Raw genomic sequence first — 43,285 nt, 5'->3', positions numbered from 1 at the left:
ATAGCGCAGTTTGGTAGCGCATCTGGTTTGGGACCAGAGGGTCGGGGGTTCGAATCCCTCTTCACCGACCACTTATTCAAGTGGTAAGCCAGTATGGCATGCTGCTGACAACGTCGGTGAATAGCGCAGTTTGGTAGCGCATCTGGTTTGGGACCAGAGGGTCGGGGGTTCGAATCCCTCTTCACCGACCACTTATTCAAGTGGTAAGCCGGTATGGCGTGCTGCTGATAAAGTCGGTGAATAGCGCAGTTTGGTAGCGCATCTGGTTTGGGACCAGAGGGTCGGGGGTTCGAATCCCTCTTCACCGACCACTATTTAAAGCCTCAGTCGAAAGACTGGGGCTTTTTTCATTTATGCACTTTTTCAATTCAGCCATCGGCGAATAGCGCAGTTTGGTCGCGCATCTCCTGCTCTTAGGTAAATGGAGGACCAGAGGGTCTGGGGTTCCCTGTTTCCTTGTTCTTGGCCTCTTAACCGACCACTCTTCAAAGCCTGCAGCGAAAGCCCGGGACGCGTAGTTTGGGGCTTTTTTCATTTCTGACGTCGGAGAATAGCGAAGTTTAGTAGAGTATCTCCTGCTTCTTGGTAAATGGAGGACCGGAGGGTCGGGGGTTCCCTGTTTCCTTGATCTTGGCCTCTTCACCGACCACTCTTCAAAGCCTGCAGCGAAAGTCCGGGACGCGTAGTTTGGGGCTTTTTTCATTTCTGGCGTCGGCGAATAGCTCAGTTTGGTCGCGCATCTCTTGCTACCAAGCATTAACTGCAAGACACCTGCTTGCTTTGGCTCAACTGATTGATTGAAAAGCCCTTTTGCTTGAGCAGTTCAGGCAGTCCTTCCTCTCCCAATAAATGCATCGCACCGACGACTATCAAGAACTTTCCTCGCTGGAAGGCTGGATCCTCAATCAGCTTGGTCGCCCAGTCACGATTGCGATCGACGATCAGGGCGGCATCGGTGTCATCATTGTACTGGCTTTCATCAAACAGGGAGTCGAGTTGAGTTTGGTCGCCGGCTTGCCAGGCGCTGATCAGGCAAGTGAGCTGGTTAGTCATTTTATCCCATTCATTGACCGTGACCATCAGCAGGTTTTTGCCATGATCGTCCAGTTGTTCCATCAAGCGCAGTTGCTTCTCGACACTTTCTAGTTCGAGGATAGGCAGTTGGCTGGCCTGGGCACGTTTAAGCAAGGTGATATCCACTCCCCTGTTGGGGCTGAGGCCGGCCTGTTCAGCCATTTTCATCTGCAAGCTGATCGCAGCTAGCCAGGGAGGGGAGCTAAGCAGTGGTGAGGACGATAAACCGGCTAGTTTGGCTATTGCGGCTAACGATTGCTTTTCAGTCTCCGTTAACATCTCGGTAGTGGTAGCTACTGCTGGATTGAGCTGTGCTGAACTGGGCTTGAGGATGTTGGCTTCTACTACCAGGGCATCGGCGCTGTCCCAATGGGAGGTAAATGCATTTGGCAACGGATAGAAGTCGTCTTCACCGGCATGGATGGAGCCGAGAATGATAAATTCGCGTTGGGCATCTTGGGCTTGCCAAACCAATGGCTCAGCGACAACGCTGGTAGTGATGAAGGGCAGCAGCAGGGCTGCCCGGGTGACGAGTGCTTTGAGCATAATGATCCTGTGAGCTGATATAACCAGATATCTATTTGTTATATCAGCTCATCATAGGATCGGATAGGGCTAGAGAGTTACTTTTTGGGCTGAAGCCAGAACCACCAGACAATAAAGGCTATGGCAAGGAACCCGATGATAGCGACCATATTAATCTTCCTTAGATGGCTGTGAATGGGGCCTGGCGGTTTGCCGGTCTTCACCGTCAGGCTTGAACAGCCTCAAGCGGTTGGCATTGCTGACCACGGTAATAGACGATAGAGCCATGGCGGCACCGGCGACAACTGGGCTCAGCAATGCCCCGGTAAACGGGAACAAAATACCGGCAGCTACCGGGATGCCTAAGGTGTTATAGACAAAGGCCCCGAACAGGTTCTGTTTCATGTTACGTAGGGTGGCTCTGGAGAGCTGCAGCGCATCAGGCACGCCGTGAAGCGAGTGGCGCACCAAGGTCAGCTGGGCACTTTCAATGGCTACGTCACTACCGCTGCCCATGGCAATACCGATATCGGCCTGGGCGAGGGCTGGCGCATCATTGATGCCGTCTCCGACCATGGCAACCCGTTTGCCTTGAGCTTGAATTTTTTCCACTTCGCTGGCCTTGCCGTCCGGCAGTACGCCAGCAATGACATGTTCGATACCCGCTTGCTTGGCGATGGCATTTGCGGTTGCCGGGATATCCCCCGTCAACATGATCACATCCAGCCCCATTTTTCTTAGGCGCTTGATAGCAGCCACCGAATCATGGCGGATAGGGTCGCTGACAGCCAGTAAACCGGCCAGTAGGCCATCGACCGCGATATAGATAGGGGTTGCACCCTGCTCGCTGGCGGTCTCTGTAGCCTGCTGGGCCTGGTCTATACCTACCTGGTGCTGGGCCATCAGCTTTTGGTTGCCGAGTAGTACGGTGTGACCCAAAACTTCGCCACTGATGCCATAACCCGGTTGGGCTTGAAAGTTCACCTGCGGCTCCAGGTTAAGGGCTTCGACTTTGGCGGCGTTGACAATAGCGGTGGCCAGTGGGTGCTCGGAGCCTTGCTCGAGGCTGGCAGCCAGTGTCAGTAATTGCCCTTTGTTGAAGCTGTTGTAGCACTCGCTGCTGATCAGCGCTGGTTTGCCTTCGGTCAGGGTACCGGTTTTATCCAGTACTACGGTATCGACATCGGCAGCAATTTGCAGCGCTTCGGCGTTGCGGATCAGAACCCCGTATTCCGCCGCCCGGCCAACCCCGACGGTGACCGACATTGGGGTAGCAAGGCCAAGCGCGCAAGGGCAGGCGATGATCAGCACTGTTGTTGCTGTCACCAGCATATAGACCGATGAAGGATCTGGTCCGAAGTAATACCAGATCATGGCGGTGACGATAGCGATGATCATGACGGCAGGGACGAAAATGGCTGAAATAGTATCGGCCAGTCGAGCCAATGCCGGCTTACTGCTTTGTGCTTGGCGTACTAAATCGATGATTCTTGCCAGCATGGTATCGCGGCCGATTTTTTCAGCCGTAAACAACAAGCTGCCGTGCTGGTTGATAGTACCGGCATGGAGGATATCGCCGGTTTTTTTGTTGGCCGGGATCGGCTCACCGGTCAGCATAGATTCGTCGATATAGCTCTGGCCTTCGAGAATGGTGCCATCAACCGGTACTTTGGCGCCGGGATGAAGGCGCAGCACCATTCCGGTACGCACGTCAGCAAGCGGTACTTCGCGTTCTTCATCTTTTTCAACAATGATGGCGGTTTGCGGCTGCAAGTCCATCAGCTGTTCGAGCGCTTTGGAGGTCCGGCTGCGGGCTCGGGCTTCAAGAGCATGTCCTAGCGTGATCAGGCCAAGGATCATGGCCGAAGCCTCGAAGTAGACATGGCGTGCCTGCATTGGTAGCAAATCGGGCACGAGCACGACGAATGTCGAATACAGCCATGCCGCACCGGTACCGAGTGCGACAAGGGTGTCCATAGTTGCCCGGTGGTGCTTGAATGCTTTCCAAGCATTGACGAAGAAGTGCTTGCCGACGGTAGCTAGCAACATAAGGGTGATGATCCCAACCACGCCCCAGCCAATTTGATCTGCCCGGGATGCTATCATCATGCTGCCACCAAAAACGCCCCAGGCCATCAGTGGACCACCGACAGCCAGCGCGATATAGGCGTTTTTGATATGTTGGCGGTAAACTTTTTCGTTTTGTGCTTGCTGGCGTTGACGGCGGGTCAGCTCGTCTTCGGATAATTCGGCTTGATACCCTGCGCCTTCAACGGCTTGGATAATATCGTTGCTTGGCGCATTACCGCTTACCAATGCAGTGCGTTCGGCCAAATTGATACTGGTGGATGAGACGCCGGGTACGCTGAGAATGGCTTTTTCGACTGAGCTGACGCAGCTGGCACAGGTCATGCCCGACAAGATAAATTGTTGAGACGTCGCCTCGTCATCCGCAGTTGCAGTGTCGGAGAGCTTATCTAGTACCGCTTCAGGCTTAGCGTTGTCAGTGCTGTTATCACCAGCACTGTTTACATCGGTCACGCTTTTGCTTGCTGGAGCGGCGCTAAACCCAGCGGCTTCAATTAAGCCGATAACCTCAGCCTGCTCCAGCGAGGTTTGTACGCTGGCATGGGTTCTGGTTACCGAGAAGCTGTCGATGTCGGCGCGCTCTTTGAGCTGGGCTTCGACTTTGGCAACACACTTGCCGCAGCTCAGGCCTGACAGGGCGAGTTCGTAAGTGCTAGACATCACCTCTGATTGTTCTGTGTCCTGCGAAGGTACGCTGAAACCGAGTGACTCAATCAGTTCGATTAATTTCGGCTCGGGTAGTGTCCCCGTTGCCGTAAGCTCTGTTTTGCTGACATCAGAAGAGAAAATTTCAGGTTGGCTGTCCAGCGCGTCCTTGACTTTGCGTACACACTTGCAGCATGACAGGCCAGCTAGTGGCAACTGGTATTGATAACCCGCTTCATAGCCAAGCTGGGAAATAGCATCGATTACGGCCATAGGCGCAAAGGTACCCTGCAGGTTAGCTTGCTTGGTATCGACGTCGACGGACTCGACCCCCGGTAATTCTGTGAGGGCCGCTTTGATTTTATTGGCGCAGTTCATACAGCGCACTTTCCGTAGTGGCAGGGTTAATTCGACCATATTGAAGCCTTACTGATAAGACAGTTTGATGCATTTGAGGTAATCATAAAGCTTCCATTAACTGGAAGGTCAATAAATTTTAACTTCGGTGGGGATAAGCAATAATAGTCTTGCTACCGAGGCGATGACAGAGAATACTATTAAGCATAACCTTCCATTAACTGTAAGGCTGGATATGAATATCAGTGAAGTCGCCCAACAGACCGGGTTGACGACTAAGACCATTCGTTTTTACGAAGACAAGGGCATCATTTCACCGCCGGGCAGGGCGGCCAACGGTTACCGCCAGTACAGCGCCAAGCATGTCGATGAACTGCATTTGATCCGGCGCTCGCGCTTGGTGGGCTTTACCCTCGATGAAGGCCGTGAGTTATTGGCATTTTCCCGTGATCCGCAACGACGCAGTGCCGACGTCAAAGCCAAGGCCGAGCAAAAGCTGGTGGAGATCGATGAGAAAATCAAAGAGCTACTGGAAATGAAGCAAACTTTGGAAACGTTGACCAAGCAGTGTCCGGGCGATGAGGGGGCAAGCTGCCCGATCATTGAAGGGCTGTGTCGGCAGGGATAACCCTGCCTTTTCAAATTTTTCTCTAAATCGCAGTGTGCTAACCCACTAGTAAAGTAGCGAGTAAAGCTGGCGGCGGTATTTGCTGGCGACTGCGTTGCCTTGGCCTAGCGCCGCCAAGATGTCCATCATGGCTTTCTTGGCACCACCCTCGGCAAAGTTCATGTCTTTGCGCAGCAGAGTGATCAGTAGCTCTAATGCCTCTTCCGAACGCTCAACTTGGCTGTACTGTACGGCAAGCTCAAAGGCAATGTCGCTGTTGCCAGGTTCTGCGGCGAGCTTTTCTTCCAGCAGGCGGATTTCAGGCGAATCGCTGGCTTGCTGGTGCAGTTCCAGTTTTGCCATCAAGCCTTTGTATTTGGCATCCTGATCTTGCATTGGGATTGTGGCCAGCAGGGCTTCTGCTTCATCGTATTGAGACGTACCCAGCAGGCATTCGGCCATCGCCAAATTGATCACGCTGTTTTGGGTGAACTTGGTCGCTAGCTCACGCAGTACTGGCAAAGCTTCGTTGTATTGCTGGTTGTCGACTTGCTCCAGCGCGGCTTTTAGCGCCAGCTCTTCAGGGCTTGGTAGGTGCTTGGCAAGCATTTCGGCAAGGCTTTGCTCGGTCTGCGGACCGGCCGCACCATCAACTGGCTGGCCATTTTTGAACACGGCGACCGTTGGCAAGCTGCGAACACCAAACTGGCCAGCAACCATGGCTTGGGTTTCACAGTTTAGCGTTGCAAGGGTGAACTGGCCCTGATAGTTAGCTGCTAGCTTCTCCAGTATTTGGTTAACTTCAGCGGATTCCGGCATGGATGGTGCCCAGAAGCTGATCACCACAGGGGTTTGCATCGATTGCTCGATCACCTGTTGTAGATTCTGTTCGTTGAGTTCGATGGCTAGATGTGCATACATGGGTTTATCTTCACTCCCTGGACTTCTGAAACAGTGCGTAGGCCATAAATTTCTTCGTTGTGATAGTTATGGGGGGGAAGTGCCATCTTTTCAAGGTGAAACAGTGAGAAGGTGATGGTCGTGGCGAAATATAGATGTGTTTGGAGAGGCGGCTTGAAAAAGTCGAGACAAATAACAATGGAGAGCCGGGCTCGGGCTCTCCATTTTTATTGAAACGTCAACAGCAATGCGAGTGTCACACACACGCAAAGGATATTTATTTGGCGCAATGTCATCGTCACACCTTTCTTTATTCTGCATCGGAACGGTTATAGAGGAAAATAAAGGCCGGTAGGGAACAACCTCAATTTACACTACAAGCTTAACCGTGATGTGTGACACAAATATGACATTTCTTGCTTTTTTCGGCGGAACTTCTGTTTCCGTCCGCCTATTCAGTGTTTTTTCAGGTTTGTTTGCCTTCAGTGGTGCTTTTTTGATCCCGGTTATTGGTAAGTGGCTTATTTTGCTGTGTGTTTATTGAACACCATTTGCCAGCGTTATGTCTGGAACTATGTCTGATTCAGTTTATTAGTCACTTTTGACCAACAGTGAATCGAGTAGCCTGGTAGGCAAAACACGGCGAAGGAAACCAAAGATGTAAGTGGGCTGTGTCACATAATATCGGGCCTTCGGCTCTGCGGTTTCCAAAATCGCTTGCAATGGCTTCAACACCGCTTCAGGGCCGAGGGTGAATTTGCTTGATGGTGAGTCTTTGCCCAGCCGGTTAAGCGTATGTTGGTAACTCGCCTGGTGGCGTGATTTTGGCATATCAATATATTGCTCGAACTTTGCCTTGGCATTGGCCCTGAACTGGCTCTCAATCGGGCCGGGCTCGATCAAGCTGACCTTGATTGGGGTATTGCTCAGCTCGAGGCGCAGAGTATCCGTGTAGCCTTCCAAGGCAAATTTACTGGCGTTGTAGGCTCCGCGGTATTTCATGGCAACTAAGCCCAACACCGAGCTGTTCTGGACAATTTTACCGCTGCCTTGGGCCAGCATCACTGGGATAACCAGCCTGGTCAGGTGGTGCCAGCCAAACAGATTGCTTTCGAACTGCTGGCGCAGGGCATGGGTAGGGAGATCTTCCAGAGCGCCTGGCTGACCGTAGGCGGCATTGTTGAACAAGATATCCAGTTTTCCGCCGGCGATGGCAAGCGCTTCACTGAACCCCTGCTCAATTGATTCCTCGCTGTCCATGTCCATCAGTACACAGTCAATGCCTTCGCCTTGTAAGCGCTCGGCATCGCTTTTCTGGCGGCAACTGGCAACAACACTGTGGCCCTGTTGGTGGAGTGCTTTCGCGCAGTAGTAACCAATGCCGCTACTGCAGCCGGTGATCAGAATTCGGAGCGGGTTTGTTGCCGTCATTAAGGGCGTTCCTTGTCTGTATGTTTTTTTAGAGGTGTGGGGCAAGCTCTTTGGCCATGAAATCGGCTATCCACGGCTGGGCATCGGATTTGGGATGCAGTCCATCATCCATCATCCACTCCTGCTTTAGGATAATGTGCTCGAGGAAAAAGGGCAGCAGCGGGATCTCCAGTTGCTTGCTGATATCTTGATACACTTTTGCAAATTGATCGCTATAGCGCTTGCCGTAGTTTGGCGGTACAAATATCTGCATCAGCAGCGGATAAGCGCCTGCTTGCTCGATCTCGGTGATCATCTCACTGAGATTCTTGCGTATAGTTGTAGGAGGAAATCCTCTGAGCCCGTCGTTGGCCCCCAGCTCAATCAAGACAAAATCGGGTTGGTGTTGTTCGAGTAGGCGGGGAAGCCGTGCCATCCCATTGCCTGTGGTATCGCCGGAAATACTGGCGTTGACCACAGTGACATCATGGCCATATTTTTCAAGCTCAGCATCCAGCAGGTTAGGCCAACTCTGCTCGGCCTGCATCTGGTATCCGGCACTGAGGCTGTCGCCCAGTACCATCAGTTTGGCCGCGAGGGCGTGCTGAGTGAAAACAAGAAAAAAGATTACTGAAAGGAATCGCATCATGTCTACATCCGTGATTAAAGCTGTATCAGTGTCCAAGCAGGTGACGACAGCATCATCGTCTCTCACCATTTTGCAGGATGTTTCGCTCGAGGTCGAGCAGGGCGAGGCAATTGCCTTGGTCGGTGTTTCGGGGGCGGGCAAGTCGACCCTGATGACCTTGTTGGCAGGGCTAGATATCCCAAGTAAGGGCAGTATCGAGCTACTGGGCAAGCCATTGGCAGCGATGGATGACGAGGCGCGGGCAGCACTGCGCAGTGACAGCATTGGCTTTGTCTTCCAGAGCTTTTTGTTGATCCCGTCGTTGTCGGCACTGGAGAACGTGATGCTGCCAGCCATCATAAAGGGGGAAGAAGCCGATGAGGGCCGTGCCCGCGAGTTGCTCGAAAAAGTCGGCTTAAATGGCAGGGACGTTCATCTTCCGGCACAGTTATCGGGCGGAGAGCAGCAGCGGGTGGCATTGGCTAGAGCATTCATGACCCGGCCCAAGGTGCTGTTTGCCGATGAGCCGACCGGAAACCTGGATCAGCATACCGCCGCCAATATCATCGAGCTGCTGTTTGCTCTTAACCGCGATCACGGCACCACCTTGGTACTGGTGACCCATGATCCCCAGCTGGCCCAGCGCTGTGACCGCACCTTGACGTTAGAAAGTGGGAGTTTGGTAGCCGCATGACAGAAATGACCGATATCCAATCCGATTCCCCTGCGGCCAACCGTACAATGCTGCTCAAGTGGAGCTGGCGCGAACTGTGGCACGGCCAGTTATGGCCAGTTGCCGTGGCCCTGACATTGATTATCGCCTGTGTGTTTGCCTTGGCAGCCTTGGTGGTGAGAGTTGAAAAGATCATGGTCGATCAAGGCCGATCCATGATTGCCGCCGACTTAGTATTCCGCTCGGCCAATCCGGTTGAGCAACCCATCCTGGACAAGGCGGAGCAGCTAGGGCTGGTCGTCTCCCAGCAGGTTCGCTTCGGCACCATGGCCTTCAGCGATGAGGCTATGCAGCTGGTCAGCGTCAAAAGCGTCGAGAGTGACTTCCCGCTTCGGGGCGAGCTTGAGCTGAAAAGCCCGTCCGGTACCCATCATCAAGTTCAGCCTGGTGAATTATGGTTGGCGGAGCGGCTGTTTGATTTGTTGAAAGTCGAACCTGGTGATGTGTTGGCGATTGGTGATGCCGAGCTTAAGGTTAGCGGCACCATAGTGCAGGAGCCAGAGCTGTCATTTAACCCGTTCAGCCAAATGCCTGCCGTGCTCATTCATGCTGATGACTTGGACAATACTGGGGCGATCCAGCCGGGCAGTCGGGTACAGTACCGGGCGTATTTCACCGGCGCAGATAGTCATCTCAAGGCATTGCAGGAACAAATAGAGCTTGAGCCCGGCCAGCGCTGGCTGAGTGAAACCTCGCAGGGGCGAACCGGTGATGTTATCGAAAAAGCCCGCCAGTACCTGTCACTGACCCTGATATTGGTGATCTTGATGGCGACGGCCACCTTGGTGCTGACCTGCATGCATTACGCCTCGACCAGAACCGAGGTGGTGGCAATGATGAAAAGCTTGGGGGCTAGCAAGAAGTGGCTTTGGCAATGGCTGGCCCGCCAGCTCGGTATGCTGTTTGGCCTTGCGCTGGTGGCCGGGGTTGCTATCGGGGCCCTGCTGGAATACTTGCTGCGGGTGCCCCTGGTGGATGTATTGCCCGACCCCTTGCCCGGTATTGGCTTTTCGCCGCTAGTGGTAAGCGTGCTGGTTGCCTTGCTGGTGGCCATTCCGGGGATGGGGATCCCGCTGTTGAAGCTGGTGGATGCGCCTGCTATTTCAGTGATACAACGAATGGATAGCTGGCAGACCAGCAACAAGGGCTATTTGCTGGCCCTGTTGCCATTGGCGGCAGGTTTGCTGTGGCTGGGAAGCAATGGGCTGATGTGGCTGACCTTGCTGGGGCTGGCTGCGATCCTGGTTATCCTTGCCGTGGTTGGGGTAGCCATTGTCCGCGGGCTCAAGCGGGGCCGTTGGGGGCCGGCGATAACGCTGGCGTTGAGCCGAATTAACCGTAGCCCGATGGCGACCGGTGCCCAGCTGGCAGCCTTGACCAGCTCACTGATGCTGCTGACAGTGATTTGGCTGCTGCGCTCAGATCTGCTGGCGGACTGGCAGCAGACACTACCGGCAGATGCGCCGAATGTGTTTGCGCTTAATATCAGCCCAGAGCAGCAGCGAGCCTACCTCGATACGCTTGACCAGCGACAGGTTATGCGTTCTGAAGGCTACCCGGTGATCCGCGGTCGGATAACCCATATCAATGAGGAAGACTTGCTTGAACGCTCCCAGCAAGGAGATAGGCAGGAGCGCGATGAATCCTTGCGTCGCGAGCTTAACCTTACCTGGCGTGATTCCATTCCGGTCCATAACGAAGTGGTTGCCGGAGAGTGGCAGGCAACCAATGGGGTCTCGGTAGAGTCCGGTATTGCCGAGCGCTTGGGTATTGCCTTGGGTGATACCCTTGCCTTCAATGTCAACAGCCAGCCGTTCAGTGCTGAGGTGACCAGCATCCGCGAGGTTGAATGGCGCAATATGCGGCCAAACTTCTATTTTATTTTTACTCCTGATGTGATGGCCGAATTGCCTGCAACATGGTTGGTGAGCTTCCGTATTGAGGCAGACCAACAGGCAGTGATTAACCAGCTTGGCCGGGATTACCCAACCGTTACCCTGCTCGATTTACGCACCATGGCAACCCGGATTCAGGGCATCATGCAGCAGGTCTCCTTGTCGCTGTCGGTACTGGCGGGCTTGGGGGTGGTCAGTGGTTTATTGCTGGTAATGACCTTGTTGCGCTTGAGCCTGGCCCAGCGCCGGGACGAAATCCGCCTGTACCGGACATTGGGTGCCAGCCGGAAAAGAGTCTCGGCAACGGTGTGGGGCGAGTACGGCATTATGGCTTTGCTGGCAGGTGTAATGGCAGCGGCCGGCGCTGAAGCGGTCGTTGCGGCATTGGTGAAATGGGGCTTTGAGCTGCCGGTAAGCTGGCACCCGACGATGTGGTTGGTGGTACCGTTGCTTTCACTGCTGCTGGTGGTGCTGATCATCCGCTCGATGATCAACAGCCTGCTGCAGCCCGTTAGAGGCTAGACCGAAGATCCTCACATGCTGTTATAAAAAGGCTTCCCGGTTCATTCGTACCGGGAAGCCTTTTTAATCATCACTCGTTGATGTGGAAACGGGCAAGCCTAGGTTTAGGGATGCTTAGGCAGAGGCAATATCTCCTAGTGCCACATCAATAGTTCTGTAGCGAAAGTTATAGCCGAGCGCTTCGAGCTTGCTCGGTATCGCCCGTTGGCCTTCGAGCAGCAGCGAGGCCGCTTCGCCGAGGGCTAGTTTCAGCACGAATGCCGGAGTGAAGAAGATATGGGGCCGGTGCAGGGATTTGGCTAAGGTTTGGCTGAATACCTTGTTGGTGACGGGCTCTGGTGCAGTAAGGTTGAATGCGCCTTTTGCTGCTGGCGTTTCTAATAGGAATACTATCGCATCGACCATATCCTGCAGGTGGATCCAAGGCGTGTATTGTGAGCCATTGCCAATCGGTCCGCCTAGCCCGAGTTGGTAGGGTGGCAGCATTTTTGCCAGCGCGCCGCCATGTTTCCCCAGCACAATGCCAGTGCGAAGCAGGCAGACCCGGGTTTGTTCACTCTCTGCTTCAAGAGCGATGTCTTCCCAGCGTTGGCAAACATGGTGGGCAAAGTCGTCGTGGTTCACATGGTCGCTGATGGCAAACGATTCGTCGATGACGGTGTCTTTCTGGTCGCCATAAATCCCAACCGCCGAGCCACTGATAAAAGTGTGGGGCGGCTGGCTGCCAGCTTGTATTTTTGCAACCAGCTGCTCTGTCAGTCCCCAGCGGCTGTGGCAGATTTTCTTCTTTTGCTGCGGGCTCCAGCGCTTGTTGATGATCGGCTCGCCGGCGAGATTAATAATCGCATCAAAGTCGTCGAGGTTATCGAACGGGTCAAGGGAGGCGACGGCGTTGATCCTGCTTCCGAGGTTTTGGCTCGCCTTGGCCGGATCCCGGCTCAATACGGTGACATCGTGCTGCTTTAGCGCATTGATTAGGGCCGAGCCGATAAACCCGGTGCCGCCGGTCACTAATATCTTCATGCTTCTCCTTTTAGGCTATGGCTTTGCCCTACGAGGTAAGACTTCCGACATAAGTATAGCTAAACCAAAGGGTTGGTACCGCTTACTATTTTCTTTATGACATTTGGTTATGTGGGCTAGCTCTCGTGTTGGGATATAAAAGCTGTGTCTATATGCGATTGGGGAGTACCTTGAAGGTATACCCTTTTTTGATTACCGGGCGACAGCCAGGAGGTGGAATGTCGTTTGTACTCGCCCTGCTGAAATCCCTGCTCTCCAGCCTGCGTGACCTATTGCCGATCATCCTGGTGATAGGCTTCTTCCAATTGGTTGTGTTGCAGCAGCCGATGCCGCAACTTGGCCCGATTTTGGTCGGCCTGGCATTTGTGGTGATCGGTCTGACCTTGTTTGTGTTCGGGCTTGAAATGGGGCTGTTTCCGATTGGTGAGTCGATGGCGCGCTCCTTTGCCAGCAAGGGCAGTGTATGGTGGCTGCTGTGCTTTGCGTTCTGCCTGGGGTTTGGCACGACTATTGCCGAGCCGGCACTTACCGCTGTTGCGGCAGAGGCCGCCAAAGTAGCGGCCGAAGGGGGATTGATAGCAAGCAATGCCAAGAGTCAGCTGGACTATGCGACGGGCCTGCGTTTGACGGTGGCGCTGTCGGTTGGTATTGCCATCATGCTCGGGGTGATCCGTATTTTAAAAGGCTGGCCGATCCACCGGATGATCATCGGCGGCTATTTGCTGGTGATGGTCATGACCTGGTTTGCCCCTTCAGCCATTGTCGGGATCGCCTATGATTCCGGTGGGGTAACCACATCGACCATTACCGTCCCGCTGGTGGCTGCACTCGGTGTCGGGCTGGCATCATCGATAAAAGGCCGTAACCCGATAGTGGACGGCTTCGGCCTGATCGCCTTTGCCTCGCTGACGCCGATGATATTCGTCATGGCCTACGGCATGCTGGTGCACTAGGAGGACTGGGATGACAGAGCTCAACGGGATTATTCCTCACTTTTTCTCCACCTTGCTGATGACAGTGCGAGATGTGGTACCGATTGCCGTCATCATTTTCGGTTTCCAGTTGGTGGTATTACGCCGCCCTGTTACCAACTGGCCGAGGGTCGCACTGGGGTTCATATATGTTGTGGTCGGGTTGTCATTTTTCCTGCTTGGGCTCGAACTGGCGTTGTTCCCCCTGGGGGAGTCTATGGCTGCCCAGCTGACGGCGATGGATTTCTTGTTCGACAGCGGGGAGGGGATCCCGGATGTTATTCCCTGGACCCAGTATTATTGGGTATACATTTTTGCCGCTGCCATCGGTTTTAGTACCACTATCGCCGAACCCTCTTTGATTGCCGTGGCGATCAAAGCCAACCAGGTTTCGGGCGATACTATAAGTGTTAACGGCCTGCGTATTGCCGTCGCGATCGGGGTCGCGGTGGGAATTGGCCTTGGTAGCTACCGGATTGTTGCCGGTGATCCGCTCCACTATTACATCCTGGCGGGTTATTGCGTGGTGGTGGTGCAGACCTACTTCGCACCGAAAATGATTGTCCCCTTGGCCTATGACTCCGGCGGGGTGACGACATCGACGGTGACGGTACCGATAGTCACAGCGTTGGGGCTGGGGTTGGCTTCCACCGTGCCGGGAAGAAATCCGATGCTCGATGGGTTTGGGCTCATTGCGTTTGCCAGCCTGTTTCCGATGATCACAGTGATGGCTTATGCCCAGTTGTCGGCAAGACAGGCTAAGAGGAGAGAAGGAAATGCGATTTAAGTTGTTATTGGCCTTTGTAGAAGATTCGAAAACCGATGCTGTCCTGGATGCTGCGCGCGAGGCCGGGGCGACGGGGGCGACGGTGATCAACAATGCCCGCGGCGAGGGGCTTTACCTCAAGAAGACCTTTTTCGGTCTCGGGCTGGATGTCCAGCGGGATGTGATCCTGTTCGTGGTCGAGGAGCACCTGGCCCGTACCATTTTAGAAACCATTGAGCGGGTCGGCGACTTCGATACCTCCTCAGGCCAGGGGATCGCTGTCCAGCTTGATGTCGAAGATGCGGTGGGTGTGGCCCACCAAGTTGAAACACTTACCAAGGTCGTAGAGGCGAAGCTATGAGTAATGACACTGTGGTCCGGGTACGGGATGTAATGATGGACACCTATGCGATGGTCGAGGGGCTGACCACGGTAGCTGAAGCCATTCGCGTTGCCAAACATAAGCAAATCAAGGCACTGATCGTTAACAAGCGCAATGATGATGATGAATACGGTATCGTGCTGATGAACGACATTGCCAAGAAGGTACTGGCACTGGACCGCTCGCCGGAGCGCACCAATGTCTACGAAATCATGACTAAACCGGCCTTGTCGGTCAGTGCTTCGATGGATGTCCGTTACTGTGCCCGGTTGTTCGAGCGTTTCGGTATCAGCCGGGCGCCTGTGATCGAAAATGGCAAGATCATCGGAATGGTGAGCTATAACAATATTGTCCTCAACGGCATGTGCTGCTAGAAAGGCCGGGCTACCTTGGGCCGTGGTATTGTCACGGCCTAGGGTGTAGGATCGCCATATCCTGTTTCAAAAAAAGATCTCCTGACATGAAATTGTTTTTTGCTTCTGATATCCACGGCTGTGCCGACAGCACCCGCCGTACTCTGGCCAAGTTCGAGCAGAGTGGTGCAGACCACCTGATCCTGCTGGGGGACATCCTCAACCACGGCCCGCGCAATGCCCTGCCAGCGGGATACGCCCCGATTGACGTGGCCGAGCAGCTCAACCAGTATGCAGAGCAAATCACCGCTGTACGAGGCAACTGCGACAGTGATGTGGATCAGATGCTGCTCGACTTCCCGATGATGGCGGACTACAACCTGGTACTGTTGCCGAATGGCCGCCGCCTGTTCCTGACCCACGGCCACCTCTACAACGGTGACAAGCACCCGCGCCTGCGCGATGGTGATGTGGTGGTGTCAGGCCATACCCACCTGCCTGTTGCCGAAAAGAAAGAGGCTCTTTTTGTCTATAACCCCGGCTCGGTGACAATTCCGCGTGGTGAATACCAGGCAAGCTACGGCCTGCTGGAAGACAATATGCTCAAGGTGTTGTCGTTTGATGACGAGATCATTTGCCAGGTTGAATTGGTGTAACTGACATATTATTCATCAGTTTAGATAAAGGCGGCTATTTAGCCGCCTTTTTTGATCTTGCTCGTTCTGGTTTGCTGGCTTGAGCCGCTGCATAACATTCTGTCGCTATGCATACAGGGGTATAAATGTAGTTGCAATGTGACGGCATGTTAGCGCTATTTGAATCTTTGGCGTACGGATTTGTTGCTCAATGTTTACAATACCTGTTGATTCGGTTTAACCGAGTATTTCGTTCGTATATCTCGAATTATTGTTTTGGTGAACCCTTGAATATTTGTGTGATAAAAGCCACTATCCTCGCCTCCTTAATTTTGTGTGTTTCAAGATGTGTCAGGTGCCAAACAATATGTGTCAGAATCAGTTTGATTCGCTATTACCGCCACAAATGGCGGAGAAAGCGGCCGAGGTCGGTGTAAGCAAGGCCACCAAAGATCCGATGAAGTCGTTGCTATTGGCGATCACCGCCGGGATGCATATTGGTATCGCGTTTGTGTTCTATACCACGGTCACAACAGGGGCCGGTGACATGCCGTGGGGAATGTCGCGCTTTATCGGTGGGCTGGCATTTAGCCTAGGTCTTATCCTGGTGGTGATCACCGGTGGTGAACTGTTTACCAGTTCTGTATTGACGCTTGTTGCCCGTGCCAGCGGGAAGATCAGCTGGAAGAGCCTGTGGCTCAACTGGGGCGTGGTGTATGTGGGGAACCTACTGGGTGCCTTGATGCTAGTTGTTATCATGCTAATAACTAAGCAGTATATGTCCGGCAGCGGCGCAGTAGGTATCAATGCGATGCAAATCGCCCAGCATAAACTGCATCATGACTTCATGCAGGCCGTTGCCCTTGGTGTGATGTGTAATGTGCTGGTGTGTGTGGCGGTGTGGATGACTTTCAGCGGCCGTACCCTGACAGATAAAATTCTGGTGATGATCCTGCCGGTAGCGATGTTTGTATCATCGGGCTTCGAGCACTGTATTGCCAACATGTTCCAGGTGCCGATGGCGATTGGTATCAAGCATCTGGCCACTCCTGAGTTCTGGCAGATGACCGGCATGAACCCGGCCGATTTTGCCGACTTGACCCTGAGTAATTTTGTTATCAATAACCTGATCCCGGTGACACTGGGGAACATCATCGGTGGTGGTGTGTTTGTCGGTATGGGGTATTGGATTATCTACTTACGCAGCAAGTAAGTGGGAGTACCGTGTTCTACGTTTTACTAGCTTGGTATTGAGTTAGTGTTTTAAATTGTGTTGATTCGAGTCTGACATGTTGGCCGCTACGTATTGTAGCGGCCTTTTTTTATTTCCGGATTGGCTTAGTTCACCATCATCGAGATGAAGTAACCAATGATGGTGGCAGAGCCCACACCGATAAAGCCTGGGATCATGAAGCTGTGGTTGAGTACGTACTTACCGATTGCTGTAGTGCCTGAGCGGTCGAAGCTGATAGCAGCCAGATCACTTGGGTAGAACGGGAAGAAGAAGTAAGCGTAACACGCTGGCAGCACACCAATCAGTACCGCAGGGTCGATGCCAAGGGCAAAACCAAGTGGCATCATAATGGTAAGCACGGCTGCCTGGCTCTTCAGGAACACAGAGACGAAGAACATTGCAAAGGCGAAGGTCCATGGGTAGACGTTCACCATGCCACTGACCAAGCCAACCAGGTACTCTTTGTGGTGGCCGATGATAGTGTCACTGAACCAGGCGATACCGAAGATGGTGATCACCGCGCTCATACCGGCAATGAAAACGTTGCTGTTAACGATACGCTTGGGCGAAATCTTGGTGGTCAGCAGGATAACCGCACCGACCGATAGCATCATGAACTGAATAGCAACCGACATGCCGACGCCTTGCGGCAGCACCTGCTTGCTGAACAGAGCGATACCAACAACCGCAAGGATACCCAGCAAGAATACAGTAAGGCCTTTCTTGGCTGTACGCTCGTGCTCGGCTTCTTCTTCAGCAGAGCCTTCCTGGTCAGGATCAACCAGGCTGCTGCGGAACTCTTCGTCTTGAAGGCGAGCCTGGAATTCAGGATCCTTGTCCAAGTCTTTACCGCGCTTCAGGCTCCATAGACATGCAATCAACAAGCCGCCAAAGGTTGCCGGAATAGTCACCATCAACACGTTGATCAGGTTGATATCCAGGTTGTTGTCCATTGCCGTTGCCATTACAACGGCCGCTGCCGCCGCGATTGGGCTGGCAGTGATACCCATTTGTGAAGCAACGGTGGCCATCGCCATTGGGCGCTCAGGACGGATACCTTTTTTGTAGGCGACATCGTAGATAACAGGCAGTAGTGGGTAAACCGAGTGGCCGGTACCAACCAGTACTGTTAGAGAGTAAGTACAAATTGGGCCGAGGAAGACCACGTGCTCAGGATGCTTGCGAAGCAGGCGCTCGGCAAACTTAACCAATAGCTTCAGGCCGCCGGTAGCCTCAAGGGTGGCAGAGGCGGCAACCACCGCGAGGATAATAAGCATAACGCCGACAGGTGGTGAGCCTGGCGCAATACCAAAAACAAAGGTCATGACAGAGACGCCGAGGCCCCCGAGTAGACCGAAGGCGATACCGCCGTGGCGTATGCCGATCAAAATAACAGCTAGCAGTAGTAACAGGTGTATCCAGAACATTATTCCATTATCCTTGTTTCATATAAGTTGCAATCCGCTCGAACTTCTGCACTAAGTTCATAGGGTAGACTTATAAACCATCAACTACACAAAAAGTGGTATACAAGTTCCGAAAAAACATCCTGTTAACGAATATTTATACTCTTTGTGTGGGTACTGTGACACCTGTCAATATATGATGTCAGTTGCGTGAAAAAAAGAGAATAATTTTTCATTAGGAAAATTAAGCAACTGATTTAATAGGGATAAAAAAATGCCCCGCAGTGCGGGGCATTGAAAGATTATGCAAGTAACTAAAAATTACTTGTTCGCGTCGTCAGCTTGTTTCGCCTGGATCGCAGTAAGAGCAACGGTGTAAACGATGTCGTCTACTAGTGCGCCGCGAGACAGGTCGTTAACAGGCTTACGCATGCCCTGAAGCATTGGACCGATAGAGACTAGGTCTGCTGAACGCTGTACCGCTTTGTAAGTCGTGTTACCCGTGTTTAGGTCTGGGAATACGAATACAGTTGCTTTACCCGCTACTGGTGAGTTAGGCGCTTTAGAAGCAGCAACGTTTTCCATGATCGCAGCGTCGTACTGAAGAGGACCATCGATCACTAGATCTGGACGTTTCTCTTGAGCAAGTTTAGTCGCTTCACGTACTTTCTCAACGTCTGCACCCTTACCAGAAGTACCGGTAGAGTAAGAGATCATAGCTACGCGAGGCTCGATGCCGAATGCTTTTGCAGAGTCAGCAGACTGGATAGCGATTTCAGCTAGCTGCTCAGCGGTTGGATCTGGGTTGATCGCACAGTCACCGTATACCAGTACCTGGTCAGGTAGCAGCATGAAGAATACAGAAGATACGATAGACGCATCAGGTGCAGTCTTGATGATCTGGAATGGAGGAACGATAGTGTTCGCAGTTGTGTGAACCGCACCAGAAACCAGACCGTCAACTTCATCGTTTTCCAGCATCATTGTGCCTAGGAAAACAGAATCCTGAAGTTTTTCACGAGCAACAACGTCAGTCATGCCCTTGTGGCCACGTAGCTCTACCAGGCGAGCAACGTAGTTTTCACGAACTTCATCAGAGTTGATGATAGTTACGCCAGCACCTAGAGTAACGCCTTGCTGCTCAGCAACACGCTTGATGTCTTCTGGGTTACCAAGAAGCACACACTCAGCGATGCCGCGCTCAGCACAGATAGCCGCTGCTTTAACTGTACGTGGTTCGTCGCCTTCTGGCAGAACGATACGCTTAGCCGCTTTACGTGCAAGTTCAGTTAGCTCGTAACGGAATGCAGGTGGGCTTAGGCGACGCTCTTTGGTTGAACCTTCAGTTAGAGATTCAATCCACTGGCCGTCAATGTGGCTTGCCATGTATTCGTTAACTAGCTCAACACGCTCTTTATCGTCAGCTGGTACTTCCAGGCTGAAGCTCTGAAGGTTCAGAGACGTCTGCCAAGTGTTACCCATTGCAGTCATAACAGGCAGGCCTGTTTCGAATGCGCGCTCACATAGGTCCATAACTGGCTTAGGTAGCTCGTAGCCACCCGTTAGCAGTAGGGCACCGATTTCAACGCCGTTCATTGCCGCAAGACATGCTGCAACGATAACGTCTGGACGGTCTGCAGAAGTGACTAGCAGAGAGCCAGGGCGGAAGTGCTCAACCATGTGCGGGATAGAACGCGCACAGAACGTGATGCTCTTGATACGGCGAGAAGCGATTTCACCTTCGTTGATGATTTCAGCGTTCAGGTGCTTAGCGATGTCAGTTGAACGAGTCGCGATCAGCTCAGCGCTCCAAGGTGCACAGCCTAGTACACGGATTGGGCTTGAGTTGAATACCTGCATCACTTCAACGTTTGAAGGCACAGTTGCTTCAGCGTCGTCGAAGATTTCAGATAGGTCTGGGCGAGTACGGCCTTCAGCGTCAACAGGTGCGTTAAGCTTATTAACGATAACACCAGCGATTTGCTTGTTCTTGATACCGCCGAAGTTAGAACATGCTACTTCGATACGCTCTTTAAGCTGAGCTGGGTTATCAGTACCAGGTGCAACAACGAATACGATTTCCGCATCCAGAGTCTTAGCGATCTCGTAGTTGATCTGGTTAGCAAATGGGTGCTTGCGAGTTGGTACTAGACCTTCGATTAGCGCAACTTCAGCGTCAGCTGTTGCTTCTTTGAAGCGTGCAACGATGTCTTCTAGCAGCACGTCGCTCTTATCGTTACGGATAAGCTCTTCAGCACAAGCCATTGAGAATGGTTCAGCCACTTTCATATCGCTGTTGGCAGCGATGATGTTAGTTGTTAGATCTGGCTGACCGCCACCGTGACGTGGCTGGGCGATAGGCTTGAAGAAAGAAACGCGAACACCTTTGCGCTCCATTGCACGAAGCACACCAAGGCTTACGCTAGTAAGACCAACTCCGGCACCAACCGGAACAAGCATAATAGTACGGGACACTATGGATTCCTCAACTATTGAACACGACAGTGCTGTGCAATAACGATGGGTGAACCGGTATTGGACAGCACCACAAAAAAAGCATGACCTACGGTCATAAGCCATGAAAAAACGGCCGGCCTAGGCCAGCCGTTGGAATCAGTATCGACCGATTAGATTTCAGCTAGACGAGCTGTATCTTCAGCGATAACTAGTTCTTCGTTAGTTGAAACAACCATTGCAGGAACACGGCTGTTTTCAGTAGTGATCACACCTTCGCCGCCGAAACGCGCTTTAAGGTTAGCTTCACTGTCAACTTCAACACCTAGGATAGCAAGGCGGTTTAGAACCATCTCACGGATAGGAGCAGAGTTTTCACCGATACCGCCAGTGAAAGTGATTGCGTCTAGGCGGCCTTCTAGAGAAGCAGTGTAACCAGCAACGTACTTAGCTAGACGGTGGCAGAACACGTCCATTGCACGTGTTGCTTCTTCTTTCTCGCCGTAGTTGTCTTCAACGAAACGACAGTCAGAAGTCACTTCAGTCAGACCCATTAGGCCAGACTCTTTAGTTAGCATGTTGTTGATTTTCTCAACAGAGTAGCCAAGGTTGTCGTGCAGGTGGAAGATGATAGCTGGGTCGATGTCACCACAACGCGTACCCATTACTAGACCTTCAAGAGGAGTTAGACCCATAGAAGTATCTACAGACTGACCGTTCTTGATTGCACAAACTGATGCACCGTTACCTAGGTGACAGTTAATGATGTTTAGCTCTTCTTCTTTCTTACCTAGCAGTTTCGCAGTTTCGCGAGTGATGAATAGGTGAGAAGTACCGTGCATACCGTAGCGACGGATACCGTGCTCTTTGTATAGGTTGTACGGAAGTGCGTATAGGTACGCTTCTTCAGGCATAGTCTGGTGGAACGCAGTGTCAAATACAGCAACGTTCTTAAGTGCTGGGAAAGACTTCTGAGCTGCTTTGATACCGATGATGTGAGCAGGGTTGTGAAGAGGTGCAAGTGTTGCACAGTCTTCGATACCTTTTAGTACATCGTCACAGATCAGTGCAGACTTAGTGAACTGCTCGCCGCCGTGTACAACACGGTGACCGATAGCTTTTAGGTTTTCAGCTAGTTCAGGCTTAGAAGCAAGAATTGTGTCTACCATGAACGCTAGGGCTTCTTCGTGAGCAGCGCCGTCGCCCAGTTGAGCTTCGTGCTTGCCGTCAAGTTTCCACTTGATACGTGCTTCTGGAAGGTGCAGACATTCTGCAAGACCTGTCAGGTGCTCTTCACCTGATACCGCGTCAACAACAGCGAACTTAAGAGAAGAACTACCGCAGTTAAGAACTAAAACCAGCTTAGACATGAGTGACTACCTATAATCTGTCTGAAAGTTGATATTCAACTGAAATAAAAATTACCCATAGGATAGACGACTTTTCGACAAGCCGGTCTAATCAGGGTCAAAATCGTGCTACATCCGTATCATGGATAGAATCGTGTAACCCAGATTCTGGGCCATCCTTGGAAGCGCCTTCAGTTGCCAGAACGATGATTACAGGCAACAATAAATGTAGGCGTGCATAGGATAGCGATTGTGGTGCAATATAACAAAAGTATTTTTAGAAAAAATTAATTTGAATCAAGTTTGTTATCGCTGGTTTTGAATTTTTACGGTTTTTTTTGAAGTTTGGTGGTTTATGAGTCAACAACATTCTATTTGGCAAGCTTTCCGTCATGGCCAGGACTACATGGCTACGTGGCCAATGCGCAAAGAGTTGGCTATTTTGTTTCCCGAGCAGCGCTATATCAAAGCGACACGTTTTGCGATGCGGGTAATGCCTGCTGTTGCGGTAATGAGTGTATTGAGCCAGATGGCCTTTGATAACTACGATGCCTTGCCCCAGGCGATCACCATTGCCCTGTTTGCTTTGAGCATGCCTTTGCAAGGGCTATGGTGGCTAGGCAGGCGTAGCCGTACCGACTTGCCGCCGTCATTGGCGAGCTGGTATCGTGAGATCCATGACAAGATTGTCAGTGAAGGGTATACGCTGCAGCCGCTGAAGAGCCGCCCGCGCTATAAAGAGCTGGCACAAGTGCTAAACCGCGCCTTCAAGCAGCTCGATAAATCTTCGTTGGAGCGCTGGTTTTGACTGGTTCCGTTGATTTAAATACAAAAAAAGTAGCCTGCAGGCTACTTTTTTTTGTTAGACGATTACTCTTCGTCTTCAACTTGGCGCTTGGTGCGGACAGCCGGCTTAGCCAAGATTTCCAAGTAGAATGACGTCAGCGCCAGTGATTCGGCTTCGTCGATGCACTTGTTGATTTCTTTAACGTGGATAACCTTTGCTTCCTGCTCGGTGTGACCATATTTACAGTCGAAATCCCAGTAGTCAGCGCCTGCTGGCAGGGATTTGTTACGTTCACGCTTGAGGTATTTCTTTACCTCGAACTTTACAGCTTCGACAACGCGTGGAACCGCTTTCTTCGGGTGAGTTAAAGCAAATGTTTTTTTCATCGTTTTCCTAAAAATCAATAAGGCCCAGAACACGCTGGGCACGATGAGTATTTTACTTTAATTTGCCGCCGGTCGCGAATAGCAATTTCGGCGCTAGTTCAGCAGCAGGCTATCGTCTGCCAGTTCTTCGCCGCGAACCTTGCTGAACATGTCCAACAAGTCTTTGACGTCCATCTGGTTACGCTCCTCGCCGGCAACATCAAGCACGATCTCACCTTGATGCAGCATGACAGTGCGCTCGCCATAGGCAAGGGCATCTTTCATCGAGTGGGTGACCATCATGACAGTGAGATCGAACTCCTGCACAACCTTGTTGGTCAGCGCCAGGACAAACGCTGCCATTCGGGGATCCAGTGCGGCGGTATGCTCATCGAGCAGTAATAGCTTGCTGTCAGCCAGTGTTGCCATGACCAAGCTTACGGCTTGGCGCTGGCCGCCAGACAACAACCCGATACTGTCGCCAAGGCGGTCTTCAAGGCCGAGGCCGAGAATACTGATCCGCTCCTGGAATAGCTTGCGCCGCTGGGAAGACAGGGCAAGCTTCCAGCTGCGGTTACTGCCGCGCTTGTAAGCCAGTGCCATGTTCTCTTCGATAGTCAGAGAGCCACAGGTGCCAGCCAGCGGGTCTTGGAACACCCGGGCTGCATACTGGGCGCGCTGATGGACGCTCTTTTGGGTGACATCAATGTTATCGATCAGCACTTGTCCCCCCACCATCGGGGTTTCGCCGCTGACTGCGCCGAGCAAGGTCGATTTACCCGCCCCGTTCGAGCCTATCACGGTGACAAACTGTTTTTCCGGTACCGTAAGGGAGACGCCCTTCAGAGCTTGGTTTTCCAAGATCGTGCCTTCGTTGAAGGTTACGCGGATATCATCAAGTTCTATCATATTTGCCTTATCCCCTTGCACTGGCCTTGTTGGTGGCGACGGATGGTTTCTTTTTGCTGCGCTTCAGCTGCCCTTTCATGCGCGGGGCGATCAGGGCGATGGCAACCAGCAGGGCGGTGATCAGGTTGAGGTCTGATGCCTGCAGGCCGAACATGCCGCTGCTCAGGGCAAAGGCGACAGCCAGGCGGTAGAGGATAGAGCCAAGGATCACGGCAATGACCGCTACCCAGATCTTACGCCCGGGTAGCAAGGTCTGGCCGAGGATCACCGCGGCTAGGCCAACCACTATGGTCCCGACCCCCGAGGTCACGTCGGCAAAGCTGTTGGTCTGGGCAAACAGGGCGCCGGCGAAACCCACAAACCCGTTGGATAGGGCTAGGCCGAAATAGGTATAGAGCGCAGTGTTGCCGCCCTGGGCGTTGACCATGCGGCTGTTGACGCCTGTTGCGCGCAAGCCAAGGCCAAAGTCACTGGCAAGCAGGCGGGTGATAAACCACGCACTGGTGATCACCAATGCCAGCACTACCGCTAAGCGCATGATGCTTTCATCCAGCCCGTAGTCGAAAGCGAGAATTTCGAACGGGGTAAATAGGGTATCTTCACCCAGCAGCGAAAGGTTGGGGCTGCCCATGATACGGATATTGATGGAGAACGCCGCGATCATGGTGAGAATACTGGCCAGCAGGTGGAGGATCCCGCAGCGCACGGCAAGAAAGGCGGTGACCAAGCCGCATAACCCGCCTGCAGCGATGGCCAGCAATGTTGCCGCCCATGGGTTGAAGCCAGCAATAATGGCTGTCGCAGCGACAGCTGCGCCCATCGGGAAACTGCCATCGACCGATAGGTCGGGGAAGTCCAGAATACGGAAGGTGAGATAGACGCCGAGGGCGACCAGTCCATAGACCAGCCCTATTTCGAGCGTCCCGAGAAAGGCAAAGAAAGACATCCTTATTCTCCTTGCAATGAAAGACGTTTGGTTGGAACTATGGCCCTATGGCGGGTTGCCGCAGAGATTGAAGGTCCGGGATGTGACTGCAATCTCCAAACCACAGAACCACAATTGACTATTTTGCTATCGACGTCGCTCGCTCAAGAACAGCGCTTGGGAAGGTGATCCCCAGCTTGTCTGCAGCCTTCTGGTTAAGGGCGAGATCAGAACCTTTGGCGACTTTTACTGGCAGTTCAGCGACTTTTTTACCTTTTAGCAAAGCATCGACATAATCGGCAGTCTGGACACCGACTTGGTAGTAGTCAAAACCAAGGGCAGCGAGAGCACCGCTCTCGATGTAGGTTGTTGATGCGCCGACGATAGGGGTTTTGGCTTGGTTACCGGCATTGACCAGCCCGTCAATGGCACTGGCGACAGTGTTATCGGTTGGGGCATAAATCACGTCAGCTTTAGCAGCAACAATCTGGGCGGCAGATTGGACATCGGCACTTTTCAGAGCGGTCCCTTCAACCACAGTCAGCCCTTTCTCTTCAGCGGCAGCCCGAAGCAGCTGAACCAAGGCCACCGCGTTGGCTTCACCCGGGTTGAAGACCACACCGATGCTTTTCATTTCAGGCAGCAGCTCTTGCATCAATGCGACGTGCTGGGCAACAGGAGACAGGTCGGATAATCCGGTGACGTTTCTGGCCGGTTTGTCCATGTCCTTAACCAGCTTGGCGCCAACCGGATCGGTGACAGCGGTGAAGACGACTGGGATAGAGCGGGTCGAGGCGGCAAGTGCCTGTGCCGTCGGGGTTGCAATACCTACCAGTACGTCAGGGCGCTCCCCCACAAACTGCTTGGCGATTTGGACTGCAATGGCAGGGTTGCCTTGAGCAGTTTGATAGCTGAATTCTAGGTTTTCACCCTCGACGTAGCCTTTTTCCTTTAGGCCATCGAGCAGACCATTGCGGGCCGCATCGAGAGCGGGGTGCTCGACAATCTGTGAGACGGCGACTTTGGCAACATCGGCAGCCATGGCGGAGGTCGATGCCATGGTCATCGAAGCGGCGACGCAGACAGCTGATAGTAGCTTGCTGTATTTAAAGTTATTTTTTAAATCCATTCTCATACACTCCCTGTTTTATTTACGCTGAGCCTGTTGCGATGCGAGTTATAGGAATCAAATAACTGCTTGGCATATTGTTGTAGCGCATTGTGAGGGCAATTAACATAAGTGTTTTAACAGTTGTGTAACAATGGCGCGGTCGATCATGCTGGAATAGTTGCAATAGACAGTGATGGGTATTAGTTGTCTGTTTGTCTCGCGGTTAGTTTGTTCGAATGGAGGCTGAAAAATGGTCAGTTGCGCTTTATTGCTATTTTGTCGCCGTTGGAGAGATGTCTTTTGTTTTGACAGAATAACGCTATGAAAAACTGTGCTTTAGATCATGTTGTCGACGGTAGGCGTTCAGGAAAGGGTCAGGTCGGGTACGAAATAATATTGGCTGAGATATTAGCTGTATCTCTCCCTACGACCCCACAAGCTTGGCCGCCGGTGGGGTCTGTTCTTTCTAGGCGAATAAATTGTTATTTATAACACTTTATTCCTTTATTTCTGCCGTAAATGGCTTTCATCGCCGCTTTCATTTTGTCTTTGTCGACATAGGCCGTCGGTAGCGGCATGACCTCGAAGGTATAGTCAGGCGAACCTTCAGCCACATTCGTTTTTTCCGTGACCGGTGTTACCATCATGACCTTCAGGTTTGGATTACGGGCAGTGATCCGTGATGCTGTCCCTAGGCCTTCGGCGACATGGAATCGACCGGCGACATGGATAATTTGCTTGCCGGGGTGAAGGGCAAGGTAATCCACCATGCTTTCGGCCATGGTGTCATCCCAGGCGGTTTGGGCAGCAAACTGGCGTTTGGTTTTTTCCTCGTCGCCGTGGTGCATCGAGGCGTTGAACTTGGCATGGTAGGCATCATCACCCAGTGTCAGTTGCTCGGCGACCCATTTGCGTTCTGTTGCCGGGAGCCGATCCAAATAGCCTTCACCCTGCTGGCCAATACAGCGAATGATGGACTTCGGTGCGTTGGCTGCAATCACATCTAATTGATTTGCTTTGGCAAACTCAACCAGCGGACGGTAATCACTGCTGTAGTTTGGCCAGGCTTTTCCCTCTTTGATCAGGGTTTTCTCACCGATTTCACCGGCCAGATATTGGTTCACGACATGCTGTTTGTCGCGGGTGAACTGTTCCATTGACAAGGCCATATCCGGATTCTGCTGGTACAAGGCCGCAAAAAGATGAGCCTGCATCAAGTGGGCACCAGGGTGGCCATGCCACTCACCGACCAGGACGATATCCGCGTCTTTGAGCGCAGTAGCCAGTTGGGCCAGGGTCAGTGGTTGTCCCTGTGGTGACAGGATAGTCGAATCGTACATAGTCGACAGTGGTTGGGCCGCTTCGATTGCGGTGGTGTCGGCAACATCAGAGTGCGAGGCGCAGCCTAGCATCAGGCTAGCAAGGCCGAGAGAAAGCCATTTCTTCATGGGTATCAAATCACAGTGAGTTAATTGACGCCGGGTAAAAATACTCGGCAAACAGAACTTTAAGTATAGAGGCTGTGATGATAGATGAGTTGATAGTAGTTATCAATTGCAATTGATAACTACTATTGTTTGTTGTATTGCCTGGTTGGAAGGAGGGTTAGGCTTGGCGTTGGTAAACCCGGATGGCAAAGTCGGCTTCGCAGCGGAACGGGTTGCTCTGTGCCAGTTGCTGCCAAACACTGTCGCTGGTCTTCCAGGCAAACGGGGTCATTTGCATCAGTGCCGTTGCTTCTTCACCATTGAGCGTCATGTCGAAGTGAAGTTGGCTTTGATCGATCAGCTCGAATCCTTCAATCTCCTCTGCGGTCATATCATGCAATCTTACACCATCGTAAATCAGCTCTTTAAGTTGGTATAAATGGCGAGCAGCTGGCGTTACGGTAACAATAATGCCACCAAGTTTTATGGTGCGCTTTAGCTCTTCTGCTTTGCAGGGCGCATAGATACGGACCATACCGTCAAGGGAGCTGTCACTAAATGGTAAGCGGTGGCTCGAGGCCACGCAGAAGTGGCAGGTCGGGTAGCGTTTTGCTGCGTAGCGTACCGCAACTTTTGAAATATCCAACCCATGTATCTCTAAGGCTGGATGCGCCGTCAATGCGGTAGCAAAGCCTGACGTGTAGTAACCCTCACCACATCCAATATCCAAAAGATGAACGGCATTTTCTGGTAGGTGCTGCTCAAGCTTGTCAATGACCATCTGGCGCATTGGGGCATAGTGACCGGCATCAAGAAACAGGCGGCGCGCCTGCATCATCTCTTTGTTATCCCCCGGGTTCTTAGAACTCTTATGGTGAGCAGGCATTAAGTTGACATACCCTTCCTTGGCCTGATCAAACTGGTGGTTGTTGGCACATTTCCACGTTTTGTCTTGTTGGGAAAGCGGCTGGTGGCAAAGGGGGCATTGGTATGGCATTGGGATCACCCGGTCAGTGGAGTTTCGGCACATTGTAAACGCCCGTTCGGTCTAGCTGCAAGCATACCGTAGGCGTGTGAATTTTTTGTCGGCGAATAAGTATTATTTTGTCTCTCGTACCCCTTTCGTCGCCGACAAAAGATGTCGCCTCCGCCTTATCGGCAAGACCATCCAGGGAAGGTTAGGTATACCAGTATGAAAAATTTATTGCCGAAAATTGTTGTTATTTTGTAAATTTTTTTCCTGTCATCTAAGTTAGTAGTGGCAAGTGTTTTTTTGCTAACGGGAGTTTGATTCAGCAGCAGATTTTTATCTGAACGACAAAGATAGGATATCCAGGATGAACAAAAACAATATCGCTATTGCAGTGGCATGCGCATTTTCAACCACGGCGGTCTCCGCCGCAACGGTCTACCAGGACGATGCAACCACCTTTAATGTCGGCGGCCGAGCGGAGGTCAGGGCCAACTTTTCTGACGCCAACAAGGATCCAGATACTGGTGACAGCAGCTACGCGGATGCCTCCAGGGTGCGATTGAGCGTGGACGGCACCCAGGTGGTATCAAATGATCTGTCTTTTTTTGGCAAGTATGAGTTCGAGATAAAAGAAGCGGAAGACGGCTCGAGCGACGATGTCAAATGGAACACTCGATACTTGTATGCCGGTATCGAGACCAGCAGGGGCAATCTCTACTACGGCCACCAGACGAATGCGGTTACCTACCTGACCGACTGGACGGATCTAGCCGAAACATTCAGTGGCTATATCAATGAATATACGGTAGCCACGGCTGACCGGGCCAAAAATGTCCTGCGCTATGAAATCGCCACCGACAACGGAATAACCTTCCAGATTGACGGTAATTTTAACTCAGACAGCGAAAGTGCCCAAAGCGATGGCTATGGTGCGGTTTTGGCCTACGGTCTTCCTGTCGGGGTCGAACTTGGCATCGGTTATGCCTCGAGCGATGAAACCTATGGCAACGGAACCGATACCGATACCTCCGATGCGGTTTTCGTCGGCGCAAAATACAGCAATGATAACGGCCTGTATCTGGCGGCCTTGTATCAAGGTGGCAGTATTTCAAAACTGGGTATCAAAGGCTCCGATTACAATGCTGTCGATACCTATATTGGCTATGCGTTTGACGACAACAACGTGGATCTGACCTACAGCTATTTCTCGGCTGATGATATCGCTGCACTGGATATTAATTTCATTGGTGTCGAATACGCACGCTACATTGGCGGCGTCGCTTTATTTGCCAGCTACAAGTTTAACCTGCTCGATGAGGGTGAAGGCGGAGAAGGTGACAACGACGAAGACGAGTTGATGTTGGGCTTGCGCTACGGCTTCTAGCCAGTGTTGCCCGCCCGCTAGTGAGGTACTCAGCCCAGGCACCGTCCTGGGCTTTTGCGGTCGGGGGCTGCATTATCCCTTGGCCTTGTACTCGGCCTTGTCCAGGTTGTGCTTTTTCATTCTTAAATACAGTTTTTTGCGTGGGATCTGCAGGTAGTTGGACACATCATTGATGCGGCCGGCAAACAGATACAGCGCATCTTCAATCACCTGTTTCTCATAGCTGTCGACCAGATCATCAAGCGGGCTGCTCATGTGCTCCAAAGGTTTGGTTCTGTCTTGCCCTGCCAACTTCACGATGCCAATGGCATATAGTTCGGCCACATTTTTCAACTCCAATACATTGCCGCTCCACTCGTGGCGGTTCAGGGTATTGATATAGGCTTTGTCGATGGCCGGCACGGCTTTGTGTAGTTTCTGGCAGCTTTGCTTCAGGAAGTATTTGAACAACGGCTCGATATCACTGATCCGCTGGCGCAGAGGCGGAAGCTGGAAGCGCACTTGGCTAAGGAAGTAGAACAGCTCTGGCAGCAATACCTCATGCTCAACCAAGGCTTCCGGGTTAGCGCCGGTAATCGCCAGCACCCGTACTTCTTTTTTGTTCTGGCGTTCTTGCTCCAGCAGGAAACGGCATAGCCATTGCTGGGTTTCCAGGGGCATGGCCTGGGGTTCGTTCAGGCTGATGCTGCCGCTGCGGGCTGAAATCATCGCGCGCTGTAGATCGGCAGTGCAGGTAATATTGCTACCTTGGGTGGCAACAAATGGTCCTTTGTGCTGCTGGCTGTGCTGGTGCAGTAACTTGGTCACGGTGTGGCGACCAGTACCACTTTCGCCCTCGACCAGCACATCCTTGGAAGTCAGTGCGATTTGGGTGATTTTTTCACGGATCTTGACGATAAGCGGGCTGTCGCCCAACAGTACTTCGTTGGTGGATTGCCCGATAGCTTCACGCTGTTCGATGACTGATTTACGGGCCGGCAGATGTTTTTCAAGCAGCGTCAGCAACTCTGCAGGTTGTAGTGGTTTTTGCAGAAAATCGAGTGCGCCGCGCCTGACCGCATCGACTGCCATCGGGATATCACCGTGGCCGGTGATCATAATAACGGGCAGCTCAGGATCGAGATTCTTGATGAATTCAAGCAGATCCATCCCGCTGAGTCCCGGCATATACATGTCAGTAACAACCACTCCGGGCCAGTTTTTGTGTAATAGGGAAGTAGCCATTGTTGGGTCAGTAAAGGCTTTGACTTTATAGCCTGACATTTCTAGAAGTTGTTGATATGACTCCAAAACATCATGGTCATCATCGATGATGAGTACTTCAATATCATTATTCATTATCATAATTGTTTAGCTCCAACACGACCATGGCACCGCCTTGTAGGTTTGAGGCGAGGTAAATATCGCCATCAAAGCGGTTCATTATTGAACGGCAGATACTCAGCCCAAGGCCAAGTCCCACCTCTTTTGTTGTGGTAAAGGGGATAAATAGTTTTTCGATGATTTCGGCGGCAAATCCGTTGCCGCTGTCAGTGACAGCCAGGCGACATCGACCAGCCTGGCTATCAAGGGATTCAAGTTCAAGGTTATCAAGGGTTTCTAGAGTAATGATGCGCTGCTCGCAGCCTGCGACTGCATCACAACTGTTGACCAACAGGTTTACCAGCACCTGCTCCAACTGCACCTGATCGGCATGACAGTACAGTGGCTCGGTTAGCAGGTTGCGGATCTCCGTTTGCTGAACCTTGGCCCGGCTCTCTACAATCATCATGGCATGCTGGATGGATGAGCGAAGCTCAACTTGTTTCATCGGGCTCTCTGACGACTGTTTGCGGGAAAAGCTTTTCAGGCTGGCGATGATACGCCCCATCCGGGATGCCAGGCTTTCTACCTTGTCTAGCGAGGCCGGTAGCTGATCGAACCGTTGCTTATCCAGCGCCAGCTTGGCGGTAAAGATATGGGTCGAGATAGCCGACAGCGGTTGGTTCAGCTCATGGGCAAGGGATGTCATGGTCTGGCCGACCACGGCCATTTTCGCTGCTTGGATCAGCTCATCTTGGGTAGCTCGCAAGTCGGCTTCTACCCGTTTTCGATCTTCGATCTCCAATTTCAACTGGCGGTTTCGGCTGGTGAGGGAGTGGGTTTTTTCCCGGACCATTTTCTCTAGCCAGCGGGCTGCTTTCTCCTGCTCGGTGATGTCGGTCATGGTGATGATCACCTTATCCTTCTGTCCTTGCTGGAACAGGCGGAAGTCTAGCCGCAGGTAGAGGTTTTCCTGGTCAATTTTCTTCTGCTTTAGCGTCAGGTTACAGCCGCCGAGGCTGAACAACGGGCTGCTTTCACTGAACAGGGACTGCAGCCGAGCGTGCATGGTCGGGCTGAACAGCTCCCAGATCGCCCTGTTGTGCGGCACCTCGATATTGTCGAACAGGTTCAGCGCGCTGGGGTTAACCGACTCGATCCTGCCCTCGAGGTTGCAGGTAATAATACTGGCCTGGGTGTTGTTGATCAGGTTCAGGGCGTTGCTCTGCTGCATTTCCTGCATCTGGCGGCAGAATTGGCGTAGGTTGTCACCCAGCTGGCCTATCTCGTCATTACCGGTGACTTGGATTTTGGCATCATGTTGGTTGTTGGCCACGGCCAATAAGTCTTGTGACAACAGGTTCAAGCGTTTGACGATGCCTTTACCGACTAGGTAAATCGACAGCATGACCGACAAAAACAGCGTGATCACCATGGTGCCGAATAAAATCAGGTTACTGATGGAAATGGCCTGGCGGGTCTTCTCATTCAACATGTTGAGTGAGGCATCTTCCTGTTCCACCATGGTCAGGATCAGCTCTTCCTGGTAAGCCAGCTGGGCCTGGATTTTGTCCTGGTAGTGGGTGATCTGCTGGTAGAGCTGGTAATCAAGCAACAGCTGTTTTTCCAATAACCCACCCGGCTCGACCAAGGTGATCAACTCATCGAGTAACTGGCGGTAGGAAGCGGTCGATGAGTAATGGCTCAGGCTCTGGCTCATCTGGCTGACTTCCTCGGTTTTGTAGCCAATGAAGTAAAATGCGTTGCTGATGTCCCTTTCTTGTCGCTGCAGGATAATTTCCTGCACCAACTGGTGCAACTCGTTCTCTTTGACCGTAATGGCCTGAAGTAGCGAAAACTCGGTCATGACTTCATTGATGGTGCTCGATACCAGGGCATTGGGGAGCATGCGGGTCAACTGCCACTCTACCTCCTGCCGGATAGGTGTCAGCTCATCGATCATATCCTGGTGCAGCCATTTGATGTTGTTTTCCGTTTGTGCCAGCACATAAAGATGGGTATTGCGCTGATACAGCAGATCCGCATAGAGCTTGATGTCATTGAACAGGGTGTCGTGCTCGGCCTTGATGGCGGCATGGAACTTCAGGCTGGCGGTTTGGGCAATGGCCGCATTGATTTTTGCCAGCTTGTTGTTGATGTTCTGCTTCAGATCCGCGTGTAGCACCGGATCGGTATTGTTGCTGAGCAGGTTGAGGGCTGCCTGTAACCCTGCGGTATTTCGCTCCAGCTGATAGCTCGCCCGTAAGGTCGGCATGTTTTTTTCAACCATGGCCTGGATTTGGTCATCCAGACTTTCCCAGTTGATGATGGCGACCAAGCTGACGCTGATTGTCAAAAAGGCCATGAATGCTATGGAGGCGATGAGGCGGTTGCCAATGGTATTGCCGAACAGCATTAGTTGATCCCCCTGTGCTCATGACTTTCCAGCAGCTTTTCACAAATGCTGATGGCCTGATCGAGTTGCTCGCTCATCAGTGTGCGCCACTCTTTGAGCATACGTACGGTGTACATGTCGGTTCTCGACATTGTGATGGCGTTGCGTAGCTGGGGGTTACGTGACTGGGCCTCTGAGAGCGGCGGTGTCGAAGCAAGCCGGATAGCCAGGTTGTACTGGCGGAGCTCTTCTGATGTCAGGTGGCTGAGTTGCTTGACCTTGTGGAGCAGCTGCCATGCCTGATTCAAGCGGATCAGCTGGCGGTTGATAGTTTGCTCGAAGAGTTGCTTGACCAAGATCGAGCGCTCTTCCATCAACTGGTGATCAATAGCGGTGATCTTGAAAGGCTGAGCCATGGTCTGGTTCAGGGCATATTTATTGAGCGAGCTGGCCAAGAGGTTCTGCTGGATGTCTTCGGAGAGCAGGAACTCGATAAATTCGATACTGCGCCGGGCTTGGTTGATATTCTTGACGGCAGCGACATAGCTCGGTATCAGCGGGCTTTTCGGCTGATAGGTAAAGTTGATAAATGGAAACAGTTTTTGGCTTTCGTAGGCGTAGCTATCGATGATGGGGCCAATTCCGGCCAAGCCACGGGCAATAGTGTCTTTGGCACCATAGCTACGGGCGGAAACCGACGACAGATTACCGCCTATCTGCAGCAATAGCTTCCAGCCATTTTTCCAACCGTAATGCTGGAGGATGTTCTCGACCATGATATGGGTGGTGCCGGAGCGGGCCGGGCTGCTCATAACTAAATGACGGAAATAGCGAGGGTCGGCAAGGCTTTCCCATTTATTGGGTAAAGGGAGTTTGTGTTTGGCGAGATAATCCTTGTTCCACATCAAGCCGTAGCCGGAGTAGCCAAAAATGGCAACGTTGGCGATGGAGTCCTGCATAAACCGCTGCTGCTGGAAGGTTGTATCAAAGTTAAGCGCATTGAGTGGCAGCAAGCGGTCTTCTTCAACCAGTGGGGTAAACAGCGAGCGAGAAGAAGAAATGACGATGTCGATGTCGTGATCTTCATGGCTGAGCAAACGCAGGCCTGAGGTTTCGCGACGATGGAGAATCGTGAAGTGTACCTCTGGGTATTGCTGCTTGAACTGCTTGAGGAGAGGCTGCAGTGATTCGACCGTGAACGTGGTCAGAATGATCAGCTGATCGGTCGGCTTGGCCCAACTTGAGAGAGAAAATAAGAATATGACGGCATAAAAGAATTTCATCATTGCGGATCAGCTAACCAGGGTGTTTATGTGTATACAGGTAAAAAGTCGCCAAGAGTAGCGGAATTCTCAGCTAATAAATTGAATTATTAGTGGTTTATCGCTTTTACCATGCTTAATAAAGATAAAGGGTCAAAGTTGACGCATGATGTGAGCATTTATCGGCAGGGCTCACATTTTTGCTATGCAAGAGGGGATGTCAATACCGAGATACAACAAGCCGGAGCAAAGGCTCCGGCTTGAGATAGAAAATGAGAGAAGCTTAGGCGTTAAGTACCTGCTGGATCTCAGAGGCAGACAAGTGGTACTGACGCGGGCAATTGCGCCATGTACGCAGCATACGCTGGTATTTTTCCAGCATCGGCACCTGGCTATTGAACATGTGCTCTGATTTGTCAAACTGCGGGTACAGGCCTTCTTCTTCGGTCAGGAAGCGCACGTAGTGGACATGCTGGGCTTCCGTTGCAGCATCAAAGCCAAGGAAGTTAAGACGGCGCTGATCCACTTGCTTCTGGTTGTCTTCAGACAGCATTTTGTAAGATTCTTGCATCGCATGGTGCATCTCCATGAAATCAATGATTTCACGGCATTTTTCTTCAGGCAGATCACCAAACTCTTTGTCCAGTTCACGCATCTGCAGACCGTAACCACGCTCTACAATTGTTTGTAGACGACGGTATTTTGCTTCGTTCTCTGGCGTAAGCTTAGACATCAGGTAGTATTGATTAGATAGGATCAGGCGTTGTGCGTTAGTCATTTCCATAATGATAGGCCTTAATTTTTATTGAGCTGGCATTGAGGTTAACAGGATAAAACGAAAAAAAATTGATCTAGTTACGTCTTGCTAACTTTTTTTTGTTAAAAATTACTAATCGTATAAAGTCTATCCAAATCCACTGTGATTGGGCGAATTAATCCCACCATATCCCTAGTTACCACATGGATTTAGCGCCTAATAGGGTGGGGATTATTGTTTTGAAGCACGTCGTTGGTGTTATGCGATGGGAAGGGATTTTCAGTAGGAGTTGAAGCAATGGAGCAGGGATGTCTGGTGTGATCAGTGGCCTACAGCTGGCCGGATGGGTATTGGCGGCGATAATACTCGTAGTCCGTTTTCCTCGCGAGTTTTGGCCTAAGTTTCGGCATGAAAAGGACTACCAGCACTGGGTTCTTGCCAGTGTGGTGGTGCTGTTTCTGCTTTGGAGCCTCAAAGCGGGGTTGGCGGATGGGTTGCAGGTACATTTCTTGGCCTTGACTACGTTGGCGTTGTGTCATGGCTGGCGGATAGCGGCCTTAATCGGTGTTATCCCCACCGTGCTGCTTGCCGCCTTTGGCCTGTTGCCCGCTGCGGATATTGGGATTTATATGGTGGTCTCGGTCATTTTCCCTGCCTGGTTGAGTTTTTGCCTGTTTCGTCTGACTTATCGTTACCTGAGCCGACACCTTTTTGTGTATATCTTTGCTGCGGCTTTTCTTAACGGCGCGTTAACGATTGCTGCCCACCAACTGCTCAATGGTGGGGTGATGTGGCTAAGTGGCTTGTACAGCTGGCACTACATCGTCGACAACTACTTGGTGCTGACACCACTGCTACTGTTCCCCGAGGCCCTGATCAACGGTATGGCGATCACTTTGCTGGTGGTGTATCAGCCGCAATGGGTGAGAACCTTTCATGACAATGATTACCTCAACAAATAGCCGATTCTGGACCAAACGCCAGCCAGTTCTGACGTTTGATCTTCCAGTGGGCGGGTAGCTAGCTCAGTCCCACAATGTTGCCGTCGGCATCAATGTCCAAGCCGAGGTAAGCCGGTTTTTCCGGTAGGCCAGGCATGGTCATCACATTACCACATAGAGCATAAACGAAGCCCGCACCAGCACACAGTTTCAGCTCGCGGACCGGGACGACAAAGTCGCTCGGTGCGCCTTTCTGGCTTGGGTCATGGCTGATGGACAATGGTGTTTTTGCCATGCACAGGGCAAGGTTATCATAGCCTTGTGCTTTGAACTGCGCCAGTTGCTCTTTGGCCAGTTCTGACAGCTCAACACCACGGCAGCCGAAGCCCACTTCGGCAACGGTCATCAGCTTTTCTTCCAGCGTCTGTGACAGTTCGTACAGCGGCTTGAAGTTGGCTGGGGTTTCACAGGCACGGGTTACCGCTTTGGCCAGTTCAATTGCACCTTCACCGCCTTTACCGAAGGCTTCGCTGATCGCCACATCGACATGGGTGGCGAACTGCTCGGCTTCGACCATCGCTTTAAGCTGGGCCAGTTCAGCGTCTGTGTCCTGCGGGAAGCGGTTGATTGCCACCACAACCGGTACACCGTATTTGGCTGCATTGTTGATATGCCATTTCAGGTTATCAAAACCGGCAGCCAGTGCTTTCTCGTCTTCTTCGAAGATAGCCTGCGGCAGTGCCTGACCCGGACGTAGGTCATACAGGCCTGAGTTGGCTTTCAGGCCGCGCAGGGTAGCAACGACAACTGCACAATCTGGACCGCGACCCGCTTGCTGGGCTTTGATATTACAGGCTTTCTCGAAGCCCATATCAGAGCCGAAGCCCCCTTCGGTGATGGTGTAGTCTGCCAGCTTCAGGGCGATACGGTCGGCAATGATTGACGAGTTGCCGTGGGCGATATTGGCAAATGGACCAGCGTGGATCAGGGTCGGTACCCCTTCCAGTGTTTGCATCATGGTCGGCTCGATGGCTTCAACCATGGTCACGGCCATTGCCCCGGCAACTTGCAGATCTTCTGCCGTTACTGGTTTGCCATCCAGATCGTAGGCCAAGACGACACGGCCGATTCGCTGGCGCATGTCAGCCAGATCTTTTGACAGCGCAAGGATAGCCATCAGCTCAGAAGCCGCCGAGATATCAAAGCCATCTTCGCGCTCAAGGCCGTTGATAGTTTTGCCTGGCTGGTTTTTGCCGACAGTGATCATGCGAAGGGCACGGTCATTGTGATCCATGACACGGCGCCAGACAATGCGGTCCATATCAATGCGCAGGGCAGGCATGCCGGTTTTTTCGGTAAAGCCTTCGTAGCCGTGGCGCTCTTCATGGTAAACACGGGCGTCGATAGCGGCTGCGGCAAGGTTATGGGCTGCCGTCACGGCGTGGATATCGCCGGTCAGGTGCAGGTTCAGTTTTTCCATTGGTGCGACCTGGCTGTAACCGCCACCGGCAGCACCGCCTTTAACACCAAACACCGGGCCCATCGACGGCTGGCGAATACATGCCATCACCGACTGGTTGATTTTGGCCAGGCCTTGGGCAAGACCGATAGTGGTCACGGTTTTGCCTTCACCCAGTGGGGTTGGGGTGATTGCAGTAACGACAACCAGTTTACCTTCTTCCTTGTCAGCCAAGCGCTTGAGGACAGAAGGTTTAACCTTGGCTTTTAATGTGCCTTGCGGAGTCAGATCTTCAGGAAGCAGGCCAGCCTGCTGAGCGATGAGATCAATCGGAGTGAGCGATGTATCACGGCAAATTTCAATATCACTTTTCATGGACGACCATAACCTCGCATTTGGTAACTTTGTATATATCGCGCAAGCAGGCTTTATGAGTTGCGCAATCGTTTGCGTTGGATTTATACCATAATTTTATCACGGGTAAAGCGATAAATACGGATAGATATGTCACGAGATTGGTCAATGTTTACGGGGATGTTATTGGGTTAACTTGCTGTATGTCTGAAGTTATTGATGGGTAAGGTAAAATGTGGTGTTACTTTTTTGTTTCTGTAACTTCATTTTGCGGTCTTGGCAAAGGGGAAAATGTTCTTTCTTTATCCTTCATTTTCTCTCCCCCTTTGCTTTCTCTCCGAGCCAGACACCCGATAGGCACTAGCCCGGAAAGAAAAGCGGCAAATATAGTTCGAAGACTTTTTAACCCAAGTGGCCTAGCACATTGATGTTCTTGTCTTCGGGGATTTCGTTATAAGAAAGCACCACCAGACCTTTGGCAAATGTCCGGGCATAGCGCGCCAGCAGCGGTCTTAATTGCGGAGTCACCAGCAGGATTGGCTTGAAACCGTTTTGCTTGAGCTGCTCTTTGACCGCCGGCATATTCTGCTGCAACTGGGCCAGCAGCGTAGGCTCGACGGGGAAGCTATCCAATGCCGTTTGACCGCCACTTTGCTGGGACTTGCTCAGCGAAGTTAGCAGCATCTTCTCGAGGTTGTCACTCAAGGTGTAAATGTTGAAATCCTTGCTAGAGCCGACCAGGCTATTGGTCAGGGAGCGTTTGATGCCGCAGCGGACATCGGCGGCGATCAGGATAGGATCTTTGGTGACTTCGCTGCTTTCTACCATAATCGAGGCGATATTACCGATATCTTTGATTGGCACCTGATCGACCAGTAGCTGACGGAAAACTCGCATTTGCTGCTGGTGGTTGAGTTGGGCGGTGAGCGCCTCCATCAGCTTGGGCGCCGAGCCGCTGAGGCGTTCCATCAAGTGCTCGACATCATCATGGCAGAAAAGCTCAGCCAGGTGTTCCTTGATGATTTTGCTAAGGTGGGTGGCAATCACAGTTGCCCCGTCAACCACTGAATAGCCCTGGTTAAGTGCCTGGGGTTTGTTGGCTGGTTCAATCCACACCGCATCGAGGTTATAGGCCGGATCTTTGCCAAGTACGCCATCGAGTTGGCCATAGACTTCACCGACGGCTAGAGCCATCAAACGTTCGGGGTCGATATCCCCTTGGGCAATCACTTCGCCGTGGAGCAACAGCGAATACTGGGTTGGCTTGAGTTTGAGGTTGTCACGGATCGCAATTTCCGGGATCAAAAAGCCCACCTGCTCGGTAATGGTTTTCCTCACCCCGCGAATGCGTTGGGCCAGTGGCTCGCCTTGGTTTTTGTCAACCAAGTTCACCAAGCGGTAACCCAGCTCCAGGGCTATCGGGTTCACTGCCGGCACATCGTTCCAGCCAAGGGTTGGCGTATTGTCCTGGGCAATTGCTTCGGCAACGGCTTCGGCCTGGGCCAGTGGCTCGGGATCGCTGTCTATTTTCCTTTGTTTCCAACCGGCATAGGCAAGGACGGCCGCAAAGGCAAAGAAAGCAAGGTGCGGCATGCCCGGCACCAAACCGATGATCAGCATGATGGCCGAGGCGGTAAACAAGGTCGCTGGAGACGCCAGCATCTGGCGATGCACGTCTACCGAGATATCGCCACTGTCGTTGACTCGGGTGACGATAATTGCGGCAGCGGTGGCCAGTAGCAGTGACGGGATCTGGGCGACCAGGCCATCACCAATAGTGAGCAGGGCGAAGCGCTGGAAGGCTTCGCTGGCAGCCAGATCGTGCTGCACCATACCGATAGTGATACCGCCTAAGATATTGATGACCAAAATCATCAAGCCTGCTATGGCATCGCCGCGGACAAACTTCGAAGCACCGTCCATCGAGCCATAGAAGTCTGCTTCACGGGCCACTTCGTCGCGGCGGGTACGGGCTTGGTTTTGGTCAATCAGGCCAGCGTTCAAGTCGGCATCAATAGCCATCTGTTTACCCGGTAGGGCATCGAGGGTAAAGCGGGCCGACACTTCGGAGATACGCTCGCCCCCTTTGGTGATCACCACGAAGTTGATGATCATCAGGATGACAAACACCACGATACCGACGAAATAGTTACCACCGACAACCACGTCACCGAAGGCCTGGATCACCTTACCGGCGGCATCTCCGCCGAGGTGGCCATTGAGCAAGACCACCCGGGTCGAGGCAACATTGAGGGTCAGGCGCATCAGGGTGGCAACGAGCAAGATGGTCGGGAAGACCGAAAAGTCGAGCGGCCGTTTACTGGATACCGCAACCAGCAACACAATGACTGCCAGTACGATATTGAAGATGAACAGGGCATCGAGCAGCCATGGCGGCAGGGGTAAAATGACCATAGCCAGGATCGCCAGCAGCAAAATGGGGATCCCCAAGTAGCTGCTGGTCAGGCTCGGAAACAGTTGTTGCAGTTTCGCTTTCATAGGACTTCTAGCTCAAAGTTGACGTTGCTTGTTGTTGGTATGGGTTCTGTTATTTAGTTTCTGTTTTCAGATGCTTGGGAATGGCAAAGCTCGGCAATGGCTGAGGTTTGTCGTTCTTCCCTTCTTTATAGGCCTTCAGCTGCATGACATAGGTCAGCACATGAGCCACGGCGACGAACAGTGGCCCAGGGATCTCCTGATCGACCCGGGTGTTGAAATAGATAGCCCGGGTCAGCGGCGGTAGGTTCATCACTTCTATATTGTGCTGCTCGGCAATTGCCTTGATACGAAAAGCCATCTCGTCTTCACCTTTTGCGACCACAAACGGGGCCCCGGCACGGCTGAGGTCATATTTCAGGGCGACAGCATAGTGGGTCGGGTTGGTCAGGATGACATCGGCAGTCGGCACTGAGTTATCGATCCGGCGGCGCGATATCTGCTGTTGGATCTGACGGATACGCTGTTTGACCTCCGGCCGGCCTTCGGTGTTCTTGTGTTCGTCTTTCACTTCCTGTTTGGTCATCTTCAGCTCTTTGATGTGGTTCCACAGCTGGTAGGGCATATCGATAAAACCAATCAGCAGTACCACGATGCCGAAGTAAATCAGGGCCTTGATAATGTGGCTGAGGGTGATCCCCATGCCGATTTCAAATGGCGCCCGCTGGGCGGCGATCAAGGTGCTGAGGTTGTTGTCGAGCAGGACATACAGCACCGCTGAAATCAGGGTGATCTTGAGGATAGATTTAACCAGCTCAACCAGCGACTTGATGGAAAACAATCGTTTGAGCCCTGCAAGTGGACTGATTTTGCTCAGTTTGGGCTGGATAGGTTTGAGCGACATCACCCAGCCGCCCGGTATCATCGAGGCCAGCACCGTCATGATAAATAGCACCATGGCCATGGGGACAAAAATGCCAGCGAGCAACAGTACACTCTCGCCGAGCTTGCGGGCCATGATATCGGGCTCCCTGAGCTCGGCGGCACTGAGCTGATAGTTAATGGTGAACAGCTTTTCCGCCTGTTCAGCCAGAAAATGGCCATAGGCCCACAGGAACAGGGCGATGGTGATAAACAGTACCCCGACCACAAATTCCTTGGAGCGGGCGACCTGGCCTTCGCGTTTGGCTTTGCGCAGTTTCTGGGGGCTGGGCTTTTCACTCTTGTCCTGGCTGCTTTGTTGCTGTGACATTCTAGCTTCCTCCCATCAGGCGCATCTCACTCAGGATCTGGTGGCTGAGCTCGGCATAAATGCCTGGCAGGCCCGATGTTGAAAGCAAGACGGCACATAATCCGAGCATCATCGACATCGGAAAGCCCAAGGCAAAGACATTGAGCGACGGTGCGGCACGGTTCATCACCCCGAAGGTCAGGTTGACGGTGAGCATGGCGGCAATGGTCGGCAGGGCAATGGTCACCGCTGCGGTCATCATCCAGCCGAAGAGATCAATCAACCGGGCGAAGGAGACCAGATCGAAGCCGTTGCCGACCGGGTAACGTTCAAAGCTTTGGACCACGATATCAATCGCCACCAGGTGACCATCGAGGGCAAGAAACAGCAAGGTGGTGAACATCAAAAAGTAGCTGCCCAAAAGGGCAACGGTAACCCCGTTGGCCGGGTCGTTCATCATGGCCATACCAAGGCCCATCTGCATCGACATGATCTGGCCAACCATGGCCATGGCGGCAAACAAGAAATGCAGGCACATTCCCAGCAGGGCGCCAATGGCCAGCTGCTCCCCGGCAAGTACCAGCGCCTTGAGCGAGATAGGGTCAACCGCAGGCATCGGCGGCAGCAATGGCGCACATAACAAGGTGATCGACAGGGCGAGCAGTATCCGGGTGCGATTGTTGATATGCGCATTGCCGATAAACGGCATGGTCATGAAAGCCGCCGAAATACGGAAAAAAGGCCACCATAGTTGGCCGGCCATTGCAGTGATTTCGGCGAAGGTCAAAGTGACCAGACTGTCAGCTAACGACATTGGCGATGGTATGGAAAAGGGTGGTGAAAAAATCACTGATGTTGCGCAGTAGCCAAGGGCCGGCGAAAATTAGCATCAACAGCGTACTTAGCAGCCTCGGCAGGAAGCTCATGGTTTGCTCATTGATTTGGGTCGTCGCCTGGAAGACGGCTACCACCAGACCAACCAGCAAGCTTGGGCCTATCAAAACAACTACCATGGAGATGATCATATAAATGGCATCGGCATAGAGGTTTGCGGTTGCATCTACTCCCATTATAAGCCTCCAAAACTCGCCGTCAGGCTACCTACCGTCATGGTCCAGCCGTCAACCATCACAAACACCATTAGCTTGAACGGTAGCGAGATGATCAGCGGTGACAGCATCATCATACCCATAGCCATCAGCACACTGGCGACGACGATATCGATGATCAGGAACGGGATGAACAGCATAAATCCGATCTGGAAAGCCGTTCTTAGTTCACTGATCACAAATGCAGGCATCAATACCGCA

The 43,285-nt window shown here is 52.3% G+C and carries 37 protein-coding genes and 2 tRNA genes (1 of these 39 only partly in view); 14 read left to right on the top strand and 25 right to left on the bottom strand.

What is annotated here, in order from left to right:
* Positions 1-114: 114 nt before the first annotated feature.
* Both R2X38_RS17670 and R2X38_RS17665 read left to right on the top strand, forming a co-directional pair.
* Positions 115-191, top strand: a tRNA-Pro gene (locus tag R2X38_RS17670).
* A 43-nt stretch (positions 192-234) separates the two neighbouring features.
* Positions 235-311 (top strand) — tRNA-Pro (locus R2X38_RS17665).
* 445 nt (positions 312-756) lie between these two features.
* Here the strand turns inward: R2X38_RS17665 and R2X38_RS17660 are convergent.
* Both R2X38_RS17660 and R2X38_RS17655 read right to left on the bottom strand, forming a co-directional pair.
* Entirely contained in the window at positions 757-1,620 is an 864-nt protein-coding gene (locus tag R2X38_RS17660) for a TraB/GumN family protein (protein WP_317523645.1), read from the bottom strand.
* A gap of 150 nt (positions 1,621-1,770) precedes the next feature.
* A complete protein-coding gene (locus tag R2X38_RS17655) occupies positions 1,771-4,749 on the bottom strand; it encodes a copper-translocating P-type ATPase (protein WP_317523644.1) in 2,979 nt (992 codons plus the stop codon).
* A gap of 175 nt (positions 4,750-4,924) precedes the next feature.
* On the opposite strand from R2X38_RS17655, the gene cueR reads away from it, so the two are divergent.
* Positions 4,925-5,317, top strand: a complete 393-nt coding sequence (gene cueR / locus R2X38_RS17650; RefSeq protein ID WP_317523643.1) for a Cu(I)-responsive transcriptional regulator — start codon at positions 4,925-4,927, stop codon at positions 5,315-5,317.
* A 45-nt stretch (positions 5,318-5,362) separates the two neighbouring features.
* On the opposite strand, the gene R2X38_RS17645 is transcribed toward cueR, so the two are convergent.
* From R2X38_RS17645 to tesA, 3 genes are all read right to left on the bottom strand, one after another.
* Positions 5,363-6,217: a co-chaperone YbbN gene (locus tag R2X38_RS17645; RefSeq protein WP_317523642.1), complete on the bottom strand. Its 855-nt coding sequence runs from the start codon at positions 6,215-6,217 to the stop codon at positions 5,363-5,365.
* 570 nt (positions 6,218-6,787) lie between these two features.
* Positions 6,788-7,627, bottom strand: coding sequence for an SDR family oxidoreductase (locus R2X38_RS17640; protein ID WP_317523641.1), 840 nt, complete (start codon positions 7,625-7,627; stop codon positions 6,788-6,790).
* Positions 7,628-7,655: 28 nt separating this feature from the next.
* Positions 7,656-8,255 (bottom strand): multifunctional acyl-CoA thioesterase I/protease I/lysophospholipase L1, encoded by a 600-nt coding sequence (tesA, locus tag R2X38_RS17635; protein ID WP_317523640.1) that lies wholly within the window; start codon positions 8,253-8,255, stop codon positions 7,656-7,658.
* On the opposite strand from tesA, the gene R2X38_RS17630 reads away from it, so the two are divergent.
* Positions 8,254-8,928: an ABC transporter ATP-binding protein gene (locus tag R2X38_RS17630; protein ID WP_317523639.1), complete on the top strand. Its 675-nt coding sequence runs from the start codon at positions 8,254-8,256 to the stop codon at positions 8,926-8,928. The two genes, tesA and R2X38_RS17630, sit on opposite strands and share 2 nt — an antisense overlap.
* Entirely contained in the window at positions 8,925-11,384 is a 2,460-nt protein-coding gene (locus R2X38_RS17625) for an ABC transporter permease (protein WP_317523638.1), read from the top strand. The genes R2X38_RS17630 and R2X38_RS17625 overlap by 4 nt, the downstream gene beginning before the upstream one ends.
* 114 nt (positions 11,385-11,498) lie before the next feature.
* On the opposite strand, the gene R2X38_RS17620 is transcribed toward R2X38_RS17625, so the two are convergent.
* Entirely contained in the window at positions 11,499-12,407 is a 909-nt protein-coding gene (locus tag R2X38_RS17620; RefSeq protein WP_317523637.1) for a TIGR01777 family oxidoreductase, read from the bottom strand.
* Between the two features lie 218 nt (positions 12,408-12,625).
* Between R2X38_RS17620 and R2X38_RS17615 the strand changes: the two genes are divergently transcribed.
* The 6 genes from R2X38_RS17615 to focA all read left to right on the top strand — a co-directional run bounded on the left by R2X38_RS17615 (position 12,626) and on the right by focA (position 16,727).
* Positions 12,626-13,360: a DUF1538 domain-containing protein gene (locus tag R2X38_RS17615; RefSeq protein WP_317523636.1), complete on the top strand. Its 735-nt coding sequence runs from the start codon at positions 12,626-12,628 to the stop codon at positions 13,358-13,360.
* Positions 13,361-13,370: 10 nt separating this feature from the next.
* Complete coding sequence (locus R2X38_RS17610; RefSeq protein WP_317523635.1) at positions 13,371-14,165, top strand: DUF1538 domain-containing protein; 795 nt, start codon at positions 13,371-13,373, stop codon at positions 14,163-14,165.
* Positions 14,155-14,505 (top strand): P-II family nitrogen regulator, encoded by a 351-nt coding sequence (locus tag R2X38_RS17605; RefSeq protein ID WP_317523634.1) that lies wholly within the window; start codon positions 14,155-14,157, stop codon positions 14,503-14,505. Before R2X38_RS17610 ends, R2X38_RS17605 begins: the two co-directional genes overlap by 11 nt.
* Complete coding sequence (locus tag R2X38_RS17600; RefSeq protein ID WP_317523633.1) at positions 14,502-14,900, top strand: CBS domain-containing protein; 399 nt, start codon at positions 14,502-14,504, stop codon at positions 14,898-14,900. Before R2X38_RS17605 ends, R2X38_RS17600 begins: the two co-directional genes overlap by 4 nt.
* 86 nt (positions 14,901-14,986) lie before the next feature.
* Positions 14,987-15,535 (top strand): phosphodiesterase, encoded by a 549-nt coding sequence (gene yfcE, locus R2X38_RS17595; protein ID WP_317523632.1) that lies wholly within the window; start codon positions 14,987-14,989, stop codon positions 15,533-15,535.
* A 346-nt stretch (positions 15,536-15,881) separates the two neighbouring features.
* Positions 15,882-16,727, top strand: coding sequence for a formate transporter FocA (gene focA, locus R2X38_RS17590; RefSeq protein WP_317523631.1), 846 nt, complete (start codon positions 15,882-15,884; stop codon positions 16,725-16,727).
* Between the two features lie 125 nt (positions 16,728-16,852).
* On the opposite strand, the gene R2X38_RS17585 is transcribed toward focA, so the two are convergent.
* The 3 genes from R2X38_RS17585 to R2X38_RS17575 form a co-directional block, all read right to left on the bottom strand.
* On the bottom strand, positions 16,853-18,175 hold the full coding sequence (locus R2X38_RS17585; protein ID WP_317523630.1) for an anaerobic C4-dicarboxylate transporter: 1,323 nt from the start codon (positions 18,173-18,175) through the stop codon (positions 16,853-16,855).
* Positions 18,176-18,475: 300 nt separating this feature from the next.
* Positions 18,476-20,614: a phosphate acetyltransferase gene (gene pta / locus R2X38_RS17580; protein WP_317523653.1), complete on the bottom strand. Its 2,139-nt coding sequence runs from the start codon at positions 20,612-20,614 to the stop codon at positions 18,476-18,478.
* Positions 20,615-20,781: 167 nt separating this feature from the next.
* Entirely contained in the window at positions 20,782-21,978 is a 1,197-nt protein-coding gene (locus tag R2X38_RS17575; RefSeq protein ID WP_317523629.1) for an acetate kinase, read from the bottom strand.
* Between the two features lie 334 nt (positions 21,979-22,312).
* On the opposite strand from R2X38_RS17575, the gene yfbV reads away from it, so the two are divergent.
* Positions 22,313-22,765, top strand: coding sequence for a terminus macrodomain insulation protein YfbV (yfbV, locus tag R2X38_RS17570; protein ID WP_317523628.1), 453 nt, complete (start codon positions 22,313-22,315; stop codon positions 22,763-22,765).
* 62 nt (positions 22,766-22,827) lie between these two features.
* Here yfbV and R2X38_RS17565 read toward each other — a convergent pair whose 3' ends face one another.
* From R2X38_RS17565 to rlmA, 6 genes are all read right to left on the bottom strand, one after another.
* On the bottom strand, positions 22,828-23,130 hold the full coding sequence (locus R2X38_RS17565) for a DUF6172 family protein (protein WP_187462352.1): 303 nt from the start codon (positions 23,128-23,130) through the stop codon (positions 22,828-22,830).
* Between the two features lie 93 nt (positions 23,131-23,223).
* Entirely contained in the window at positions 23,224-24,018 is a 795-nt protein-coding gene (locus R2X38_RS17560; RefSeq protein WP_317523627.1) for an ABC transporter ATP-binding protein, read from the bottom strand.
* Between the two features lie 7 nt (positions 24,019-24,025).
* Positions 24,026-24,964 carry an ABC transporter permease gene (locus R2X38_RS17555; protein ID WP_317523626.1) on the bottom strand — a complete coding sequence of 313 codons (939 nt, stop codon included), beginning with the start codon at positions 24,962-24,964 and terminating at the stop codon, positions 24,026-24,028.
* Positions 24,965-25,082: 118 nt separating this feature from the next.
* Complete coding sequence (locus tag R2X38_RS17550) at positions 25,083-26,009, bottom strand: ABC transporter substrate-binding protein (protein ID WP_411185448.1); 927 nt, start codon at positions 26,007-26,009, stop codon at positions 25,083-25,085.
* A 527-nt stretch (positions 26,010-26,536) separates the two neighbouring features.
* The gene (locus tag R2X38_RS17545; protein WP_317523623.1) at positions 26,537-27,502 is read right to left on the bottom strand and encodes a ChaN family lipoprotein; all 966 of its coding nucleotides are present in this window, start codon (positions 27,500-27,502) and stop codon (positions 26,537-26,539) included.
* A gap of 157 nt (positions 27,503-27,659) precedes the next feature.
* A complete protein-coding gene (gene rlmA, locus R2X38_RS17540; protein WP_317523652.1) occupies positions 27,660-28,478 on the bottom strand; it encodes a 23S rRNA (guanine(745)-N(1))-methyltransferase in 819 nt (272 codons plus the stop codon).
* A 340-nt stretch (positions 28,479-28,818) separates the two neighbouring features.
* Here rlmA and R2X38_RS17535 point away from each other — a divergent pair, with 340 nt between their 5' ends.
* Positions 28,819-29,838, top strand: coding sequence for a porin (locus tag R2X38_RS17535; protein WP_317523622.1), 1,020 nt, complete (start codon positions 28,819-28,821; stop codon positions 29,836-29,838).
* A 72-nt stretch (positions 29,839-29,910) separates the two neighbouring features.
* On the opposite strand, the gene R2X38_RS17530 is transcribed toward R2X38_RS17535, so the two are convergent.
* The 4 genes from R2X38_RS17530 to R2X38_RS17515 all read right to left on the bottom strand — a co-directional run bounded on the left by R2X38_RS17530 (position 29,911) and on the right by R2X38_RS17515 (position 35,581).
* Positions 29,911-31,182 (bottom strand): sigma-54 dependent transcriptional regulator, encoded by a 1,272-nt coding sequence (locus R2X38_RS17530; protein ID WP_317523621.1) that lies wholly within the window; start codon positions 31,180-31,182, stop codon positions 29,911-29,913.
* The gene (locus R2X38_RS17525) at positions 31,169-33,556 is read right to left on the bottom strand and encodes an ATP-binding protein (protein ID WP_317523620.1); all 2,388 of its coding nucleotides are present in this window, start codon (positions 33,554-33,556) and stop codon (positions 31,169-31,171) included. Before R2X38_RS17525 ends, R2X38_RS17530 begins: the two co-directional genes overlap by 14 nt.
* The gene (locus R2X38_RS17520) at positions 33,556-34,821 is read right to left on the bottom strand and encodes an ABC transporter substrate-binding protein (RefSeq protein WP_317523618.1); all 1,266 of its coding nucleotides are present in this window, start codon (positions 34,819-34,821) and stop codon (positions 33,556-33,558) included. The genes R2X38_RS17525 and R2X38_RS17520 overlap by 1 nt, the downstream gene beginning before the upstream one ends.
* Positions 34,822-35,080: 259 nt before the next feature.
* Positions 35,081-35,581 carry a YfbU family protein gene (locus R2X38_RS17515; protein ID WP_317523617.1) on the bottom strand — a complete coding sequence of 167 codons (501 nt, stop codon included), beginning with the start codon at positions 35,579-35,581 and terminating at the stop codon, positions 35,081-35,083.
* Between the two features lie 281 nt (positions 35,582-35,862).
* On the opposite strand from R2X38_RS17515, the gene R2X38_RS17510 reads away from it, so the two are divergent.
* Complete coding sequence (locus R2X38_RS17510; protein ID WP_317523616.1) at positions 35,863-36,516, top strand: energy-coupling factor ABC transporter permease; 654 nt, start codon at positions 35,863-35,865, stop codon at positions 36,514-36,516.
* 58 nt (positions 36,517-36,574) lie between these two features.
* Here the strand turns inward: R2X38_RS17510 and R2X38_RS17505 are convergent, their stop codons facing one another.
* The 6 genes from R2X38_RS17505 to fliP all read right to left on the bottom strand — a co-directional run.
* Entirely contained in the window at positions 36,575-38,329 is a 1,755-nt protein-coding gene (locus tag R2X38_RS17505; protein ID WP_317523615.1) for a formate--tetrahydrofolate ligase, read from the bottom strand.
* A gap of 381 nt (positions 38,330-38,710) precedes the next feature.
* Positions 38,711-40,807 carry a flagellar biosynthesis protein FlhA gene (gene flhA / locus R2X38_RS17500; protein WP_317523614.1) on the bottom strand — a complete coding sequence of 699 codons (2,097 nt, stop codon included), beginning with the start codon at positions 40,805-40,807 and terminating at the stop codon, positions 38,711-38,713.
* A gap of 49 nt (positions 40,808-40,856) precedes the next feature.
* Positions 40,857-41,996, bottom strand: a complete 1,140-nt coding sequence (flhB, locus tag R2X38_RS17495) for a flagellar biosynthesis protein FlhB (protein WP_317523612.1) — start codon at positions 41,994-41,996, stop codon at positions 40,857-40,859.
* Position 41,997: 1 nt separating this feature from the next.
* Positions 41,998-42,789: a flagellar biosynthetic protein FliR gene (gene fliR / locus R2X38_RS17490; RefSeq protein ID WP_411185435.1), complete on the bottom strand. Its 792-nt coding sequence runs from the start codon at positions 42,787-42,789 to the stop codon at positions 41,998-42,000.
* Positions 42,776-43,045 carry a flagellar biosynthesis protein FliQ gene (fliQ, locus tag R2X38_RS17485; protein WP_317523611.1) on the bottom strand — a complete coding sequence of 90 codons (270 nt, stop codon included), beginning with the start codon at positions 43,043-43,045 and terminating at the stop codon, positions 42,776-42,778. The genes fliR and fliQ overlap by 14 nt, the downstream gene beginning before the upstream one ends.
* On the bottom strand, positions 43,045-43,285 hold the 3' end of the coding sequence (gene fliP, locus R2X38_RS17480; RefSeq protein WP_411185433.1) for a flagellar type III secretion system pore protein FliP. 533 nt of this gene lie beyond the right edge of the window; only the last 241 of its 774 coding nucleotides appear in the window; its start codon lies beyond the right edge, outside the window — the gene reads right to left on this strand; its stop codon occupies positions 43,045-43,047. The genes fliQ and fliP overlap by 1 nt, the downstream gene beginning before the upstream one ends.

This window comes from Photobacterium rosenbergii (assembly GCF_033022775.1).
In the GTDB taxonomy this organism is placed as follows: domain Bacteria; phylum Pseudomonadota; class Gammaproteobacteria; order Enterobacterales; family Vibrionaceae; genus Photobacterium; species Photobacterium rosenbergii_A.
Note: the sequence above shows the minus strand (reverse complement) of the source record. Positions and strands in the feature narration are given on the sequence as shown.

Excerpts from the sequence above, each read along its gene's own strand:
- R2X38_RS17660 (WP_317523645.1), bottom strand. The coding sequence starts at position 1,620 with ATGCTCAAAGCACTCGTCACCCGGGCAGCCCTGCTGCTGCCCTTCATC.
- R2X38_RS17655 (WP_317523644.1), bottom strand. The coding sequence starts at position 4,749 with ATGGTCGAATTAACCCTGCCACTACGGAAAGTGCGCTGTATGAACTGC.
- cueR (WP_317523643.1), top strand. The coding sequence starts at position 4,925 with ATGAATATCAGTGAAGTCGCCCAACAGACCGGGTTGACGACTAAGACC.
- R2X38_RS17645 (WP_317523642.1), bottom strand. The coding sequence starts at position 6,217 with ATGTATGCACATCTAGCCATCGAACTCAACGAACAGAATCTACAACAG.
- R2X38_RS17640 (WP_317523641.1), bottom strand. The coding sequence starts at position 7,627 with ATGACGGCAACAAACCCGCTCCGAATTCTGATCACCGGCTGCAGTAGC.
- R2X38_RS17630 (WP_317523639.1), top strand. The coding sequence starts at position 8,254 with ATGTCTACATCCGTGATTAAAGCTGTATCAGTGTCCAAGCAGGTGACG.
- tesA (WP_317523640.1), bottom strand. The coding sequence starts at position 8,255 with ATGATGCGATTCCTTTCAGTAATCTTTTTTCTTGTTTTCACTCAGCAC.
- R2X38_RS17625 (WP_317523638.1), top strand. The coding sequence starts at position 8,925 with ATGACAGAAATGACCGATATCCAATCCGATTCCCCTGCGGCCAACCGT.
- R2X38_RS17620 (WP_317523637.1), bottom strand. The coding sequence starts at position 12,407 with ATGAAGATATTAGTGACCGGCGGCACCGGGTTTATCGGCTCGGCCCTA.
- R2X38_RS17615 (WP_317523636.1), top strand. The coding sequence starts at position 12,626 with ATGTCGTTTGTACTCGCCCTGCTGAAATCCCTGCTCTCCAGCCTGCGT.
- R2X38_RS17610 (WP_317523635.1), top strand. The coding sequence starts at position 13,371 with ATGACAGAGCTCAACGGGATTATTCCTCACTTTTTCTCCACCTTGCTG.
- R2X38_RS17605 (WP_317523634.1), top strand. The coding sequence starts at position 14,155 with ATGCGATTTAAGTTGTTATTGGCCTTTGTAGAAGATTCGAAAACCGAT.
- R2X38_RS17600 (WP_317523633.1), top strand. The coding sequence starts at position 14,502 with ATGAGTAATGACACTGTGGTCCGGGTACGGGATGTAATGATGGACACC.
- yfcE (WP_317523632.1), top strand. The coding sequence starts at position 14,987 with ATGAAATTGTTTTTTGCTTCTGATATCCACGGCTGTGCCGACAGCACC.
- focA (WP_317523631.1), top strand. The coding sequence starts at position 15,882 with ATGTGTCAGAATCAGTTTGATTCGCTATTACCGCCACAAATGGCGGAG.
- R2X38_RS17585 (WP_317523630.1), bottom strand. The coding sequence starts at position 18,175 with ATGTTCTGGATACACCTGTTACTACTGCTAGCTGTTATTTTGATCGGC.
- pta (WP_317523653.1), bottom strand. The coding sequence starts at position 20,614 with ATGCTTGTTCCGGTTGGTGCCGGAGTTGGTCTTACTAGCGTAAGCCTT.
- R2X38_RS17575 (WP_317523629.1), bottom strand. The coding sequence starts at position 21,978 with ATGTCTAAGCTGGTTTTAGTTCTTAACTGCGGTAGTTCTTCTCTTAAG.
- yfbV (WP_317523628.1), top strand. The coding sequence starts at position 22,313 with ATGAGTCAACAACATTCTATTTGGCAAGCTTTCCGTCATGGCCAGGAC.
- R2X38_RS17565 (WP_187462352.1), bottom strand. The coding sequence starts at position 23,130 with ATGAAAAAAACATTTGCTTTAACTCACCCGAAGAAAGCGGTTCCACGC.
- R2X38_RS17560 (WP_317523627.1), bottom strand. The coding sequence starts at position 24,018 with ATGATAGAACTTGATGATATCCGCGTAACCTTCAACGAAGGCACGATC.
- R2X38_RS17555 (WP_317523626.1), bottom strand. The coding sequence starts at position 24,964 with ATGTCTTTCTTTGCCTTTCTCGGGACGCTCGAAATAGGGCTGGTCTAT.
- R2X38_RS17550 (WP_411185448.1), bottom strand. The coding sequence starts at position 26,009 with ATGACCATGGCATCGACCTCCGCCATGGCTGCCGATGTTGCCAAAGTC.
- R2X38_RS17545 (WP_317523623.1), bottom strand. The coding sequence starts at position 27,502 with ATGAAGAAATGGCTTTCTCTCGGCCTTGCTAGCCTGATGCTAGGCTGC.
- rlmA (WP_317523652.1), bottom strand. The coding sequence starts at position 28,478 with ATGCCATACCAATGCCCCCTTTGCCACCAGCCGCTTTCCCAACAAGAC.
- R2X38_RS17535 (WP_317523622.1), top strand. The coding sequence starts at position 28,819 with ATGAACAAAAACAATATCGCTATTGCAGTGGCATGCGCATTTTCAACC.
- R2X38_RS17530 (WP_317523621.1), bottom strand. The coding sequence starts at position 31,182 with ATGATAATGAATAATGATATTGAAGTACTCATCATCGATGATGACCAT.
- R2X38_RS17525 (WP_317523620.1), bottom strand. The coding sequence starts at position 33,556 with ATGCTGTTCGGCAATACCATTGGCAACCGCCTCATCGCCTCCATAGCA.
- R2X38_RS17520 (WP_317523618.1), bottom strand. The coding sequence starts at position 34,821 with ATGATGAAATTCTTTTATGCCGTCATATTCTTATTTTCTCTCTCAAGT.
- R2X38_RS17515 (WP_317523617.1), bottom strand. The coding sequence starts at position 35,581 with ATGGAAATGACTAACGCACAACGCCTGATCCTATCTAATCAATACTAC.
- R2X38_RS17510 (WP_317523616.1), top strand. The coding sequence starts at position 35,863 with ATGTCTGGTGTGATCAGTGGCCTACAGCTGGCCGGATGGGTATTGGCG.
- R2X38_RS17505 (WP_317523615.1), bottom strand. The coding sequence starts at position 38,329 with ATGAAAAGTGATATTGAAATTTGCCGTGATACATCGCTCACTCCGATT.
- flhA (WP_317523614.1), bottom strand. The coding sequence starts at position 40,807 with ATGAAAGCGAAACTGCAACAACTGTTTCCGAGCCTGACCAGCAGCTAC.
- flhB (WP_317523612.1), bottom strand. The coding sequence starts at position 41,996 with ATGTCACAGCAACAAAGCAGCCAGGACAAGAGTGAAAAGCCCAGCCCC.
- fliR (WP_411185435.1), bottom strand. The coding sequence starts at position 42,789 with ATGTCGTTAGCTGACAGTCTGGTCACTTTGACCTTCGCCGAAATCACT.
- fliQ (WP_317523611.1), bottom strand. The coding sequence starts at position 43,045 with ATGGGAGTAGATGCAACCGCAAACCTCTATGCCGATGCCATTTATATG.